Origin of the sequence: Sporosarcina luteola, from assembly GCF_007991495.1 — a bacterium.
Lineage (GTDB): Bacteria > Bacillota > Bacilli > Bacillales_A > Planococcaceae > Sporosarcina > Sporosarcina luteola.
In genome coordinates this window covers 1-43,929 of sequence record NZ_BJYL01000046.1, presented here as the reverse complement: position 1 = coordinate 43,929, position 43,929 = coordinate 1, and the positions used below count along the sequence as shown (strand labels likewise).

General features: G+C 44.8%; 36 protein-coding genes. 17 read left to right on the top strand and 19 right to left on the bottom strand.

The window, feature by feature from the left end; genetic code table 11:
• The coding region (locus SLU01_RS15370) for a Gfo/Idh/MocA family protein (protein ID WP_246111013.1) at positions 1 to 1,129 on the top strand (1,129 nt) is incomplete at its 5' end.
• 15 nt (positions 1,130 to 1,144) lie between these two features.
• On the opposite strand, the gene SLU01_RS15365 is transcribed toward SLU01_RS15370, so the two are convergent.
• From SLU01_RS15365 to SLU01_RS15335, 7 genes are all read right to left on the bottom strand, one after another.
• Positions 1,145 to 2,233 carry a DUF4179 domain-containing protein gene (locus SLU01_RS15365; RefSeq protein ID WP_170232729.1) on the bottom strand — a complete coding sequence of 363 codons (1,089 nt, stop codon included), beginning with the start codon at positions 2,231 to 2,233 and terminating at the stop codon, positions 1,145 to 1,147.
• The gene (locus SLU01_RS15360; protein ID WP_147059921.1) at positions 2,214 to 2,765 is read right to left on the bottom strand and encodes a sigma-70 family RNA polymerase sigma factor; all 552 of its coding nucleotides are present in this window, start codon (positions 2,763 to 2,765) and stop codon (positions 2,214 to 2,216) included. Before SLU01_RS15360 ends, SLU01_RS15365 begins: the two co-directional genes overlap by 20 nt.
• Positions 2,766 to 2,895: 130 nt before the next feature.
• Complete coding sequence (locus tag SLU01_RS15355; protein WP_170232728.1) at positions 2,896 to 4,338, bottom strand: S-layer homology domain-containing protein; 1,443 nt, start codon at positions 4,336 to 4,338, stop codon at positions 2,896 to 2,898.
• 257 nt (positions 4,339 to 4,595) lie between these two features.
• Positions 4,596 to 5,618 (bottom strand): DUF4179 domain-containing protein, encoded by a 1,023-nt coding sequence (locus tag SLU01_RS15350; protein ID WP_147059918.1) that lies wholly within the window; start codon positions 5,616 to 5,618, stop codon positions 4,596 to 4,598.
• On the bottom strand, positions 5,593 to 6,141 hold the full coding sequence (locus tag SLU01_RS15345; RefSeq protein ID WP_147059916.1) for a sigma-70 family RNA polymerase sigma factor: 549 nt from the start codon (positions 6,139 to 6,141) through the stop codon (positions 5,593 to 5,595). The genes SLU01_RS15350 and SLU01_RS15345 overlap by 26 nt, the downstream gene beginning before the upstream one ends.
• 248 nt (positions 6,142 to 6,389) lie before the next feature.
• The gene (locus SLU01_RS15340; RefSeq protein ID WP_147059915.1) at positions 6,390 to 7,244 is read right to left on the bottom strand and encodes a DUF2167 domain-containing protein; all 855 of its coding nucleotides are present in this window, start codon (positions 7,242 to 7,244) and stop codon (positions 6,390 to 6,392) included.
• A 425-nt stretch (positions 7,245 to 7,669) separates the two neighbouring features.
• A complete protein-coding gene (locus tag SLU01_RS15335; protein ID WP_147059913.1) occupies positions 7,670 to 8,863 on the bottom strand; it encodes a coenzyme F420-0:L-glutamate ligase in 1,194 nt (397 codons plus the stop codon).
• Positions 8,864 to 8,973: 110 nt separating this feature from the next.
• On the opposite strand from SLU01_RS15335, the gene SLU01_RS15330 reads away from it, so the two are divergent.
• Both SLU01_RS15330 and SLU01_RS15325 read left to right on the top strand, forming a co-directional pair.
• A complete protein-coding gene (locus SLU01_RS15330) occupies positions 8,974 to 9,855 on the top strand; it encodes a LysR family transcriptional regulator (protein ID WP_147059911.1) in 882 nt (293 codons plus the stop codon).
• Positions 9,856 to 9,974: 119 nt separating this feature from the next.
• Positions 9,975 to 10,517, top strand: coding sequence for a GNAT family N-acetyltransferase (locus tag SLU01_RS15325; protein WP_147059909.1), 543 nt, complete (start codon positions 9,975 to 9,977; stop codon positions 10,515 to 10,517).
• A gap of 63 nt (positions 10,518 to 10,580) precedes the next feature.
• On the opposite strand, the gene SLU01_RS15320 is transcribed toward SLU01_RS15325, so the two are convergent.
• Together SLU01_RS15320 and SLU01_RS15315 are read right to left on the bottom strand one after the other, a co-directional pair.
• Positions 10,581 to 12,089 (bottom strand): APC family permease, encoded by a 1,509-nt coding sequence (locus tag SLU01_RS15320; protein ID WP_147059907.1) that lies wholly within the window; start codon positions 12,087 to 12,089, stop codon positions 10,581 to 10,583.
• Between the two features lie 128 nt (positions 12,090 to 12,217).
• On the bottom strand, positions 12,218 to 13,873 hold the full coding sequence (locus tag SLU01_RS15315) for an ABC1 kinase family protein (protein WP_147059932.1): 1,656 nt from the start codon (positions 13,871 to 13,873) through the stop codon (positions 12,218 to 12,220).
• A gap of 388 nt (positions 13,874 to 14,261) precedes the next feature.
• On the opposite strand from SLU01_RS15315, the gene SLU01_RS15310 reads away from it, so the two are divergent.
• A complete protein-coding gene (locus tag SLU01_RS15310) occupies positions 14,262 to 14,975 on the top strand; it encodes a sulfite exporter TauE/SafE family protein (protein WP_147059905.1) in 714 nt (237 codons plus the stop codon).
• A 68-nt stretch (positions 14,976 to 15,043) separates the two neighbouring features.
• On the opposite strand, the gene guaC is transcribed toward SLU01_RS15310, so the two are convergent.
• The gene (guaC, locus tag SLU01_RS15305; RefSeq protein WP_147059903.1) at positions 15,044 to 16,027 is read right to left on the bottom strand and encodes a GMP reductase; all 984 of its coding nucleotides are present in this window, start codon (positions 16,025 to 16,027) and stop codon (positions 15,044 to 15,046) included.
• Positions 16,028 to 16,279: 252 nt separating this feature from the next.
• Between guaC and SLU01_RS15300 the strand changes: the two genes are divergently transcribed.
• From SLU01_RS15300 to SLU01_RS15295, 3 genes are all read left to right on the top strand, one after another.
• Positions 16,280 to 17,848 carry a sensor domain-containing diguanylate cyclase gene (locus SLU01_RS15300; protein WP_147059901.1) on the top strand — a complete coding sequence of 523 codons (1,569 nt, stop codon included), beginning with the start codon at positions 16,280 to 16,282 and terminating at the stop codon, positions 17,846 to 17,848.
• Positions 17,849 to 17,867: 19 nt separating this feature from the next.
• Entirely contained in the window at positions 17,868 to 18,044 is a 177-nt protein-coding gene (locus tag SLU01_RS18050) for a hypothetical protein (protein ID WP_170232727.1), read from the top strand.
• A 113-nt stretch (positions 18,045 to 18,157) separates the two neighbouring features.
• Positions 18,158 to 19,003, top strand: coding sequence for a class I SAM-dependent methyltransferase (locus SLU01_RS15295; RefSeq protein WP_147059899.1), 846 nt, complete (start codon positions 18,158 to 18,160; stop codon positions 19,001 to 19,003).
• 475 nt (positions 19,004 to 19,478) lie between these two features.
• Here SLU01_RS15295 and SLU01_RS15290 read toward each other — a convergent pair whose 3' ends face one another.
• Together SLU01_RS15290 and SLU01_RS15285 are read right to left on the bottom strand one after the other, a co-directional pair.
• Positions 19,479 to 19,742, bottom strand: a complete 264-nt coding sequence (locus SLU01_RS15290) for a DUF2188 domain-containing protein (RefSeq protein WP_147059898.1) — start codon at positions 19,740 to 19,742, stop codon at positions 19,479 to 19,481.
• 101 nt (positions 19,743 to 19,843) lie between these two features.
• A complete protein-coding gene (locus SLU01_RS15285; protein WP_147059896.1) occupies positions 19,844 to 20,497 on the bottom strand; it encodes a hypothetical protein in 654 nt (217 codons plus the stop codon).
• Between the two features lie 185 nt (positions 20,498 to 20,682).
• Between SLU01_RS15285 and SLU01_RS15280 the strand changes: the two genes are divergently transcribed.
• Both SLU01_RS15280 and SLU01_RS15275 read left to right on the top strand, forming a co-directional pair.
• Positions 20,683 to 21,480 carry an ABC transporter ATP-binding protein gene (locus SLU01_RS15280; RefSeq protein ID WP_147059894.1) on the top strand — a complete coding sequence of 266 codons (798 nt, stop codon included), beginning with the start codon at positions 20,683 to 20,685 and terminating at the stop codon, positions 21,478 to 21,480.
• Entirely contained in the window at positions 21,473 to 23,107 is a 1,635-nt protein-coding gene (locus SLU01_RS15275) for a hypothetical protein (RefSeq protein WP_147059892.1), read from the top strand. Before SLU01_RS15280 ends, SLU01_RS15275 begins: the two co-directional genes overlap by 8 nt.
• 136 nt (positions 23,108 to 23,243) lie before the next feature.
• On the opposite strand, the gene SLU01_RS15270 is transcribed toward SLU01_RS15275, so the two are convergent.
• Positions 23,244 to 24,446, bottom strand: a complete 1,203-nt coding sequence (locus SLU01_RS15270) for a PLL family lectin (RefSeq protein ID WP_246111012.1) — start codon at positions 24,444 to 24,446, stop codon at positions 23,244 to 23,246.
• Between the two features lie 79 nt (positions 24,447 to 24,525).
• Here SLU01_RS15270 and SLU01_RS15265 point away from each other — a divergent pair, with 79 nt between their 5' ends.
• Positions 24,526 to 27,663 (top strand): DEAD/DEAH box helicase, encoded by a 3,138-nt coding sequence (locus SLU01_RS15265; RefSeq protein ID WP_147059890.1) that lies wholly within the window; start codon positions 24,526 to 24,528, stop codon positions 27,661 to 27,663.
• A 22-nt stretch (positions 27,664 to 27,685) separates the two neighbouring features.
• Positions 27,686 to 28,105: a hypothetical protein gene (locus SLU01_RS15260; RefSeq protein ID WP_246111014.1), complete on the top strand. Its 420-nt coding sequence runs from the start codon at positions 27,686 to 27,688 to the stop codon at positions 28,103 to 28,105.
• Positions 28,106 to 28,251: 146 nt separating this feature from the next.
• On the opposite strand, the gene SLU01_RS15255 is transcribed toward SLU01_RS15260, so the two are convergent.
• Positions 28,252 to 29,253: a nuclease-related domain-containing protein gene (locus tag SLU01_RS15255; RefSeq protein ID WP_147059886.1), complete on the bottom strand. Its 1,002-nt coding sequence runs from the start codon at positions 29,251 to 29,253 to the stop codon at positions 28,252 to 28,254.
• Positions 29,254 to 29,385: 132 nt separating this feature from the next.
• Between SLU01_RS15255 and SLU01_RS15250 the strand changes: the two genes are divergently transcribed.
• Complete coding sequence (locus tag SLU01_RS15250; protein WP_147059884.1) at positions 29,386 to 30,207, top strand: GNAT family N-acetyltransferase; 822 nt, start codon at positions 29,386 to 29,388, stop codon at positions 30,205 to 30,207.
• 59 nt (positions 30,208 to 30,266) lie between these two features.
• Here SLU01_RS15250 and SLU01_RS15245 read toward each other — a convergent pair whose 3' ends face one another.
• Entirely contained in the window at positions 30,267 to 30,500 is a 234-nt protein-coding gene (locus SLU01_RS15245; protein WP_147059883.1) for a group-specific protein, read from the bottom strand.
• A 374-nt stretch (positions 30,501 to 30,874) separates the two neighbouring features.
• Between SLU01_RS15245 and SLU01_RS15240 the strand changes: the two genes are divergently transcribed.
• Together SLU01_RS15240 and SLU01_RS15235 are read left to right on the top strand one after the other, a co-directional pair.
• Positions 30,875 to 31,243, top strand: a complete 369-nt coding sequence (locus tag SLU01_RS15240; protein ID WP_147059881.1) for a MarR family winged helix-turn-helix transcriptional regulator — start codon at positions 30,875 to 30,877, stop codon at positions 31,241 to 31,243.
• A gap of 12 nt (positions 31,244 to 31,255) precedes the next feature.
• Entirely contained in the window at positions 31,256 to 32,446 is a 1,191-nt protein-coding gene (locus tag SLU01_RS15235; RefSeq protein WP_147059879.1) for an MFS transporter, read from the top strand.
• A 43-nt stretch (positions 32,447 to 32,489) separates the two neighbouring features.
• Here the strand turns inward: SLU01_RS15235 and SLU01_RS15230 are convergent, their stop codons facing one another.
• Positions 32,490 to 32,864: a VOC family protein gene (locus SLU01_RS15230; protein ID WP_147059877.1), complete on the bottom strand. Its 375-nt coding sequence runs from the start codon at positions 32,862 to 32,864 to the stop codon at positions 32,490 to 32,492.
• Between the two features lie 333 nt (positions 32,865 to 33,197).
• On the opposite strand from SLU01_RS15230, the gene SLU01_RS15225 reads away from it, so the two are divergent.
• Positions 33,198 to 36,269, top strand: a complete 3,072-nt coding sequence (locus SLU01_RS15225; protein WP_147059875.1) for an efflux RND transporter permease subunit — start codon at positions 33,198 to 33,200, stop codon at positions 36,267 to 36,269.
• 88 nt (positions 36,270 to 36,357) lie between these two features.
• Positions 36,358 to 36,966 (top strand): class I SAM-dependent methyltransferase, encoded by a 609-nt coding sequence (locus SLU01_RS15220; protein WP_147059873.1) that lies wholly within the window; start codon positions 36,358 to 36,360, stop codon positions 36,964 to 36,966.
• 71 nt (positions 36,967 to 37,037) lie between these two features.
• Here SLU01_RS15220 and SLU01_RS15215 read toward each other — a convergent pair whose 3' ends face one another.
• Together SLU01_RS15215 and SLU01_RS15210 are read right to left on the bottom strand one after the other, a co-directional pair.
• A complete protein-coding gene (locus SLU01_RS15215) occupies positions 37,038 to 38,978 on the bottom strand; it encodes a GTP-binding protein (RefSeq protein WP_147059872.1) in 1,941 nt (646 codons plus the stop codon).
• A gap of 108 nt (positions 38,979 to 39,086) precedes the next feature.
• Positions 39,087 to 41,522 (bottom strand): EAL domain-containing protein, encoded by a 2,436-nt coding sequence (locus SLU01_RS15210; RefSeq protein ID WP_147059870.1) that lies wholly within the window; start codon positions 41,520 to 41,522, stop codon positions 39,087 to 39,089.
• 328 nt (positions 41,523 to 41,850) lie between these two features.
• On the opposite strand from SLU01_RS15210, the gene SLU01_RS15205 reads away from it, so the two are divergent.
• Positions 41,851 to 43,074: an MFS transporter gene (locus SLU01_RS15205; RefSeq protein WP_147059927.1), complete on the top strand. Its 1,224-nt coding sequence runs from the start codon at positions 41,851 to 41,853 to the stop codon at positions 43,072 to 43,074.
• Positions 43,075 to 43,149: 75 nt separating this feature from the next.
• Here the strand turns inward: SLU01_RS15205 and SLU01_RS15200 are convergent, their stop codons facing one another.
• Positions 43,150 to 43,779, bottom strand: a complete 630-nt coding sequence (locus SLU01_RS15200) for a CBS domain-containing protein (RefSeq protein ID WP_147059868.1) — start codon at positions 43,777 to 43,779, stop codon at positions 43,150 to 43,152.
• Positions 43,780 to 43,929: the final 150 nt, after the last annotated feature.

The window sequence follows — 43,929 nt, the reverse complement described above, 5'->3', positions numbered from 1 at the left end:
GCAGGGAGTTCTCATTGAAGTACGAAGAGTTCTCGTTAAGTTGCATGAAGGGTCCATTCTTTCAAACAAAGGCCCATTCTTCCTGCGCCAAGGTCCATTCTTTCCGCATGAAGGTCCATTAAAACATTGCAATCGAGGACTCGTATTAATTTACATACAACGTCAAGGGGGAATCACTATGATACATATCGGCATCATCGGCCTCGGAGCCATTGGACAAAGGTTGATTAACCAATTCAAACAACATGACGGGGTCACAATAACAGCTGTGTGCGATCAAATGGATACACTTGCCCACGAAACAGCTGACAAATTAGGCGATGTGAAAGCCTATACCGACTATAAGCAATTACTTTTGAACGAAGAGGTAGATCTTGTCTATGTGGCAGTGCCGCCGAAATTCCACCACACCATCGTGATGGATGCAATTCAGGCGAAAAAACATATCCTTTGTGAAAAGCCGTTGGCGAATTCGCTGGAGGAAGCGAAAGAGATGGCGGATGCGGTGAAAGAGACAGGTATCGTGCATGCCATGAACTTTCCGCTGAACTATGGCCAGGTGGCAACGAAGTTTGCGGAGTTGATTAACGAAAACTACATAGGTCAGCTGCGGCGTCTTCAACTTTCCATGCACTTCCCGGAATGGCCGCGTGCCTGGCAGAAAAATGACTGGGTTGCAGGGCGTGAGCAGGGTGGCTTTGTCCTCGAAGTCGGTGTCCATTTCATCCAGCAGACACTGAAATTATTCGGCGAGCTTCATAATATCCAAGCACGTTTGGAATTCCCGAAAGACCCTATGCTATGTGAGACGGGTATCATTGCCACTGCAGAACTTGCGGACGGCACACCTGTATTGATTGAAGGGATAAGTGGACAAGCTGGAATAGAGCATATTGGATTTTCCGCATATGGATCAGAAGGCGTCCTGAAGTTGGAAAACTGGGGTGAGTTACGAGGAGGAAAAACGGGCGAAACACTTGAATCGATTTCAGTAGAAGAAGTCACGCCAAGTCGATTGATCGATGAACTCGTCAAAGCGGTAAACGGTGGAGAAGCAGCAGATCTATATGACTTTGAAGTCGGCTATCAAGCGCAGAAGGTATTGGAGGAATTAAGAAAGGAAAAATAGAGTGGACGAATCCCTCTATTTTTCTATCTCAATCACGATTTCATCCATTTCAAACTCTTCCATTGGAGCGGTGCTATCCTGATTGCGGTAAATTGCACCGTATTCGGTTGTGCCGTCTCTTTCTAAAAGCTGTACGACCGGCGTGATAATCAGTTTTGTCGCTTTCGGATCAAGTCTTTCAAATGTATTGGTATGATTAAGGAGAGTAGACGAATTGCTGCTTCCGCCGTTATGTCGATTCGCGTATTCATTTCCTATATCATCTTTTACGACAATATCTACCGTAATAAAATCCCATAGTTCCATCAACTCTGTTGTTAGGTTTTCATCATAATAGATCATGAACGACATTGGCGTATACATCACTTTTTTGACGGTAACAGTAACATCATTTTGTTCGACTTTATTATTGACGAGTTGTTCTTTATTTTCCGTAGCGTGCAAGTCGAAATGGAAAGTCAAATTCACAGGTACTGGTTGACCGTCCATTGACTCATCTGGCACGACCTCATTGATTGTGAACTCAAAACTGCCTTCATCTAATCGATCAACAGGATAAATTTGGGCTGTTGTAATGCCGGCATAATGAGTACTGTCAATTTTCTTAATGTCATGTCTAGTTGAAAGGGTCCATATATCAGTGTTATCAAGTAAGTCAGGCATACCATCCAGCCAAGGGGACTCGCCAAGATTCTTTTCAGACGTCAGCTCGTACGTGACGTATAGCGTTTTCCCATCAAATATAGCTTCGTTTACTGTCATGCTAATTCCGTTATCCTCCTGCGTCATCGCAAGCTCTTTTGCTTGTTCACTATAGTTCTCAAAGAACCCGTCATCGTTAAACCATTTAAACACTTGCCCAATAATCGGGATTTCCTGCGCGAACGAAGTGAACGATAGTCCAAACAATGCAGCCGATGACAACCCAATCGAAATCGATGCTGCGGCGGCTATTTTCCGCCACCTAACGGGCTTTGGCCTTCTGATTTTCCTTTTCAGATCCCTCTTCATTTTCGCCTTTTCCGTCTCGCTTACTTCCTCTGCTTCAAACTGGCTGACGTCCATTTCAATATCATTTAAGTGGTCATACACGTCCTTCTTCATACAATAACCTCCCATTATGCCGAAGAATCTTTTTTCCTCTGTACACCCGATTGTCGACGGCGGATTTGCTTAAATTGAGCCGTTCCGCGGTTTCTTCCGCTGAAAATCCAAGCAAATATCTCATCATGAAAATCTGCCGGTCGATTGGTTCCAGTTGATGAAGCAGTTCATTCACCGTATCTTCCGCCTCGTCCTCAGCAGCTGTCTGGATCGGGATCTCCAAGTACTCTGATGTCACCTCAAAGTTCCTTGCCTCTTTTCTGTAATAGTCGATCGCTTTATATTTGGCGACCGCGCAAATCCAGTTTTTAAAGGCATTTTCATCATTTCCACGGAACTTCTTTGCATTTTGCCAAAGCGCAAGAAAAACATCATTCATGCATTCGTCTATCAATTCCTCCCGTTGAAGCGGTCCAAGAACTTGCCGCACAACACTTTTCAGCAACGGCAAATAGCGATCGACGATATAGTCCAGAGCATCTTCCTTTCCGGATTGGAGACGTTTAATAAAGTTGGATTCATTTGCCTTCATAGTTTTCTCCTTTATTCCTTTGTAAAAGCTTTTACACCCTATATAACGAAAAGGGAACGGCGGAATTCGCAAAAGAATTTGATGAACATTCAAAACCCCTTAACCGCTTTGCGTGGTTAAGGGGTTTACATTAATGGTACCTGTCTGAAAATGTTGCCCTCACGTCAATAATGGAGCCGATTTTACGGACATCTATAGACAATTCCTCAATAGCGCCTTTGCTGTCGGGGAATTTTATGTGCACTATGCCTTCCGAAATGCCTTTAATCGTAAACTTGTTGGATTCCTTATCTCGTGTCACGCTGGCAATCTTTCCGCTGCCTTCAGGAAGGACGTGTTTGCCGAGCTCATTTGGCGTTCCGCCGGGGTCGATTGTTACTTCGGGTTGTTCTTTTGCCGTTCGGATGAATAAATTGAAAGAGGATTCATGAACCGCAGCAGAAACACCGTAACGGACGGTCTTTCCGTTTTCATAATGTACGATCGCAACGTATTCTCCAGGATCATCAATGGAGAAACAGGTGGACACAGCTTGGGTGACCGCGTAGTTACATGGCTTGAGTTTCACTTCCTCCTGTAGCATTGTACCTTCCATCGTTGCGAGCGAAACCTTATTCACTTTATCGGGCCCTGTGTTCAGGCTGACCTCGGTTGAAGTAATGTCTTCCGATTGCTCAAGCTTCACTTTCCATTCCCCGTCTTCTTGCTTCACATGAACGTAAAATTTCTGGTATTCCTCATGAGACTCTTCTCCCGTAACAGGATCTTTCGTTCTTCCAATTAATGAAAGAGCGGCGGTCCCTTCGCGCATCGGAATAATTTGAATTTCTTTCCATATAGAACGATCACTCGGGATTGAATGAATGACATCGTCTACTTGATCATAGCGTGAATACGTATAGAAAGAATCCCATCCGTAGTCCGCCGCTTTTAATGTAATCGTCGACTCTTTCACTTTCTCCGTCTTGACGATCAGCACAGCAGCCTGTGCCCTGGAGATCGGGGCATTCGGGCTGAAAGTTGTCAGGGATGTGCCGGATGTGATGCCCATTTTGTATAAGATATTAATCGTCGTCTGATGGCTCGCCAAACTTTGTGTATCAGTGAATGGATTCTCGCTGCTGCTGTAGGAATATGGCGGGAGCCCGAAAGTCTTCACGAGAATGGAAGCCATTTGCGCTCGTGTAATCGAATCATTCGGTCCAAACCGTCCATCTCCGTACCCATTAATGACACCTGCATTGGCGAGCGCGGCAATAGCGCCATAGTTCCACTGTGATTGTCTCACGTCCTTAAACTTGGGATCCTTGACATTCCTCGTGTCAAAGTTACGCAGTTTCGCGATGATTGCTGCTGCCTGTCCACGTGTGATGGATGCAGCTGGCTTGAATGTTCCATCTTCATAACCGCCGATGATATTCCGTTCCGCAAGCTCATAAACCGCATTGGCATAAGGTTTCGTCGATGGCACATCTGTAAACTTACTGGCGCTGGCCGCGCTCGCTTGAGATACGAGCAGAATACCCGCTGCGGCAAATGCACCCAACGACAACTTCAGTTTTTGAGCGAACATAGGATGCCTCCTTTGAAAATTAGCATTCATTGCTAGTATTCTAACACGGAAAACTACGACTATTCTAATGATAGCGGTTTTGAGCTTACAGGGGTGTGTAGGATAGTCTATAAATCCCGGAATGACCATATGTCTTGGGAAAGGACCGATACCCACCACCAATTCATCGGTGAGCAACGTTTCCGATAGGATTAGCCGTGTTTAATGCAAATAAAAAACTGCCAGCCTCTATAAAAGGCTGACAGAAAACAGAGCATTTACAATTCCACTTCAACATCCTCAAAGTAAATCACTTTTGCGCCTTCAAGCGTGCTCACCGTCGCAAAAGGATGAAAAATGAGTTTCGTTGCCATTGGATCTAGGTTATGGATTGTTGCGCTCCATTGCAGATCCTCGGCAGTCTGTGCACTGCCATCCGCGAAACCGCCATTATAAGGAACTTCGTATTCATTGCCTAAGTCATCTGTCGCTTTTAATTCAGCCTCGACTGCAGTCCACTCATCGAGGATTGCCGGATCAACCAATTGCTGATAGAAAATATTGAAGGTGAGTGGTGTCTTTCTCACTTCTTTAATTTCAACCGCAACTCCTTCTTTTTCAACTCGTTTATTCAACGTTTGAACTTCAGCTTCGATTCGTGGCAAGGAGAAGTTGAGCTGCCAGTTGCCAGTCACTTCTTTTTTATCGCCAATCAGCTTTTCTGGCTCCCAGGAGATGTCCACTTCATCGGGAATCCCTTCAAAATGGGGAGTGATCGTCATAATACCCGCATAGCCGAGTCCATCTACTTTCTCAAAAGAAGCGCCGGCATTTCCGGCGGGCACGCCCTCAACAGATGGCCAGCCATCAAACATTAGAGCCGAGCCGTAATTTTTCCTTGTTTGAATCGTCACTGCCAAAGTGATGGTCGTCCCATCGAACACCCCTTGGTCGATATTGATTAAAACGCCTTTATCCTCCGCGGTCCGGCCGACATCGGTCGCAAGCTGCCCGAATTTTTTGTAGGCTGGTTGGCTAGTCGATCCAAAAAAGTCGAATACATTACCGATGATCGGCAATTGGCTGATCATATTCGCCATGACGTGGTTCAATGCCATCGTCCCGCCTAAAATGCTGATTGCCAAAACAGCGGCTGCTACATAGCCGATTCGACGCCTGCGATCTCCTTTACGAGGTGGAGCGTCCCCTTTGAATGAACCCTCAATGATCGAATCCAGCTTCTCACTCGGCACAGGAATTGCTTCCATCGTCTCTTCAATAACTTTCGTTTCGTCTTTCATCCTTATAAACTCCCTTCATTTTCGTTTTCAACAGGGCAAGACCCCTATGTAAGTTCGTTTTGACTGTACCTTCGGGGCAATCCAATATATCCGCAATCTGGCTGACCGTGTAATCATGATAAAAACGCAAAACAAGGGCCGATCTGTATTTGTCATCCAGCTCATAAAGGACGGTTGCCAAGTCCAACTTTTCTTCCATCAAGCCATTGTTCTCTTCCACAACATCATGTATCGGCAAGCTATCCATTGCGATGACCTTTTTGCTTTTCCGAATCTCCTTTAGGGAGACGTTGATACAAATCCGTGTTGCCCACGTACTGAAATACGCAGGGTTCCGTAACTGATGGACAGACTCGATGATTTCCAAAACAGTTTGCTGAAATACTTCCAGCGCGTCATGCTCATTTTTCATATAAATAAATGCCATCTTATATAGCCTATCTTTCTCTTCCTTCAATAACAGTTGCAATGCATGCTGATCACCTTTGATCGCTTGCTTCACAAGCCGTTCCTTCTTTAGCATGAAATCACCACCTTCTATAGATTAGGGGAGCGAGGAGGGGAAAACGTTTCAAGGTTTTAGTTGGGGATTAATTAAAAGGAAGGAAGAAGAAAAAAAGACAAAGAGGAGTGTAGAAGGTAAGTCCCGAAATGACCATATATCTTGGGAAATGATCGATATCTTCCGGGAAATGATCGATATACCTGAAACTGCAATAAAAAACTGCCGACCAAGTATAAAGGCCGACAGGATTATTAATTTCTATTCACTTACTCTCCTGCAGGTTCAACGGGCTCAGTCTTTTTCTTCTTTTTCCGAAGAAAGCCCCAAAGAGCAGCAACACCAGCTATGATCAAAACGCCAAACTTTTTACCAAATGCAAGGAGGACTGCGATTAAGCCAGCCTTTTTGGCGACGGCTAAACCGGCTCCGCCTAGAATAATCGCGGATAATCCGTATCCAGCAACTTTATCTGTAGACTCATCAAAGTCAGTGTATTTTTTTCCGTCTTTTACATTCAATTGGGCAAGTATTTTTTCATCGAGCAACTGCTTGTTGGCTTCCCGATTTTGTGGGTCTGTTACAAGGATGATTGAAATCGTCCCTTCCCTAGTAAGGATACGTGTATTGTAATTCAAAAATGTTTCTTTATTTTCATCTTCAAGCAATAGTGACCAAGTGAGGTTGTGGGTTTTTTCATCGTAAAAGGGCTCGACATCCCACCCAGTGACATAATAACGGTCACCCGGTTCACGCTCTTTATTCACTTCTTTGGCGCCATCCTTATAGCTTTTCAACAGAGCCTTGGTGTCAATCTTCTCTTTTTCAGCGTCTTTTATGTGGCCCGTTTCTTCATACTCAAAGAATACTGCCCAAGATTCACTGTCATCCATCGGGAATATACTCCCCACTTCTAATCCCGAGACGGGTTCGCCGTATTCGACTGACATTTGCTGCGTATCTTCTCCGTCAAGAAAGATAAAGTCGGGATCGAGCTCAACGTCCGCTATCGTTCCTAGGTCAACCGATACGCCGCCTTCAATCCAGTTATAATAACTATCTGCACTTGCCGTCGTGCTAAGCATCAAGCAAAGCACTGCAAGCATTCCCACTAATCGCTTCATCGTGATAATTCCCCCGATACCTTTTATAGTTTCCAATACCTTACCCGTAGCCCTATTTATTCCAAATGAAACCAAGTATGATTATAGCAATTTGCATTTAGAAAAATTATGGTTTTCTGTAAGTTAGGTATTTTGATTAAGGAATTAATTACTAATTACTAGTAATCAAACCTAAAGCCGGCAGGCTGTTGGATTTACTGGAATTCATTATTTTTCCAGTGGAGAAACAAATGAATAGCACGGTTGGAAACAGGAAAAGCGTGGATGTTGCAGGGGAAAGTATGATCCTAACGTCCTGAAATGACGATAACAATGTGACAATGACCGATAACATTGTGATAACGACCGATATCCGGAAAACCATCCTTTCGTAGCGGCGCTCCAAATGAAAAAGCCCTCAGTCAATGACCGAGGGCTTGTCTTTCTTACTTCGTATAGTTATCAAAATATCCTTGAATGAAAATAATTGGAGTCCCTTTATCGCCGCTGCCTGATGTCAAATCGGATAAAGAGCCGATGAGGTCAGTCAGTTTACGAGGAGTTGTCCCTTGGGATGCCATCGAGCCGACGAGATCTTCCTCTTTGTTCTCGATGAACTCGTTGATCGCCTTTTTCAATTCATCACCGCGCAGGTCAGCGAAATTGTTGTCTGCAAGGTATTTTAATTTAATTTCATTCGGTGTGCCGTTAAGGCCTGCTGTGTACGCAGGAGAAACGACTGGGTCCGCAAGTTCCCAGATTTTCCCGACCGGATCTTTGAACGCGCCGTCGCCATATACCATGACTTCAACCGTTTTGCCGGTTTTCTCTTTCAGCATCGCTTGGATGGAGTCGACGACCGGCTGGCAGTTGCGAGGGAAAAGTTTCACGCTGTCTTCTGTCGCTTTGTTGGAGCCGAGCAATCCATATGCTTCGTTATAGCCGCTGCCGTCAACTGATTCTGCAAGGATATCGTCAAGGCTATAAACCTTTTCAACACCGTTTGCTGTCAAGATGCGTTTCGTACGCATACGTGTGTGGATATCGCAAGTGAGTACGTTTTTCGTGTAATCAAGGATCGTCTTCGCGTTATTCGAGAAAATGACCTCGCATTCAACGCCGTACTCTTCAATAATTGACTTATAATAATCGATATAATCGACGCCTGTAAATGTATGTTTATTGTAGCCGAAATGGCTGCGGAATTCTTCTTCATTCAAAACATCCGTCCAAGGGTTAACACCCTTTTCGTCGAGTGTATCGATATCGACAAGGTGATTGCCGACTTCATCGGAAGGGTAGCTAAGCATCAATACAATCTTCTTCGCTGCACCTTTCGCGATGCCGCGTAAGCAGATGGCAAAACGGTTTCGGCTTAGAATCGGGAAGATAACGCCGATTGTGTCGTCGCCGAATTTAGATGCTACATCTTTCGCAATATGATCAATGGTCGCGTAATTACCTTGCGCCCGAGCTACGATAGATTCCGTGACGGTGACGATATCTCTGTCATTAATCGTTAATCCTTCGACTTCTGCTGCCTTCAATACGCTATCTACAACGATTTCCTCGATATTGTCCCCTTTATTGATAATTGGGCATCGAAGACCTCTGACAACCGTTCCAACTACTCTTTCCAATGTAATCGCTCCTTATCGAAAACTATACTGACGATCTACTTGTACTATACTACTGTTTAGTGGTATAAGTAAAATTAATATATCTAATAATGGATATAAGGGGTGTTTATATGGTTATCAAACTTGATTTATATCGTATATTTTGTGTCGTTGGTAAAAATCAGAGCTTTTCCGGTGCTGCGAAAGAGCTATTCATGACACAACCTGCTATCAGCCAATCGATCATGCAATTGGAGAAGGAGCTGGATACACGTCTTTTCAATCGTACCCCCAAAGGCGTTACACTAACAAACGAAGGAAGCCTTCTGTTGGAGTATGCTAATTCCGCCATCAATTTAATCGAAATTGGAGAAGAAAAGATTGCTGAGTTCAAAAACCTGACAATCGGCGAGCTGCGAATCGGCGTGGGAGATACGATTTCCAAGTATTTTTTACTTCCCCAATTGGAAGCCTTCCGTAATCGATACCCGAATCTCAAATTAAAAATCGAAAATGGAACGACGGATTCGCTTATTTCATTGTTAAAGTCTGGCGGGGTTGATATCGTCGTATGCAATTTGCCTGTCGATGACCCTTCGTTAAATGTAACCCCTTGTATGGATATTCATGATACGTTCGTCTATGGCGATAAATACAGGAAGTTGCTTGCAAGGCCTATTGGATTTCGGGAACTTGCCAAGCTCCCGCTCATTTTCCTTGAGCCGAGTTCGAATTCACGGAAGTATGTCGAGGATCATTTTCTATCCAAAGGCGTGAAAATCTCCCCTGAATTCGAATTGGGCTCGCATGATCTTGTCGTTGAGTTTGCAAGAATGAATATGGGGATTGCCTGTGTCACTAGGGAATTTACGAAAGACTACTTGGAAAGTGGTGCACTCCATGAGGTTCAGTTGACAGAACAAATTCCATACAGGAGCATCGGCGTCTGTTCATTAAAAAGCGTACCGCTATCACCCGCATCATCAAGATTTGTAGAGCTAATTGAAGGGTGACAGGGAGCGAGTGAAGAATGTTTGTATGTGAAAGAACGGTGCCTATGAAAAAATTCACATTTCACTAGAAAACTATATTAGAATTAAAAGCTAAATAATAGTAAAAAGGGATTGGTAGAATGTTTGCATATAAAATTGATGAAAGTATTGAATTGCGGTTATTAGAAACAAGACATGCTGACCGGCTTTTTCGATTGACGGATCAATCTAGGAACAGTCTTCGAAAATGGCTGCCGTGGATAGATTTTACAAAGACAGAGGAAGATTCAAGGAACTTCATCGGGGGAACAATGCAGCAGTTCGCTCGCAACGACGGCTTCCAGGCTGGCATTTGGTACAACGGAGAGCTTGCCGGGGTGATCGGTTTGCACGGTATTAATTGGTCAAACAAATCGACATCCATTGGCTATTGGCTCGGAACTGGATTTGAGGGCAAAGGCTTGATGACGAAGTCTTGCCAGGCAGTTGTTGATTATTGTTTCAATGAATTAGAGCTGAACCGGATTGAGATCCGTACAGCAACTGAAAATGTAAAAAGCGCGGCCATTCCGCAACGGCTCGGCTTCAAGCAGGAAGGTCGTTTGCAACAGGCAGAGTGGCTATACGACCAATTTGTCGATCATTATGTATTTGGATTGGTGAAAGAAGAGCAGAAAAGATAAACTCCCTTAAGAATCAGGTGCCTGCCACCAAAACAATTGTGAATTGTTTTGGTGGCGGGCACCTTAGATGATTGCGGGTTTCTTTTTCTTCTGTGCAGGAGCATTTTCGGTATCCATTACTTCAGAAGCGATTGTCTTTCCGAGTACATACAACTCCGTTTCCTCTTGCGATAAGCTGTTGTAACGCTTGCGCATCGCTGCGTAAAAACCGCCGCCTACGATTGCCCAAGCGAGCAGCATGATGTAGGAAGGCATGGATAATGCAGCTGGGGAAGTCGGGATGAGAAGAAGGGCAAGGAACGCAGAGCTTGCGATGATGCCCGTCAATGCCAATGCTTTCTTCACGGGTGCAACTTCTCTTCCGGCATCCTCTTGCTTCCACGCCAACACTTTATAGGCGGCGATACAAGTGAAGAGGTAGGCGACGGAAACGCCGGTCGACGACATGTCGACAATCCATGACAGCGCTTGTCTGCCGAACCAAGGCATCGGCAATGTGATGACCGCGACGAACCAGATGCCCCAGATTGGCGTTTGGTTTTTCTTCGTAACTGTACGGAATGCGTTCGGCAACGCGCGTGCACGTGCCATTGAAAATAGCAGTCGGCTCGACGACATGTAAAACCCGTTAAGCCCAGTGAAAATCCCCATGATGATGGCAATCGCCATGACGATCAATCCAGCTATGCCGAGCGAAGACACGACGACATCGCCCGTAAGCCACAGGTTGCCTTGCTCGATGGACGAGAGGCTTGGAAATGTCCAGGCAGTCAAGCCGATCATGATGGCGTAAATTAGTGCCGAAGTGAATAAGGACGCCACGATGAGCATCGTTGCTTTTCTTGGTGAAAACTTGAATTCCTCCGCTGCTTGCGGAACGTTATCGAATCCTACGTAAGCCCATGGCGCGATTGCCACAATAACAAGAATGGAAGTGAGAATCGATTGATTGCCGCTGAAATAAGGTTTTAAGTTCTGAAAAGGCTGATCCGCGAATCCGAACGTGAACAGTCCGAGCACGCCAACGCCGCCAATTAGTAAAAGACTGAAGTAAAATTGGATTCGCCCGGATAGGCTTGTTCCAGTCGTGTTAATAAACGCGAATAGCAAGATCAGCAATGAAGCGATGATGACTTCAGGCGCGTACACGTCCCACCCGGCGACTGTATAAAGATAAAACCGATTCATGAAATCAGGTGCGAGAAATTTAAGCAATAGTGTAAATGCCGAGGCATTCAATGCGACGATTGACAGGTAACCGAGCGCAAGGAACCAACCGCAAATAAAAGCCCATACCTTTCCTGCTGCGATGAATGCATATGTGAATCCCCCGCCAGATACAGGGAATTTTTTAATCATGACGCCGTAACTTGAGGCGATGACCATCATGAGCAATGCGCCGATGAAAAGGCCGATCATTGCTCCAAGTGGACCCGAATCTTTGATCCAATCGCCCGGCAGGATGAATGCTCCCCAGCCGACCGAAGACCCGAGCGCAATTGCAAATACCCAAGACGGTTTTAAAGTTTTCTTCAACTTTCTTCTACTACTATACGGTTCTGAACTCTCCATAATTGCTCCCCCTAATTAACTAATAAGCTTCACTTTCCCTATTCTGAAATAATGAAACTAATAAAGAGGGAAATGCTAAGGTGCCTGCCACCCGCGCAATTCTGAATTGTGCGGGTGGCAGGCACCGTTTACTTTCTTCCGGATCGGCCGATGAAGTAGATCAGGAAGAGGAACATAAGGAGGAAGAGAATGAATCCGGCTTCAATGACTGGGAATTGCCAGAGGATGCTCGTCCGTCCTGCAATGGCGGAACCGATGAACAGGCCCGCCAAGAGAATGCTAAGGGACAGCAAGATGATGCTGAATGACAGGCGGTTGCTTGTCTGGTCTAGCTTACCGAGGTACATTTTCAGTTGTTGGGCGTTCACATCCAAATGGAGTTTTCCTTTACGAATGGTCGTTGTGATTGCCTTTAATTCCCTTGGTAAACGGGAAAGGAAACCTACACTTCCGACAATTTCAACCCATGAGTTTTCAATGATCTTCTTTGGGTTGTAGCGTTTCCACATTAACTTCTTTCCGAAAGGTTCAACAGCCATCATCATATTTAAGGATGGGTCCAGTTTCGAAATAACGCCTTCCAATGTAAGAATGGATTTTCCTAAAACTGCGATTTCGGTAGGTATTAAAATTTGATGGCGATAGGCAACTTGAAACAGTTCAATAAAAATCGTGCCTAAGCTTACTTCATCCAAGGAGACATCATAATACTTGTTTTGCAGATCATCCATGTCTCTTCTAAGTGCCCGTAAATCCGTTTCTTCAGATATGAAGCCCATTTCTAAAAAAAGTTCGACCATGCCTTCCGTGTTCCGATTACGCATATGGATGATAAAGGGGGCGAACTGCTCTTTTAGTTTATTGTCAAGCCGTCCTACCATTCCAAAATCTAAATAAGCCACGACGTTTTCAGGCAAAATTAGAATGTTTCCTGGATGCGGATCGCCATGGAAAACCCCTTCATCTAAAATTTGGTGGAGCATTGAATCGAAAATCTTCCTGGCAATTATCTTGCGATCATACCCGCCTTCGTCAAGTTTTTCCAAGTCATTCGCTTTAATCCCTTCTATCTTGTCCATTGTCAGCACTTTACCTGTTGTAAAATTCCAATGGACTCTTGGGATGACAACGGTCGGTTGTTTTTCAAATTGCTTCGCGATGCGCTCACAATTGCGTCCTTCCACACGGTAATCGAGTTCATTATGCAAGGATCTCGAAAATTCAACGATCATTTCACGAAGACGATAGGTTTTCGCCCAATCTGTCCGTTCCTCCAAGAAACTGGCCAAATCGCTCAAAATGGCAAGGTCCATTTCCATCGTCGGTCGGATATCGGGACGTTGCACCTTGACGGCCACCTGTTCACCCGAATGCAAAGTCGCAGCGTGTACTTGTCCGATAGAAGCGGTAGCTAATGGTTCTTCTGTAAATTCGCTGAAGATCTTCTCAAGCGGTCCCTCCAACTCTGTCTCGGCAATCTCCCGAATTTGTTCAAAAGGAACGGGCGTAACATGATCAAGCAACTTTTCCAACTCGAACGCAATCATCGGAGGAACAAGATCACGCCTTGAACTTGCAATTTGGCCTAGCTTAATGAAAGTAGGTCCCAGCTCCTGTAATGCCTGTCGAAGTTTCGCGCCAATCTCCTGCATGTTCATATCAGTCGGTTCATGCTTAGATGCATTGCGGCTTATTAGACCTAACCGTAATAGAAAACGGCTAAGACCATTTCGTAAAAAAGCATGAATGATCTCTTTAAAACGTTTTGTATGGCGAATTTTCATTTTCAAAAAAACTCCTCCAGTTTCCTGTAGTGGCTGTATGACAGATATACCCTTTTGTTTGTCGGGTTATCCATAGGATCTGGAGTTCGGTGTGTATTGGGAGTTGGTTGTGTTGCGAAAGGAGTTGGTTTCGTTGGGGGAACGGATGCTTGTGTAGCAAGTCGATTTACTTGTGTGCAAGCCCGTTTGATTGTGTTACGGCGATTTGGTTGTGTTGCCGGGGGATTGGTTGTTTTGCAAATGATATTGATTGTGATACGACCTGGTTTGCTTGTGTTGCGATTGGATATGACAGTTTAAGTTCTATAGAAGCTTGCGTATATTTCCTTTTTTAAATCAAAAAAATGGTACACTAGAAAGAATCTATACATATAAAGTAGGGATTCAATTGGACATTATACTTTTCATCGCAATTATCTTAATTGCTTCTATCCTTCAAACCGGGACTGGCTTTGGCTTCTCAATCGTCGCAACGCCTTTTCTTCTTTTATTATTCGATGCGCGTGACGCCATTCAGATCAATTTGCTTCTCTCATTAGTTATTTCACTTGCGATGTTCCGCAAGGTGAGGACTGATATTGACATGGATGTTATGAAGCGGTTCATTGGAGGTGGCATTATCGGATTGCCTATCGGGATTATTGTATTCCTGTTAGTCGACATTCCGAAGTTGAAGTTTGGTATAGGGGTCGTCATCCTTGTTTTGACCGCACTCTTGCTCCTCCGGCTTCGCGTCAGGCAAACGGCGAAAAGAGATGTTGCCATCGGTAGCCTATCGGGTTCTTTGACGACGAGCATCGGTATGCCCGGACCGCCTTTGTTGCTCTATTTCTCAGGCACGGATACAACTAAGGAAAAGCTCAGGGGGACGACGTTAGCTTATTATTTATTCATTTATTCCATCAGCTTGCTCATTCAAGTGATCTTTGCTGGAACGAGCAAGACAGTATGGACATCGAGTCTGTTGGCATTACCGCTCGTGTGGCTCGGATTATACGCGGGCCAATATCTATTCCTCAAGGTTAATCAAACCGGATTTCGCCTATTCATGTACGTGATCCTTTTATTCACAGGCATTTATCTACTTGTAGACAGTCTGTAAATCCGAAAGGCGCAAAACTCATTTATTCATACAAAAAAAGGGCTGGCAGTCGCCAACCCTTTGCGATTTCAATAAACCTTATCGCCATTAAAGATGGAATTTTTCACGATTACATAATCCACCGTACGAATAGCTTCCAATTTCTTTCCACCCGCATATGAGATGGAAGATTGGAGATCCTGCTGCATTTCAGTCAATGTATCTTGCAATTTCCCTTTGTATTCCACATGCATTTTCTTACCTTCAACGTTTTTCTTCTCGCCTTTTTGGAATTCCGACGCAGATCCGAAATACTCCTTGAACACTTTGCCGTCCTTCTCAATCGTTTCGCCCGGTGATTCTTCGTGTCCGGCGAAAAGGGATCCAATCATCACCATGGACGCGCCGAAACGGACCGATTTTGCAATATCGCCGTGTGTACGGATTCCGCCGTCTGCGATGATCGGCTTTGTAGCAGCTTTTGCGCACCAACGAAGTGCAGCTAACTGCCATCCACCTGTTCCAAAACCTGTCTTGATCTTCGTAATGCAAACTTTCCCTGGCCCGATGCCGACTTTAGTAGCGTCAGCACCTGCATTTTCAAGCTCACGTACAGCTTCTGGCGTACCGACATTGCCCGCGATGACAAATGTCTCAGGCAAATGCTTTTTCAAATGCTGGATCATACGGATGACTGCATTTGAATGACCATGCGCGATATCGATTGTCACATAATCAGGAATGAGTCCATCAGCAGCCAATTGCTCAACGAATCCATACTCTTCTTCTTTAACACCGACACTAATGGAAGCGATCAGTCCGCGTGCATGCATATCTTTTATGAAATCTACACGCGTTTCAGGATTAAACCGGTGCATGATATAGAAATATCCACCTTCAGCTAACTGAATTGCAATTTTTTCATCAATAATCGTCTGCATGTTCGCAGGGACGACGGGTAAAGCGAATTTATGTTTACCTAATGTGACGGAAGTGTCACATTCTGAGCGGCTATTTACTATACATTTGTTAGGAACTAACTGAATATCTTCATAATCAAATACTGTATCCATTTAAATACACTCCTAAATACGAATATTATTTGTTTTTATTTACTAATCGTTCGTACTTTTGTAATTTACATCATTTTATCGGATCCGTCAACCGCTTTCATGTTCCAAAAAACGTAAAAGTCTATACAATATCCTTAACGATGGGGTTTGTCGTTTTAAAATTTTTTTATTTCACAAGGGAGATGGATGTTCAATAGGTATTTAGGTGATATGATGGACTGGCGAATACAACATTGGGGGACATATTAGTTCATGAGGTTATCGTTAAAATATTTAATAGCATTGGTTGCACTGTTATCGGTAATTTTAACAATGACGGCTAGCATTATTTCGGGGTATCGTGCGGAGCAGCAATCATTGATTGAAAGTACATTGGAAACGAATCAGGCATATGCGGAAAAAATGGCGATTACAACAGATGGTTTCCTGTCATCTACGTTGCAGTCTTTAAAAATAAGTGGAAAATATCTTTCTTCATATATGAGTTCAGAATACGTAGATGATTATTTGATTCCTGAAGCAGACCGGATGAGAGAACAGACGAATACATTCAATTCGGTTTCAATCGTCGATAAAGAGGGTCAAATTCTGGCCACCTCCCCGCAAACATTGGACCTGATGGGGAAAGAGTTAGACTCGATAGGTGGCAAGCAGGCACTGAAGAAGCGTGAGCCCTATATTTCTCAACCGTATGTCGGATTAACAAATCGTCTCATCATTTTCATCTCCTCTCCGATTGTAGACGAGAATGGCAGATACCTTGGATTAATCGGCGGAACGATTTATTTGAAAGAGGACAATATCCTTCAGGAAGTATTGGGTGAACACTTTTATGAGAATGGTTCGTATGTTTACGTTGTCGACCAAAGCGGAAGAATCATTTACCACCAAAATCATGATCGTGTAAATGATATCGTTTTGGAAAACCCAGTTGTGAAACAAATCCAATTAGGCAAAAGTGGTGCCATGGAGGTCGTGAATACCGAGGGCATCGAAATGCTGGCCGGCTATTCACCGATTCCCCTAACAAATTGGGGGGTAGTGACGCAACGATCAAAGAAAGAATCGTTGGCTCCGTCTATCACGATGATAAAAGAAATGGCTAAGATGACGGTCCCTTTTATCATCATTTCCTTGCTAGTCATTTTATACATTGCACATCAAATTGCAAATCCACTAACAAAATTGGCATCTTATGCGGAATCCAGCACGGAAAATAATCAGGAAGAGAAAATTAATAAAGTGCGTGCCTGGTATTACGAAGCGATTCAATTGAAGAAGGCATTGAATTATAGCTTGAATTTCTTTCAGGACAGGGTGAACTTCTTCATTCACCAATCTACAATCGATCCACTGACGAAACTGAAGAACCGTCGGGCGATGGATGCCTATTTGAAAGAGTGGACAGAGCAGGAAACCCCTTATGCAGTGCTCATATTTGATATCGATAAGTTCAAACGTATAAATGATACGTATGGACATTCTGTGGGGGATGAAGTATTGAAGTACTTGGCAGAGTCCATGCATTATGTGACTAGGAAAGATGACGTTTGCTGCAGGTTCGGTGGAGAAGAGTTCGTGATCCTGTTGCCGGAGACCGATCAGAAAGCCGCATTTCAAATCGCAGAACGATTGCGTAAAAAGTTGGAAAGCACAGTCAGTCCTTGCGGGGAAGTGGTGACCATTTCCATCGGTATTGCTACATGCCCTCAGGACGGAACGCATCCGGCAGAGTTGTTGGAGTTGGCCGACCAATGTTTATATGAGGCGAAACGGACGGGACGTAATCGGACGGTTGAATGTGCTACACTGATGAAATAAAAGCGAGGAGGACATAATCATGCAATATTCAAAGTCGAAAATGGAACTGCTTGTGAAAAATAACGCAGAATTGACGAAGCGACTTAAGCAAATTATGAAAGAGCATGAACTGGAGAAAAGTTTTGCCTTGAAGGCATTGTACCATGCTGAAGTGAAGGAAAGCGGAAGGTTCATGAAGGATTACCAGGAGTTGTAATCAATAAGAAGCGGCAGCGTAGAAAATACGCAGCCGTTTTTTTGAACGCAAAAAGGAGAACCTTCAAATTCTTTAAAATGGTATGATAGTCCAAAAGGGCAAGGAGATGGATTATGAATCAAGACGCAATGGATTATATAGTTGGCTGCATGGCGACCTGGGATGGAGAAAATACAATTCAACGCATTCAAACAGAGCATCGACTCAAGCTTGTTGAATTCTGGAATATACGAAAAGGCAGCCGTGTGCTTGAAATTGGATGCGGTCAAGGGGATACAACTGCTGCATTGGCATATGTCGTCGGGGAAGACGGTTTTGTCCATGGAATCGATATTGCACCCGCTGGCTATGGGGGGCCCATCACACTTGGGGAAGCGCGCGACTGTTTATTGAATTCCGCGATGGGAAGCAGAATGAAAATTGATTTTGAAGTGGATGTTCTTTCGGAAAAAATGGATTTTCCTCCGATGTCTTTCGATTATATTGTCTTTTCACATTGTGCATTTTATTTAAAGTCAGCGGAGGAGCTTACCTCCATTTTGCGCAAGGTACGGAAGTGGGGGAAGCAATTGTGTTTTGCAGAATGGGATACGCGAATTCATAAGATTGAGCAATACCCACATCTATTAGCGGTTCTTATTCAGTCACATTATGAATGCTTCAAGGAAAGCAGTGTTGCGAATGTGCGGACTTTGTTTGCACCTGGCGATATTCTGCGGATTGCAAAGGAAGCAGGTTGGACAATTGCACGCGAGCAAATTATCCAATCACCGAATTTACAGGATGGGCAATGGGAAGTTGAAATGACATTGAATGAATATGAAGGGGAAATCAATCATCTGGAAAGAGTTCCGGATAAATTAAAGTCACTGTTGCATTCAGAATTAGAATTGTTAAAGGCAGCGAATGAAAAGACGGGCGTGCAACCGTTATCAGTGTTTGCGTTTGTCGCTGAATAAAAAAGTACCGGAAGCCACAAGCTCCCGGTACTTCTCAATCATGCTTCAAATCATAGCGCTGTTTAATTGACTTTGGAAGCCAAATTTCCCCACGCTCGGGACATTAAGCGCCGTTTAAATGCCCGTGGACGCCTAAATTTCCCACGCCCGGTACATTAAGAGCCGTTTAAATGCCCGTGCGAGCTAAATTTTCCCTCTCCCGGTACATTAAGAGCCGTTTAATTGCCCGCGGAAGCCAAATTTCCTCGCGCCCGGTACATTAAGAGCCGTTTAAATGCCCGTGGACGCCTAAATTTCCCGCTCCCGGGACATTAAGAGCCGTTTAAATGCCCGTGGACGCCTAAATTTCCCACGCCCGGAACATTAAGAGCCGTTTAAATGCCCGTGTCAGCCCGATTTCCCCGATTGGGGGCAATTAAAGAAAAAAGCTGTTCAGAAAATCAGTTTGTACTGACTTTCCGGACAGCTGCGTTTCTTACTTACCACCGTAATCCAGTTGTTCTTTGATTTTCCCATCATCGCCGTGGATGTAAACCATTGTTCCCGCCTCTTCTGCCATCTGTTTTGCCTCTTCAATCGCTTCGTTATGAGAATTTGAAGTGTATGCTGGTTCGTCGTTGCCTTCCTTCTTCACGGCCCATCCTTCTTCATCATGCGGAACGACATGGAATCTTGCATCGTCTGTTCCCGCGCGATCTTCGAAATATTCGTCTTGGTCTCTTTTGTTATCTTTCGCCATGCGATGGCCACCTCCATTGTAAGAATCTCATATCCTCTCATTACCCGTTTAGAAGGAATAAAAACAGCAGTGTCGGCGGTAAACCGATGCTGCTGTTTTTATTATTTAATAGAACTGTAGAAAACTTGGCCGCCTTTAGTGTTAATGACTTTCAACATGTTTGTGCGTTTTACAAAGATCGATTTGTACTTTACGTGCCCGTTTTGATCTTGCAATGTGATGATGCGTTTATTTGCATTGTCTTCAACGACTTGCAGGCTCAACTTACTAATATCCACAACGGAAGAAAGTTTAGTGTATTCAGCGAGTTTGCTGTTTTGGTTGGCAGACGGTTTGGTTTCAGGCTTTGTTGCTTCTGTGGAAGAATCAATTGATTTCACTGTACCATAGAAAATTTCGCCCCCGCGGAAATCAATGATTTTCAAGTTGTTCTTCATTTTCACAAAAATGGATTTGTATTTGCCTTGTCCACGGGAATCGCTGAATACGATGATGCGTTTGTTATTGTTATCCTCCACCACTTTTGCAGTCAATCCGTCTACGTTGATTTTCGAAGCGACTGTTGCGTATTCAGGAAGTTTTGTAAGTGAATCAGCAGTAATGTTCAAATTGTGTTGTTGCCCGTGGTTCGAGTAGGAAGCTTCGTATTTCGATGAAGCCGCCTCTGCTTTATCCGAGTGGAGAACGTTCGCTGCTCCGAACCCGCCTGTCGTTAATAGTGCCGCGCTCAATGTAGTTGCTAAAAGTTTTCTCATGTTTTTTCTCTCCCTTGTTTTTGGTATAACTCTATCTTACCCCCGGTTTTTTAGAGGACCCTGTGAATTAAATGAGAAATTGGTGAGAATTTCCTCAGCCTTAGTGCCCTTTTGTCAAGAATCTGGCAATGAAGCATATTTTCTTGGTTAAAAAATGGTAAACTCATAGAAATGGGGGTGTTGGTATGGATATTGGAGCGAAAGTGCTGTCATTACGCAACGTCACAATGAAATATGGTACGAAAACTGTATTGAATGGCGTGAATCTCGAAGTGGAGCGAGGGCAGATTATCGGCTATATCGGTCCGAACGGCGCTGGAAAAAGTACGACGGTTAAGATTATGCTTGGTTTGATACAAGATTATAAAGGGCAGGTGGAAATTTTCGGGCAAGACATTGCTTCGGGGGATCCTTCCTATAAAAAGCGGATTGGCTATGTGCCGGAACAGGCGGAGTTGTACGATAATTTGACAGCGATGGAATACTTGTCGTTTACGGGTGAGTTGTATGGACTTGACCGTAAGTTTGCGGAGGAGAAGGCACAGAAGCTTATGGAGGAATTCGAGCTTGGCCATGTCATGCATTCCAGAATTTCTTCGTTTTCGAAAGGGATGAAACAAAAAGTACTCATCATTTCGAGCCTCTTGCATAATCCGGATCTTCTTTTTTTTGATGAACCGTTGAGCGGTCTTGATGCGAACAGTATGATGGTCATCCGTGAGATGTTGGCGCAATTGGCGGCGCAGGGGAAGACGATTTTTTATTCCTCACATATTATGGATATCGTTGAGAAAATCAGCAATCGCATCGTGCTGCTTGTGAATGGGGCAGTCATAGCGGATGGCAGCTTCGAAGAATTGCAGGAGAGAAATGAAGAAGGGTCGCTGTCGGATATCTTTAACCAACTGACCGGTTTCACGGATCATGCAAGCAGGGCGGAGCGGTTCATCTCAATTGTAGAAGGCGGAATTGCCGATGAATGAGTTCCGGACGCTTGCATTCCTTTCAAAGTTCAAAAGGCTGTTCACAAGAGCAGGGATTGATTACCAGGCAATGGAAACAATTTTGCGCATGAAATTGACAATGGATGGCAGACGGACGCCGACCATTTTCAATGCGCAGAAGAAGAAGGAAGGAAATCAGTTCCTGAAATCTTTATGGATTTACGGATTATATGGCTTAATGATTATTCCATTCATGCTCTTCGGAGAGGGTCCTTACATTTTCCAGATGAGCATCGCCTTTGGCATTACGATGTTCATTTTGACGACAACGATGGTTTCTGATTTTTCTTCCGTGCTGCTGGATGTGAGGGATAAGACGGTATTGCAGACAAAGCCTGTTAGCAGCAGGACGATTAATACTGCGAAAATAATTCATATATTGATCTATATGTTTTTCATCACAGGGGCCTTCATTGCCATTCCGCTTGTCGTAGGGCTGTTCAGCAATGGAGTTCTATTCACATTCGTCTTTTTCGCCGCATTAGTGCTCACAATGCTTTTCATCGTTGTTTTCACATCACTTATGTATTTTGCGGTCTTGCGGTTTTTCGATGGCGAAAGACTGAAGGATATTATCAATTATGTGCAAATTATATTGTCTGTTGGTGTGATCATCGGTTATCAAATCGTCATCCGAGCTTTCAATTTTGCTGACTTGGAATTGACGTATGCTTTTAGCTGGTGGCATGTGTTTTTACCGCCGATGTGGTTCGGAGCTGCATTCGAATTGTTGTTGAATCAAGATTTTTCAAATGTGATGATTCTTTTATCGGTGCTTGCCTTGCTTGTACCGATAATCTCCATCTTTATCTACATTCAGTTGATGCCTTCGTTTGAGCGCAATATGGATAAATTGATGAGCGAGTCGAAAAGCAGGAAGAGATCTGGATGGTTAATGGATTTCTGGGGGAAAGTTTGCTGCAGGAATAGGGAAGAGAGGATGTTCTTCCGTTTTGCCTCGTTGATGATGAAACAGGAGCGGAACTTTAAACTGAAAGTGTATCCGTCCCTTGGATTTGCCTTCATCTTCCCTTTTATTTTCATTTTCACAGAACTGCAAATGAGGACGTTGGCCGATATCTCGACCGGGAGCATGTTTTTGCTCATCTATTTCGGAAACATGATGATTCCGACCATTGTCTATATGTTCCAGTTTTCGGATAATCATAAAGGGAGTTGGCTATTCAAGGCATCACCGATCCAGCAGCCTGCCGCCGCGTATAGCGGGACGTTGAAAGCATTTTTAGTGAAACTATATATGCCGGTTTTCCTGTTGCTGTCGATTGCCTTCATCGCAATTTTTTCTTGGCGGATTTTGCCTGACCTGTTCGCGGTCTTACTAGGCGCGGTTCTGCAAACGTTGCTCACATATAAATGGATCAATGCAGGATCCTTCCCGTTCACATCCTCATTTGAGTTCGCGCAATCGGAAGGTTCTGCTAAAATGGTTATAATCAGTTTAGCGGCAGGGATTTTCGTCGTCGCTCATTTGATTGCGAATGCAGTTACAGGTGGGATTTATATTTACATTATACTTTTGTTGATTTTGATATTCATGGGATGGCGAGCCATTTTACCTGTAATAGGGCATCCTGCTCCCCATTGAATCCAGACAAAAACCGCTTCAGTCAAACAAGGCTGAAGCGGTTTTTTACGCTGCTAGAAAACTTATCAATCATTTCCCAAGATATATTGTCATTTCGGGACCTTTGACTCAATATCTTCTTTGAAGCTTAATTCCGTCACCTATTTTGATACGTATGAATTAAATTCTGATTCTGTCCGCTTGCAAATACATCGGTGCGATTTGGTCCCCATGAAACAGCGGCAGGTCTTGAAGTTAGTGTCCCACCGAGGTTTTGCCAGTCAGACCAGCGCGAACCGTTCCATTCTCTCATGTATAAGCCATTGTCCGTTCCTCTGACGAAAACTTGTAATCGGTTTGCTTGTTTGGAGGAAACGGTTGGTCCGCCGACGAGCGTGCCGCCAAGGCTTTCCCAATTACTCCAAGTCGAGCCGTCCCACCATTTGTGGATTAAATCCTGATTTTGCCCACGTGAAAACACATCAATCCGGTTCGATCCCCATGAAACGGCAGCCGGTTCAGCAGTTAAATTGCCGCCGAGGTTCTCCCACTCCTCCCAACGAGTGCCGTTCCATGTTTTCTTATAAAGCGCATTGTCCGTTCCCCTCACAAACACATCCAGCTGATTTGGACGGCGTGAGGAAACGGCAGGATCACTTGAAAGCCCTCCTCCAAGGTTTTCCCAGTCATTCCATTGACGCCCATCCCACCATTTATGGTAAAGCGCATTGTCCGTGCCTCTGACGAACACATCAATGCGGTTCGGTCCCCAAGATACAGCAGCTGGAGCAGAAGTCAGAACGCCTCCGAGGTTTTCCCAATCGCTCCATTGGCGTCCATCCCACCATTTATGGTAAAGGGCTTGGTCTGTCCCTCTCACAAACACATCCAAACGATTTGGCTGCCAAGAAGACACCGTCGGGGCAGACGTCAACACGCCACCCAGATCCTCCCATGCACTCCAACCTTGGTCAGGTTGAGCGCCACCGCGGATTTCATCCAATGTAATCTGAATTACTTGCAGTAAGACTCGGTCCATCACGTTTTGCGGAATGTTAAATTGCCGGAAGAATACATTCATCCACGGGTACTGTCGCTGGAACTGGCGATAGATTTGTTGAGCAGTTTGATTCATCGATGAAGATTGAATCGTGAAGCCAATAACTAACGTGAAGACATAATCGGTGATAATCCGATTCATGCCATATTGGTCAAGTTCACGGTATAGTTCATTATGCTCTCTCTGGATTTTCTGTAAGACCTGCTGCACAGTGATTTGCTGGGCATTTACGTTTGGATCCAGCTGTGCATATTGATTCATCGGCACCATTGAGGGTGTCATATATACATAATGAAACAATCAAAAACCTCCCCTGAGTGATAAGATAGTATATGCAAAGCGCCTGTACAGGTGATTGTTCCCGAAAGGAGACGAACAAATGGGGATTCATTTAACTCACAATAAAATCATGGATTTATGCGGCTCCGTTTCGTTCAAACGGGGCGAGATGTATTACCGTGCAGAGAAAGTGATGATTGAAGAATACAGTGATACGAAGTGTAAAGCGATCGTGGAAGGGAAGGAAAACTTCCATGTGGTAGTCGATTTTGAAAACGATAAAGACCTCCGTACAGAATGCAATTGCCCATCCCTTCCGCTCTATCGATATAAATGCCAGCATGTGGCGGCTGTTTTGATTGCCATGAATGAACAGATAAAAGCACCGACGGAAGAGACGCTGACAGAAGGGTTGCTCGCCCTTTTCAACGGGCGCCAAAGACCAAGCGGGCATCAGCTTCATTTTGAAGATCGAGAAGTGCTGGAGTTGGCTTTCACATTGCTGCCAGTAGCAACTGGAAAAGGGCATATGCTCGGTATTGAGCTGAAAGTAGAAGGAGTACAGGTAGAAGAAGTCCGTCAGTTTTTGGAGGATGTGAATGAAGGGCGAACAAGCTCATTGAATTCTGCATTCACGTTTGACGCCAATCTTCATTGCTTCAAACGGGAGGCGGATGCAGTATTGCAAAAGCTGGTTGAGATTAACAACGGGGCATTCACCTACCATAGGGACGGTCCACAAACGTTGATCATCCCTCCTTCATCATGGGAAAAGCTTCTGCAGGTCTTGAATGAAGCACCAGAAGTGGCATTGGAAAGCGTCGGCAAACAGGCATCCCGTTTACACATCCGGGAAATGGGAATGCCTGTCAGGTTTCATTTCGAAAAAAGACCGGGAAAAGGCCATTCGTTAAAGATAGATGGGGTTGAGCGTGTAATCATCCTGCAGCCTTATAATCTCGTTTATTACGACGGTCAATTGTTCCGGCTAACTGCAGAAGATTGCAAGCGACTTGCTGATTTGAAGCAGATGGTTGAAACATCAGGCACCCATCAGTTACCTATTCCTAATGAGCAAATTGGTTTTTTCATCGAAAAGGTCGTGCCGGGTTTGCGGAGAATCGGGGAAGTCCAACTCGATGAAACGGTGTTGGACCAACTTGTGAAATCGCCATTGAATGCGAAACTGTACCTCGACCGGGTGAACAATCGATTGCTTGCAGGCCTTGAATTCCAATACGATCATATCACCATCAACCCTTTAGTTGAGCGGGAGCTGCCGGCGAGCTCGGTACTGGTCCGCGACTTGGAAAAGGAAGAGGAGATCTTGCAGTTAATGGAGGAAAGTTCATTCGCCCAGACGGATGAAGGGTATTTATTGCATAACGAGGAATTGGAGTATGAATTCCTCTATAACACCCTTCCGAAGCTTGAAAAACTTGTCCGTGTCTATGCGACGACCGCGATTCGGATACGTATCTTCAGAGGAGCTGCCAAACCGCGCATTCGCGTGAAAGCATTCGAAGACCGGACGAACTGGCTTGAATTCAAATTCAGTATGGACGGCATTCCGGACAAGCAGATTCGTGGGATACTCGAAGCACTTGAGGAAAAACGGAAATACTATCGATTGCGAAGCGGCGCCCTTCTTTCACTCGAAACAAGGGAGTTTGAGGAAATCCGTCGCTTTATGAATGAAGTGCCCGGTGAGCTGGATGAACTCGAAAAGGGATTGAATATGCCGATTACAAGGGGAATCCGCTTCCTGGATAAGATCGGTGAAGATGAAATGCTTGCTGTTGAGGATTCGGCCCGCCAGTTTCTTGGGCGACTGTTGCATCCCGAGGATTCCGCGTGGGAAATACCAGTGTCCTTGGAAAGCGTATTACGCGATTATCAAAAAACGGGTTTTAAATGGATGAAAACAATCGCTGAATTTGGGGTAGGCGGAGTGCTGGCGGATGATATGGGGCTCGGTAAGACGTTGCAAAGCATAGCGTTCATCGTGTCCGAACTGCCGAAAGTCCGGGATGAAAAGAGCCCGATGCTCATCATTTGTCCGTCTTCGCTCACATATAACTGGTTGAGTGAGCTGAAGAAGTTTGCACCTGAAATGAAAGCAATTGTGTTGGATGGGAATAAAAAAGAGAGGGCAGGGCGACAAGCCGATACGGATGGAAAAGATGTCCTGATCACTTCCTATCCGCTCATACGGCGGGATGTCGCTTGGTATGAAAAGCAGCATTTCCACACGGTCTTTTTTGACGAAGCACAGGCGTTTAAAAATCCGTTTACTCAAACGGCGAGGTCGGTGAAGAAGTTGCGAGCGACCCACCGGTTTGCGTTGACGGGGACGCCGATCGAAAATGCATTGGAGGAATTATGGTCGATTTTCCACGTCGTTTACCCTGAATTGTTCATGGGCTTACGGGAATTCAGCGAGTTGTCGCGGAAAACGGTCGCTCGTCGAATTCGCCCGTTTTTACTCCGGCGGGTGAAAGAGGATGTACTTGAGGAGCTGCCGGATAAGGTTGAGTCGATCGATTCGTCTGAATTGCTGCCCGAACAGAAGGAATTGTATGCCGCCTATTTGGCGAAACTGAGGCATGATACACTTAGGCATTTGGATAAGGATACAGTGCGGAAGAATAAAATTAGGATTTTGGCGGGCTTGACGAGATTGCGTCAAATCTGTTGCCATCCGGCATTATTCGTCGATGGCTATGAGGGAAGCTCTGCGAAATACGAGCAGTTAAAGCAATTGATTGAGGAATCGAAGCGCGCGGGGAGACGGGTGTTGATCTTCTCGCAGTTCACGAAAATGCTCGACATCATCGGCAAGGATTTGGCGATGGAAGGGACACCGTTTTTCTACTTGGATGGTTCGACGCCTTCAGAGGAACGGTTGGAACTATGCAATCGCTTCAATGCAGGCGAGCGTGATTTGTTTTTGATTTCATTGAAAGCGGGCGGAACCGGATTGAACCTGACGGGGGCGGACACCGTCATATTATATGACCTTTGGTGGAATCCGGCGGTGGAGGAACAAGCGGCAGACCGCGCCCACCGGATCGGCCAAAAGCACGCCGTCCACGTCATCAAGCTCGTTGCACGTGGAACGGTTGAGGATAAAATGAACGAATTACAGGAGAGGAAAAGGAATTTAATCGGCGAAGTCATTGACGCGGAAATGGGTTCATTGACAGAGGAAGATCTATTGGATTTGTTGGAGATATAGCGGAGAGGTGAAATCATTGAAGGTGATTAAGTTTTTTATAGGAACCGTCGTAGTGCTTGCCCTTCTAGCGTTTGGCGTCTATCATTTCGGCACGAAGTACATTGCCGACGAGGTGATGGGCCAAGTTGCCGCGGAGCTCGATGCAAGCGGCGAACTGGAGAATATCAAAAAGGAAGTAGAGGATGATCCTGATCTGCGCGCTTTTGTAGAGGAAGGGAAAAACGTCGACAGCTCGAAGCTGCCTTTCCAAACGAAAGAAGAAGCAACCCGTGTCCTGCTGAAGAAATTCGATCTCAGTGAAATCAACGACTTGCAAATTCAGGCGCGGCAAGGCATGACGGCGGCGGAGCAACAGGCTCTATTCGATAAAATCCAAAGCAGATTGACCGACGAAGAAATGCTCGCGTTAAAGGCGTTGGCGTATAAAGAGTTGTTTAAATGAAAAACCGCTTCAGTCTTGGGACTGGAGCGGTTTTTTCGCATGGAAAGGGGGTGGCAGGAAAGTTATCGGTCATTTCTCGGCGGATATCGGTCATTTCCGGGGAGTTATCGGTCATTTCCGGGAAGTTATCGGTCACTTTCACGAAGTTATCGTCGTTTCATTACCTTTGACCTACTTGATTCATAAAGTTTTTTAACGAATTCGAGGTTCGCGACATAAACTCTTCCTCTTTTTTCTCCCTCATTAGGCAATTCCATCTTTCTAAGAATCCGTTTCATCTTCTGATCGTCGGAAACACGAAAAAATTCCCGTGCTGTTTTGTTAGACAGGCGATAATCGATCAACATGAAATAATCTAGCAGTGCATCGATATGGGCGAGCGGGTCAACATTCTTGCACTGGTGACAAGCCCAGCTGCCATGTAACGACTGCATGCCAAAGAAACCGCATTGGGCACAACAAACTCCCGATATAAGTTCAGACGGATGAATCCTATATCTTGATATCAATGGAAATGGATCGTACTCGCAATGGGCACGCCTGAGCTTATTCGTGACGTCTTTAAGGTTGATTAAATCGGTAGTGTTGTGAAATGAATGTAGTCTACGAAGATAAACAGGGATCTCAAGGGGAAAAAGAAGAGTCAGATCCTTACGATGATTGACGAATTGCTGTTGCGGTCTGGGGAAAACCGCTGCTTGGTAAATAGGGATTGATAGGTGGTGCGTATGAAACCAATCTTCCAGAAGCATTTTATTTCGCTCCAGTTGGACGGAAGGACATTCAAATGAATCGACTTGTCCATTCTCAAGAGTACGCGTCAGTTGATTATAGTCCTCACGGAAATTGATCTGCCCGGCGATATTTTTCACTTCCATAATGACTGCGCCTTGTTGGAAAAGGAAAAGCGTATCCACTTGGAATTTCCCGGTTGACTGCAAATTCAAGTCGTGAAAGATGTAATGTTCAAAAGGGAACTGATATTTTTTGAAAACATCTGCCAGTATCCTTTCACCGTTATCACCAGCCCGGGTTATCCTTAGTTCACTCTCAATATCTGCATAGCGAGGGTGGCTCTTCGGCAAACGTCGGAGTAGCGCTTCCAACCCGACCGCTTTCAAAGAATTCGTTTTTTCCTTTATGATCAATTAAACAGCGCCTCCTTTAAAGACAAACTCATTCTATCATACTAGTTAAATAACTTCATCAATTCCGAAGGCATATAGGCAATGAACCCATCTACCCTTATAATTAGTTTGAGAGACATGAGGAGGAAGACAATGTTAACGTTTGAACAACTACAGGAAATCGCACACTTGCAAAAAGAATGCGAAACAAGTGACGAGATTTTATTGAAATTAAACTGGGATATGCTTCGCCAACGTGAAGATCAGACGATGGACTTCTTTCACTATGTAGATAGCGAGCTTGTTGCGTATTTGGCCCTTTACGGCTTTGGCTCGACTGTTGAAATTTGTGGAATGACGAAGCCTACCCATCGAAATCAGAAACACTTTACAAATTTGTGGCATCAAGCGTTCCCGGTCATCAAAGAAAAGGGATATAAAAAAATCCTTTTGAATGCGCCTTCTACTTCCGAATCTGCAAAAGGCTGGCTGGAGAATCAGCCGTGCGCCTATGACTTTTCTGAATACCAAATGGTGTGGGAACAGCAGACTTTGGAGGAAAGTGGAAGTATTCAATTAAGGCCATCCACCGAGGATGATGTCCCATTTGAGATTCAATTGGATATGTTAGGCTTCGGCATGTCGCTGGAAGACGCCAGCATTCATCAACAAGAAGTGAAAAATTATCCGAACGATGTACATTTCATCATTGATGTAGATGGCAAAAGGGTCGGCAAAATCCGAGTGAGCCGAAATGATGGCGAGTCCTATATTTACGGATTTGTCGTTCACCCAGATTTTCAAGGGAAGGGGTATGGACGCCAAGCATTGCGAGCGGTTGTCCGTATGGAACAGCCTTCCGGCAACCCGATCAAACTTGAAGTGGAAGCAAAAAATGGCAATGCCCTCCGTCTATATGAGTCCATCGGATTCCAAACAATTCAAGGACAGGATTATTATCTTTGGGATAAATAAAGAAAAAAGTTCGGTGTTTGCCGAACTTTTTTACTGCCGATAAAGCCGTCATTTATCGGTTATGACTGGTCAAACAGTTTCCCCATCTCACTGTCTCTGCGCCTGCATTCTTCATCATCCGCCAAGTCATATTTCTTCAACAAATGGAAAATATCATTCAGTATCTCTTGGTCACGTCTCTCATTTAGGAAACGGACGCCACTTTCATATATTTCCGCTGGAAGAAAAGCTTGTTGCTCTTTCAATTTTGCCAACACATCTTCCAGTGAGTGGTCGATTGTACATCTGCTCACGTTAAACACCTCCCCATTACCTGAACTTGTACTGATAAGTTTATCCCGTAACAACTTCATTCATCAACCTATGAATATTTTCCTCTGTATCCTTGAAAAAGGCCATCAAACATGCATTTAAGTTTGACCGATAAATTTGTGAACTTGACCGATATTCCCACGCCGACATCCAAAAGTCATTTTATCACCTTAGGCCCACCGGAATTTTCAGTAGAACAACAATTGTCAGTGGATGCTTCCTTTACAAAACGCCAATTTTATGGTTAACTATAATAGTTAATTAACCTAACTAACCATTATTCGACAAGGAGGCGGTACCCATCGAATCGATACAGCAGGACTTCTTCGGGCATTATTACAAACTTTATCGTCCATTGCTCAATCAAATTAATGCCAAATTGGCTCATTACGGCTTGTTTAATTCCCAGTGGGCAATCATAAAGCTTCTCATGCAGGAGGGGGCGATGACGCCTGCGGAAATTGCGCATCGGCAGCAAGTGGAAAAACCGAGCGTCACGAAGATCCTTCAACGACTTGGGGAGATGAAGTATGTAGAATCGACGCCGGGACAAGATAAGAGGGAAAAATGGATTCGACTGACTAGTTCAGGGGAAGCTGTTTGCCGTGACATTGTGACGCAGCTTGCATCCCTATATGAAGACCTTCTTAAAGGTTCGTCGAAAGAAGAAGTGGAAATGGCCATAAGCGTATTGGCGCGCGCCCACCAAAATCTATCATCATGAAAGAGTGAAAGTATGCAAGAACAGAAATTATGGACAAAGGACTTTATCAATATATCAATTATCAATTTTATACTCATGCTTGCTATGTATTTGTTATTGGTGACAATTGCGCCGTTTGCGGTGGAGCAATACGGCGCCTCGACGAGCATGGCGGGACTAGTTTCAGGGATATTCATCATCGGAACGCTCATTGCACGGATTTTTTCTGGAAGCTTGATTGGTAAAGTAGGAGGGAAGAGGATGTTGTTCATCGGTCTCCTCGTGTCCACGATTGCAACCGCCTTTTATTTCGGATCAGCAAATATGCCATTGCTCCTTGCCAACCGGCTATTTCACGGAATCGGACTAGGCATTGCCTCAACTGCGACTGGCACAATGATCGCCCAAGCAATCCCAGCGTCAAGGAGAGGGGAAGGGATTGGGTATTTCAGCATGAGCACTGTAATGGCCACAGCAATCGGGCCGTTTTTCGGTATTTTCATGAGTCAGCACTACCCATTCCATATGCTATTCGTCCTCTGTCTCTCATTAAGCGTTGTAACGCTGATTATGTTCTTCTTCGTCAATGAAACCGTGAAGCAGCCTGCTTCGAATAAGCAGGAAGTGGTAAGAAAAAGAATTGGCTTGTCCAATTTCATTGAAAGGAAGGCATTGTCAATCTCCATCATTACTTTATTCGTAGCCCTCGCCTATTCAGGGGTGCTATCATTCATCTCATTTTACGCGAAGGAGATTAACCTCGTTGAAACCGCAAGCTTCTTTTTCCTTGTCTATGCCATCGTCGTATTGCTGTCCCGACCATTCTCTGGGAAACTATTGGATGTAAAAGGAGCGAAGTTTGTCGTCATTCCTTCGCTTGTGCTCTTTGCGCTTGGCATGATCGTATTGAGCCAGACGCATAGCGGTATTATGTTACTTATGGCAGGCGCGATCCTCGGACTCGGCTATGGGAATTTCCAATCCATTGCCCAAGCAATCGCATTGAAAGGGATTTCCGTTGAACGGCTCGGTATCGCCACCTCTACGTTCTATATTTTTCTGGATTCCGGACTCGGATTTGGACCGTACTTTTTAGGCGTTGTCGTTCCAAGGTTAGGCTATCGGGGGATGTATGAGGTGTTGACAGTTGTCATCTTACTTTCCCTTGTAGCATTTATTCTTTTATTCCGTAAGGGGAAAGAGAATATTCCGGATAATGCATGAATGAAAAAGCAATAGATCCCATAGCGGAATCTATTGCTTTTTTTCAATTTACCGCAACCTCACTCATCAACGCATGCACATTCCCCTCTGTATCCTTGAAAAAAGCCATCCACGTTTCCGTTTGTCCCACCTTCGCGACCCTATGCGGCTCATCGATGAAAACAATCCCTTTTTCCATGTATTCCTCATAGGCTTGTTGAATGTGATTTACGTGAAAATAAAGGACGGAGCTTGCATGCGCGAACTCCTTTTTTTCCGGCAAGCTCACGAGTAGGCGCACTCCGTCACAATCGAAAAACGCCATCGTCTCCGTGTTGAATAAAAGCTGTAGGCCTAGAAGGTCCTTGTAAAATGCAGTCGCCCGTTCCATATCTTGTGCCGGTACTCCGATTTGTCCGATTTTCGTAATTGCCCCCATATGAATTTCTCCCTTTTGAATAAGTTTCCTTCATCATACCATTTTCTAAGTAATCAAACACGGGTTTAATTGGGCTAGGCGATGCCACTGGATAGGCATTAAGTCATAAAACGACGATAAGTTTGCCGATTTGACCGATATCTTAGCGGAACTGACCGATAATACCCCAAGTTTGACCGATAACTTTGTGAATTTGACCGATATCCCCGCAACGTCGCCGGCCAAAAACACCATCTACATCCAAGGACTGAGCCGAAATCAGGCTGAGGCTCGTTATAGAGGTTGGAAAAACTTGTTAAGCTGAGTGTCAGTGGCAATGAAAGGGGTAGGAATGTGAGGATATTGGAGTTCATCGTTCGAAAGAAGGTATTGGTTGGTTTATTGACGGTGCTGATTATCGCTTTGGGGAGCTTTGCGGTCGTGAAATTGGATAAGGAGATCATGCCGTCGGTGGGAATGGATGGGGCATTTGTAGCCATCGACGCGGGAGATATGGCGGCGGTTGACGTGGAGCGACTTATCACTTTGCCGTTGGAGCAGAGGCTTGGCGGGATCGAAGGTGTGGACGAAATCCAGTCGACGACGGCAATCGGGAGCATTTCAATCGACTTGACGATAGCCCGGGGAAAAAGCAATGAAGTCATGAAAGACATTGAAAAAGAAGTTAACGACATGAAAGCGGGGCAGCCGGAAATAAAGGAGGCGGCGGCCATTCAATATGGTGTGCGCTCAAGCTATGAGTTTTTCATGGATCTTTCGGGAACTGATCTTCAGTCAATGACTGCATTCGCGAGGGATGTGCTCGAACCGAGGCTTGAGGCGTTGAAGGAAGTCCAGGATGTCCAGCTGTCCGGCGTCATGGAGCAAGAAGTATCCATTAAGTTCAAACGGGAAGCAATGAAGGAAAATGGATTGGATATTTCACAAGTGGCAGGGCTCATTGCACAAGCGAACTCGGAATCGACACTCGGCGAATTGCAAGATGAAGGGGATACTTCGCTGCTTCGGTGGAATTCGAAACTCGCCGACATTGACGGAGTAAAGCGAATTGAAATACCGACAGCGGAAGGTTTTATTCAACTGAAGGACGTTGCGGATGTAACGGTAGTGCCTTTGGAAAGTTCTTCTTTCGTATGGAAGAACGACGCGGAGGAATTGGTGTTCATCCAGGTGGGGCGTGCGGCGAACGTCACGCAAATCGATATGGCAAAAGCGGTTCGCGCTGAGATTCAAAAGATACGCGACGAAGGGCTTGTGAAAGGCTTTACGTTGAATGAAATGGTGGCACAGGCAGATGTCGTGCAGGAATCGATCGATGGGGTCGTCGGGAATATTTTGATCGGCAGCATCGTGGCGGTTGCAATTCTGCTTTTATTCCTCAGAAATGTCCGCGCGACACTTATCGTCGCGGTATCGATTCCGACTTCGGTATTGCTGACCTTTTTGACGGTATACATGCTAGGATACAGTCTTAACATGTTAACGCTTATCGGGCTCGGACTTGGCATCGGAATGATGGTGGACTCGTCGATTGTCATTTTGGAATCGATTTACCGGCAACGGGAGCTCGGGTTATCGAAGTTCGAGGCAGTAATTGCAGGAACGAAGGAAGTGGCGGGTGCCGTTTTCGCATCCATGCTGACGACGATTGTCGTGTTCCTGCCAATTGGATTCATAGGAGCTGGCTTTGGCGAGATCCTGGTCATCCTGGCGATTGTCGTGGCGATTACATTGATTAGCTCGGTGCTTGTCGCCTTCACGCTTATACCGGCATTGTCGGATAAGTTTTTACATTACGGGAGCCACGGTAAGACACGGAAAGGGAGCAGAGCCGCAAAAGTATACGATGGTACGGTTTCATGGATTGTCGCGAAAAAACGTAGGAGTCTACTAGTGATTGCCCTCTTTTTCAGCCTTTTCGCAGGGTCGCTTCTCCTGGTGAATAAAATCCCGATGAATGTCATGCCGGATGTTTTCAACCGTTACAGCGAAATCGTTGCCGTCTTGGAAACGGGCGTTGCGCCAGCTGACAAAGAGCGGATTGCACAACTATTGAACGAAAAGATGGCAAAGATAGATGATGTCGAATCGAGTTATGTGCTGGATAACGGAGGCAATGAAATGCTTATTATCGTCAATATGACGAAAGGCGAACGCATCGTTCATGAGCAAAACGAAGTGAATGAGCAGATTTTAAGGTCGCTTCGTGAATTCCGGGACACGGAACCGATCAGGAATGTGCAACTTGCCATGTCTGAAGTAAGCGGCGCGCCAGTTCAAGTGATGATTAAAGGGGAAGACTTTGTCCAGTTGCAAGGAATTGCGCAAGATTTCATGAAGGAGCTCGGAAAGGTTGAAGGAATAGTAGGCATGACGAATTCGATGGAACGTACATCCGAGGAAAAGAGGATTGTCCTGAATGAGAAAGCGATTCAGGATGCTGACCTGTCGCAATTGCAGGTGAAGCAGTTCATCGAACAGGCTTTCATTGAAATACCTGTTGGCCAGATGGCGCTAGATGGAGGGAATGTACCTCTTATGGTGAGCTGGGACGGCGGGGTTGATTCAGACGAAACACTGTTCGACCTGGAAATTCCGACGATGGAAGGCGACAAGAAATTATCGGAGTTCCTTCATTTGGAAGTTGTCAGAACACCTAATGAGATCATGCATAGTGGCGGAGAACGATTCATCACGGTTTCAGCAGATATTGAAGGCAGGGATTTAGGCGCGGTGAATCGCGACGTTCAAAAAGTGATGAATGAATTTGATATGCCCGCGGACTATGCGATCGAAGTGGCCGGTGATATCGAGGAGCAACAGCAACTGATGATGGAAATGTTTATGGTGTTAGGAATTGCGATTTTCCTCGTCTACTTTATGATGGCAGTTCAATTCAATCATTTAGGTCATCCGCTCATCGTCATGTCAGTCATTCCGATGGCGATGATCGGTGTCATTATCGGCTTGTTCGTTACACAGATGGAACTGAATTTGCTGTCTGGAATGGGTGTCATCATGCTCATCGGCATCGTTTTGAATAACGCGATTCTGCTGATTGACCGTACGAACCAACTTCGCCGGGAAGGAATGTCTGTGGAAGAAGCTTTGGTCGAAGCAGGGAGGAACCGGGTCCGTCCGATCTTCATGACGACATTGACGACGGTTGGCGGAATGCTGCCGCTTGCGCTTGCTTCAGGGGTCTCGGGCAATTACCAAGCGCCGCTCGCGACAGTGTTAATCTCGGGTTTGCTGTTTGCGACGTTCATTACGTTGCTGTTGGTCCCATCGGTGTATCGATTGTTTACACAAAATGAGAAAGTCGTGGAAAGGGAGAAAAATCGGGGCAGAAAGCGATTAGTGAGAAGGGCGGTTGACCCGATAACGCAGATTAATATGAAGTGATTTTACGCGGTCTCCTCCACGGGGGACCGTGTTTTGGCATTTATCCGTAAATCCCCGTACAATGGGGCGATAAGGAAGGTGATTCCGTATGAATGAAAAAGAACATGATAAACTTCTTCAAATCAAAACGGCTGGAACGCTCGAGTTATTGAGCCAGTCGCCACATTATAACCGATACGAAGCAACGCCGTATGAGGCGCTCGATGCGCTTTTCAAGGAGTATGAGTTGGGGCAGGAGGACGGCTTCATCGATTTCGGATGCGGCAAAGCGCGTGTTTCTTTTTATGTCCATCACCGGTTTTCTTCGTCAGTGACCGGGATTGAGATGAATGGCCAGCTTTATCAGGATGCTTTGGAAAACCTTGTTCAATATCGTCGGAAAAGGAAGCAAGCCGGTGGAGCAATTCGTTTTGAGCGTTGCTTTGCGGAGGAATATAAAATTGCTGATTCAGAGAATCGATTTTACTTTTTTAATCCGTTCTCCATTCAAATTTTCATGAAAGTCGTCGGGAATATTCTGCTCTCCGTGGAACGGGAGCAGCGTCCAGTCGATGTGGTCCTTTATTATCCAACGGCTGATTATGTACAATTCATGGACAACCAGACGCCGTTTGAACTGTGGAAGGAAGTTAAGGTTGACCGGCTGTATGCGAAGAACGAAAATGAGCGATTTTTGGTTTATCGATTGGGCGGATGAATGGGATTTGTCAAAGGCATTTAGCGCGGCAAGATGCGCCTTGGAAGTCGTACTTTTGCCGCGCCCAAGCATTATTTCAACAAATGCATCGCTGCTTCGGCTTCGTCCCACGGAACGGGGTAGCCTTTGCCTTTTGCGCAAAAGATCGAGGTCGAAGTGTATTCGGGATCGGCGTCTTTATTGTAGCTGATCTCTTCAATTACTTTCGCTGCATTATGGCATTCATCGTAACCTCCGAAGTTCAAGGTGAGTGCACCTTTGCCGTTTGTGTAGGATGCAAAAACAGTACTGTAATTCATGAATGTCGCGACGGGAACACGGCCTGTTACAATTGTTTTACCGCCGACTGTTTCAGGGGCGGCGAAGCTCCCGGATGCTTGCTGGATATCGGAAAGGACGCGGCCGATATGGTCCATTTCGACTTTGATTTTGAAATCATAATACGGTTCCAGCAGGACGTTTTCCGCCTTCTCAAGCCCTTGCCGCAATGCACGGAAAGTCGCTTCCCTGAAATCGCCGCCGGACGTGTGCTCAATTTGACCTCTGCCCGTGAGCAATGTGATTTTGACATCGGTCAATGCGGACCCAGTCAATAAACCATGATGCGGGCGCTCGAATAGATGGGTCCGGACGAGGTTTTGATTGCCGACGGATAAATCATTTGCGTGGCAAATGTTAGCGAAGGCAATTCCGCTGTTCCGTTCAGCGGGTTCTATTTTTAAATGAACTTCCGCATAATGCTTCAGCGGCTCGAAATGCCCGTAGCCGTTAACCGTGGCACGGGTCGTTTCCTTGTAAAGGATTTTCGGATCGCCGAATGAGACATCGAAGCCGAATCGGTCGTTGACGATTTGCTTCAACACTTCAAGTTGGATGATGCCCATCACATGGACGTGGATTTCCTGTGCTTGTTCATTCCAAATGACATGCAATGAAGGGTCTTCTGCGTCCAGCATTTTGAAGCATCGGAGCACTTCCTTCACATGGATGGTCGGTTCGAAAATGACTGTCGATGTCAAAGTAGGTATGAGGTCAAATTCTGATTTTCCCGCCAGAGCGCCAATTGGATCTCCGGCGTTAGCATCCGTCAGCCCTGTCACTGCGACGATTTCACCTGCGTGGGCAGAATCGATGGGTTTGAATTTATTGCCGTTATACTGTCTGATCTGTGTCAGTTTCTCCGTTTTTTCTCCATAAGCAATCTCATCCCGAACTTGCATCGCTCCTTGTAAAACCTTCAAAAACGTCACGCGTTGCCCATTTTCATCGTGGCGGATTTTATAAACACGCGCAGCAAAATCGCCAGCCTCCGAATAATCCGTGACAGTAAGCATGTCGAACTTCTCAAGAAACTCAAGAATGCCACTGTCTTTTAAGGCGGAGCCATGTCCATATGCAAAGACGTCGCGACTGCTGATCATCCGTTTCAAAGCGTCCAACCATACCGCCTCATCGTAGCCGCTGTCCATATAACGATCTAGCAAGGCTTCGTCACGTTCCGCAATGAATTCAATAAGTTCCTCCGACATGCCGCTGCCCGTCAATTGTGCGAGATCAAAGATGTCCTCGGATAGACTGCTTCCCATTTCACAGACGATCGCTTGTAGATCGACGCCTTCCCGATCGGTTTTATTCAAGAAAAAGAACGTTGGCACGCCATGTTTCTTCAACAATTGCCAAACCGTTTCAGTATGACCTTCTACGCCATCCGCCGCGCTAATAATAACGATGGCGTAATCCATCACTTGGATGGCTCTTTCCATTTCAGGCGAGAAATCGACGTGTCCCGGCGTGTCGATGATCGTATACTGCGAATCGTTGAAAGTGAAGGTCGCCTGATCTGCAAATACGGTGATGCCACGGTTCTTCTCGATGGCATGGCTATCAAGGAAGGCATCTTGGTGATCGACACGCCCCCGTTGACGGATACTATGCGTATGGAACAACAATTGCTCAGAAAAAGTAGTCTTACCCGCATCCACATGCGCAACAATCCCAACAGTTTTAAACATACATACACCTCTCTTATTTTTTTTTTGCGGTGCCTGTCACCCAAGCAATTCAGAATTCAGTGGGTGGCAGGCACCGGGGAGTGTTCTTTCAAAAAAATCGCACCCCTTTCAAGGAGTGCGGTTGTTGTTATGAGAATGAAGCAGTCGTTCGATTTCATGTTGGGGAAGGGGTTTGGAATAAAGGAAGCCCTGCACTTCGTTGCAAGCTAACTTTTTTAGGAAATCTTCCTGGTCTTCCGTTTCAACGCCTTCCGCGATGACGTTCAGTTGCAGATTTTTCGCCAAGTCGATGATTGCCTTTACAATCATTGTATTGTTCTTGCTCAACTCATTGATGAATGCCCGGTCAATTTTCAAATGGGAGATCGGGAATTTGCTTAAATAAAGAAATGAGGAGTAGCCTGTTCCGAAGTCATCGACACTGACGGAAATGCCTGCGTTCTTGAGATCCTGTAAAATACATTGGCATTGTTGGACATCGGACATGATGCTTTCCGTAATTTCCAGATTCAAATTTGTCGGATGCAAGCCGGTTTCATGCAATATCTGCAGCACATCCGCTACAAAGTTCGGTTGTGTAAATTGCCTCATCGATACATTGACACTTAGCCGTAACGATGGAAAACCTTCATCCTGCCAAGCTTTCGCCTGTGCACATGCAGTTTTAAGGACCCATTCCCCAAGCTCGAGGATAAATCCATTTTCCTCAGCAACTGGAATGAATTTCACGGGAGGGATATACCCGCGATCAGGATGCTTCCACCTCGCCAAAGCTTCAATTCCTTTAATGCGGCCGGTTTCCAGATCATATTGAGGTTGATAATGAAGAAGGAATTGCTCTTTTTCCAAGGACTGCCTTAGCTCCTTTTCGAAAAACGTTTTCTCCATTAATTTTTCATGAAGCTCCATAGTAAAGAACCGGAAAGTGCCTCTGCCTGCTTCCTTTGCCGAATACATGGCAGAATCCGCATTTCGAATGAGCGTATTGTAATCCTTGCCGTCTTTTGGATACAAGGCAATCCCGACGCTCGGGGCAACAAAGACTTTTTGATTGCCAAGAAGATAGGGTTGTGAAATATCGTCGACAATTTTCGCCGCAAGATTGGACACTTCATCAACGTCAGGCGACTCGATTAAAAGAACAAATTCGTCGCCGCTTAGTCTGGACGCGGTATCCTGTTCGTGGATACAGGAGAGCAGCCTTTGTCCGACTGCTAGTAGTAACTGATCTCCAATATGATGACCTAATGTATCGTTGATGTTCTTGAAACGGTCCAAGTCCAAAAACAGTACGGCGAATGGTTCGCTAGTGTTTTTCCGACTGACGCGGTCATTTAGTTTTTGCTGGAGATTCCGTCGATTCGGCAAGCCCGTCAAGGAATCATAATAAGCCATATGCTCGATAGCCTTTTCTGCTTTAATCCGCTCGGTTATGTCAATCCCGGTGCCGACAACTTCAACAACTTTTCCCTTCTTTTCAATCGGTGATAAGTAAATCAGGAAGGAAAGACCTTCATAGGTAAGTTCGAATTGAACGATTTCACCTGCTAATGCTGCTGATAGATATTTTTTGAACGCTTCCACTTCCAAATCAGTGAAAGAATGGATGAATTCCTTATTATTTAACTGCTCGGCTGTCATGCCAACTCTTTCCTTAATTTGTCCTTCAAAAAGAGTGAATTCAATCCCGCCGTTTTCGGATGCCTTGTATTTAAAAATAGCATTTTGTAAGTTTTTCACGGTTGTCTGAAAATCATTTTGCAATGCAATTTCCAAAGAGTCTTCCGCTTTTTTCCGGTCCGTGATATCAAAACGGATCGCAATATATTGTTCTGGTTTTCCGTCTTCGTCAAGAAATGGAACGATCGTCGTACTCACCCAGTAGATAGAGCCATCTTTCGCCTTGTTGCAAATATCACCTTGCCAAATTTCTCCGCTTTGGATGGCATTCCACATTTCTTTAAAAAAGCTTTTGGGATGATAGTTTGAATTTACAATGCGATGTGTTTTACCGATAAGTTCGCGACTTGTATATTGGGACAATGCACAAAATTGTTCATTGACATATGTAATGACGCCTTTTGCATCTGTAATAGCGACTACTGAAGAATAATCGAGCGCGTTTTCAATGTTTCGAAGGTTTTGCAGCGTCTCGAAGTACTTTTCGTTAATCAATTCACGTGCTGTAATATCATTATCAATTGATAAGAATTGGACGATGTCGCCTTCTTTATTCCGAATTGGAATGATTGTGGCAGTCACCCAATAATAAGAGCCATTTTTTGCTTGGGCCTTGATACTTTTCTGCCAAGCTTGTTCACTTGAGAAAATCTGCTCCATTTCTTCAACGAAACTTTCCGCTGTATAACCTGGGCTGACAATACCATAATTCCGTCCGATTAATTCATCTCTCGTATAGCCTGATAGCTCGCAGAAATTGGAGTTAACATACGTAATCCGGCCATTTCTGTCGGCAACTGAGATGCTGAATTTTTTGTCCATTAATGAAATGAGTGCAGCTGTATTAATCTCTGAGAACCTCATTTGTAAATTCCTTCCTTTATACAAAAACAACGCATGATTGCGTAGAAAGACTTCTGTGTGATTCACCGGATGAGGGACAGGGAAATTGAATAGAAAGGCATGAAAAAGCAGGTATAATCATAGTTATTTCTAAGGTGATTATAGCATTTTCATTGTTTTCAATCCACTTAGACTAATTGACTTGCCGGATTGGTTTTTTCAACAATTACTAATTCTTACTATTGTTTTATGAATATTAAATGTACAATAAATGAAATACTCATAGAGTTCAGAGGATAGGGGTGGGAGGGTGAAAAAGACGAAGTACACTAAAACGGAAAAGAGCTGGATGTTTTATGACTGGGCGAATTCGGCCTACTCAATTATCATTACGACTGCTGTATTTCCACTTTTTTATAAATCTGTAGCGACCGGGGCAGGGGTAAGCGAGGTAAATTCAACAGCGTATTTGGGGTATACGGTAGCAATTGCCACGTTCATTTTGGCGATGATTGGTCCTATATTAGGGACGATTGCGGATTATCGAGGATTAAAGAAGAAGTTTTTCTTCGCATTCTTCCTGATCGGCTCACTTTCAACAGTTTCTTTGGCATTTGTACCGGATGGATCATGGCTGCCGCTTTTAATCATTTATACGATTACGGCTATCGGATTCCATGGAGCCAATATTTTCTACGATGCCTTTTTGGTCGACGTGACGCCTGAGGAGAAGATGGATGACGTTTCATCACGCGGTTTTGGACTGGGGTATATCGGTAGTACGATTCCATTCATTATAAGTATAGCGATCATTCTGCTGGCAGGAAAAGGTGTTATTCCAATTTCCACAGCCGTAGCAAGCAAGCTTGCATTCGTAATTACGGGGATTTGGTGGTTCGCCTTCACCATTCCGATGTTGAAAAATGTTGTACAGATCCATGCAATCGAACGAGAACCGAGGATCTTGGCAGGAAGCTTCCGGAGGCTCGGAGATACGTTCAAGGAAATCAAGAAGTACCGGACTGTTTTCATATTCTTGTTAGCGTATTTCTTCTATATCGACGGAGTCGGTACGATTATTTCTATGTCGACGGCATATGGTTCTGATTTGGGCATTAAGCCGACGGACCTGCTGATTGTATTGTTCGTCACCCAGGTCGTTGCCGCACCGTTTGCGATTCTTTACGGGAAGCTTGCACAGCGCTTTTCAGTGAAATCGATGTTGTATGTGGGGATTTTTGTCTATATTATCGTATGTATCTATGCGTTTTTCTTATCGACGACGTTGGATTTCTGGATTCTCGCTATGCTTGTCGCCACTTCTCAAGGCGGCATTCAGGCGTTAAGCCGTTCATATTTCGCCCAATTAGTACCGAAAGAGAAGTCCAATGAATTTTTCGGTTTCTATAATATTTTTGGTAAGTTCGCATCTGTTATGGGTCCGCTGTTGCTCGGTGTAACGGCACAGTTAACAGGCAGCTCAGCGTATGGCGTGTTCAGTTTGATTATTCTCTTCATCATTGGCGGTATTTTATTGCGGATGGTTCCGAAGCCAGTAAGTGAGACTGTATAAGAAAAGGCTGTTTCCATTTTCATGGAAACAGCCTTTGTTATTTTTTGTCTAGCTACTGGCGCCCTTCGCTTTTGTTTATTTCGGATCGATCTGTTGCATTTGGAGAATTCTAAAGCCGTTTTTCTCCAATTTCTCTTTAATTCGATTCGCTTCTTCTTCGGACTTTTCGTCTTCCAATGTAAGGACGACTCTTCGGGCAAGTGCAGAGCCGTTGTCGAGTGTCATGAGGCCTTCAATGTTTTCGTCTTTTAACGCTGTTGTCAATTTCCGGATCATGCCGCGCGCTTCAGTGGATGCGAGTGTGATGTTGAGACCGCCGGTTTTTGTTCCAAATGCATCTTCAAACACACTTTCGATTTTATTATGGGTTACAATACCTATAAGCTTGTCATCTCTGACGATGCTAATGAAAGGCAATGCTTTAATGTTCAGCAAGGTACTTAAAAAAGAAGCATCTTCAAATAGATAAGTGTCTTGGTGTCTGAGCAAATGATTGATCGATTGTTCTGCATCGCCCTTTTCTTCGTACAGGTAAGAGAGCAGATCGACTTTGTAGATCATTCCTTTATAGTTGTCGGCTTCGTCGACGACAGGGATGCAACGGTATCCCGTTTCATTGATTTTCTTAAGTGTGTCGGAGACGCTTTGGTCTACCTTGACTGTTGCAACTGCTAATCTTTCTACGATTAAATCTCGAATGTGCATAATATGTGCCCCCTTAATTTTTCTATGTTATCATAATTTTTCGTTTACGATTGTCTTCTATTATAATTGAAAAGTAGAAAGTTGTATATGAAAACTTATAAATCATAGCAGGTCTGTTGATTAACCAAATAATAGGCTATAACATAGTTC

Coding starts and splice junctions, on each gene's coding strand:
- SLU01_RS15290 (WP_147059898.1), bottom strand. CDS start 19,742: ATGGCGAAAGATAACAAAAGAGACCAAGACGAATATTTCGAAGATCGC.
- SLU01_RS15235 (WP_147059879.1), top strand. CDS start 31,256: ATGCAAGAACAGAAATTATGGACAAAGGACTTTATCAATATATCAATT.
- SLU01_RS15280 (WP_147059894.1), top strand. CDS start 20,683: ATGGATATTGGAGCGAAAGTGCTGTCATTACGCAACGTCACAATGAAA.
- SLU01_RS15275 (WP_147059892.1), top strand. CDS start 21,473: ATGAATGAGTTCCGGACGCTTGCATTCCTTTCAAAGTTCAAAAGGCTG.
- SLU01_RS15230 (WP_147059877.1), bottom strand. CDS start 32,864: ATGGGGGCAATTACGAAAATCGGACAAATCGGAGTACCGGCACAAGAT.
- SLU01_RS15325 (WP_147059909.1), top strand. CDS start 9,975: ATGTTTGCATATAAAATTGATGAAAGTATTGAATTGCGGTTATTAGAA.
- SLU01_RS15200 (WP_147059868.1), bottom strand. CDS start 43,779: ATGCACATTCGAGATTTAATCGTAGAAAGATTAGCAGTTGCAACAGTC.
- SLU01_RS15330 (WP_147059911.1), top strand. CDS start 8,974: ATGGTTATCAAACTTGATTTATATCGTATATTTTGTGTCGTTGGTAAA.
- guaC (WP_147059903.1), bottom strand. CDS start 16,027: ATGGATACAGTATTTGATTATGAAGATATTCAGTTAGTTCCTAACAAA.
- SLU01_RS15365 (WP_170232729.1), bottom strand. CDS start 2,233: ATGAAGAAGGACGTGTATGACCACTTAAATGATATTGAAATGGACGTC.
- SLU01_RS15265 (WP_147059890.1), top strand. CDS start 24,526: ATGGGGATTCATTTAACTCACAATAAAATCATGGATTTATGCGGCTCC.
- SLU01_RS15250 (WP_147059884.1), top strand. CDS start 29,386: ATGTTAACGTTTGAACAACTACAGGAAATCGCACACTTGCAAAAAGAA.
- SLU01_RS15350 (WP_147059918.1), bottom strand. CDS start 5,618: ATGAAAGACGAAACGAAAGTTATTGAAGAGACGATGGAAGCAATTCCT.
- SLU01_RS15315 (WP_147059932.1), bottom strand. CDS start 13,873: ATGAAAATTCGCCATACAAAACGTTTTAAAGAGATCATTCATGCTTTT.
- SLU01_RS18050 (WP_170232727.1), top strand. CDS start 17,868: ATGCAATATTCAAAGTCGAAAATGGAACTGCTTGTGAAAAATAACGCA.
- SLU01_RS15320 (WP_147059907.1), bottom strand. CDS start 12,089: ATGGAGAGTTCAGAACCGTATAGTAGTAGAAGAAAGTTGAAGAAAACT.
- SLU01_RS15355 (WP_170232728.1), bottom strand. CDS start 4,338: ATGTTCGCTCAAAAACTGAAGTTGTCGTTGGGTGCATTTGCCGCAGCG.
- SLU01_RS15295 (WP_147059899.1), top strand. CDS start 18,158: ATGAATCAAGACGCAATGGATTATATAGTTGGCTGCATGGCGACCTGG.
- SLU01_RS15215 (WP_147059872.1), bottom strand. CDS start 38,978: ATGTTTAAAACTGTTGGGATTGTTGCGCATGTGGATGCGGGTAAGACT.
- SLU01_RS15300 (WP_147059901.1), top strand. CDS start 16,280: ATGAGGTTATCGTTAAAATATTTAATAGCATTGGTTGCACTGTTATCG.
- SLU01_RS15360 (WP_147059921.1), bottom strand. CDS start 2,765: ATGAAGGCAAATGAATCCAACTTTATTAAACGTCTCCAATCCGGAAAG.
- SLU01_RS15220 (WP_147059873.1), top strand. CDS start 36,358: ATGAATGAAAAAGAACATGATAAACTTCTTCAAATCAAAACGGCTGGA.
- SLU01_RS15285 (WP_147059896.1), bottom strand. CDS start 20,497: ATGAGAAAACTTTTAGCAACTACATTGAGCGCGGCACTATTAACGACA.
- SLU01_RS15340 (WP_147059915.1), bottom strand. CDS start 7,244: ATGAAGCGATTAGTGGGAATGCTTGCAGTGCTTTGCTTGATGCTTAGC.
- SLU01_RS15345 (WP_147059916.1), bottom strand. CDS start 6,141: ATGCTAAAGAAGGAACGGCTTGTGAAGCAAGCGATCAAAGGTGATCAG.
- SLU01_RS15210 (WP_147059870.1), bottom strand. CDS start 41,522: ATGAGGTTCTCAGAGATTAATACAGCTGCACTCATTTCATTAATGGAC.
- SLU01_RS15205 (WP_147059927.1), top strand. CDS start 41,851: ATGTTTTATGACTGGGCGAATTCGGCCTACTCAATTATCATTACGACT.